The following is a 54685-nucleotide window of genomic DNA, read 5'->3' on the forward strand; positions in this document are numbered from 1 at the left end:
TGGATCAGGCGCTTTACGAGGCCAAGCACAATGGCAAGGATCGGATACATCATGCCGACTGAGACCCTGGCACAGCGGCTGCGCCTCGCCGGCCTGCTCGGCGTCGGCCTGCTGATCGCGCTGACCCTCCTGAACCTGATGCAGGCGGCCGCCGGCCTTCGCAAGGATAACGAGCGCAGTCTGCACCATGCCGAGGCGATGATCGATGGGGCCATCGACGACAGCCAGACCCTGCTCGATGCGGCGAGCCCGCTGATCGGGCGGGCCTGCAAGGAGAACACCCTGGCGCTGCGGGATCTCATCATCGCCTCCCCTTACGCAAGGGCGCTCTATGTGCTGGAAGGCAATCGGTTGCTCTGCACCACCCTGCACCGCCCCCTGCAGGAGCAGAACCTGCCCCACTATCTCTTCGGCAAGCAGGATCTGATCCTGGCGAGCCACAGCCCCATCACGGGCCAGACCGCCATCCTCTATCGCAAGCAGGTCGGCGGGCGCACCCTGCTGGCCGAGCTGGACGGCTTTCACATCTTCGGCGCCCTGCGGGCGGTCAAGGGGGAGGAGAACCTCTTCTTCATCCTGGGAGACAAGGCCCTCGACGGTTATGGCCGCACCCAGAGCGCCGCCCCCTTGCTGGCGGACAGGGGCAACCTGATCGTCAACCTCTCCGACGAGCACCCCTATCGGCTGGTGGCCCTCAACGGCTACCGGCAGATCCTGGCCTTCGCCTGGGATTACAACCGCGACACCCTGCTGGTCACTCCGGTGCTGGCCCTGCTGCTGGGGCTGCTCACCTTCCATCTGAGCGGCCGGGGCGGCTCACCGCGCCGGGAGCTGGCCCGCGCCCTGGCGGCGCGGGAGTTCGTCCCCTATCTGCAACCCGTGATGGACAGCGACGGCCAGCTGCGTGGCTGCGAGGTGCTGATGCGCTGGCGCCACCCGGAGCAAGGCATGATAGCCCCCAACCAGTTCATTCCCCTGGCGGAAGAGTGCGGCTACATAGTGCCCATGACCCGCCAGTTGATGGAGCAGACCCTTGAGCATCTGCGCACCGTGGCGGACCGGCTGCCGCCGAACTTTCACGTCGCGGTCAATGTGTGTGCCCAGCACTTCAAGAGCCAGGAGATAGTGAGCGAGTGCCGCGCCTTCCTGGACGCCCTGCCGGGCCAGGACATCCGGCTGGTGCTGGAGCTCACCGAGCGGGAGATGCTGGAGTGCGACGAGCAGACCCTGGCCATCTTCGATGCCCTCGACCGCCTGGGGGTGCTGGTGGCTATCGATGACTTCGGCACCGGCCACTCCAGCCTCTCCTACCTGCAGAAGTTTCACGTGGACATCATCAAGATCGATCGCAGCTTCATCATGGGGATCCAGGAGGAGGGCCCCTCCCGTCTCATCGTCGAGAACATCCTGGATCTGGCGCGGCGCATGGAGGTGGCGCTGGTGGCCGAGGGGGTGGAGACCCGGGATCAGGTGGAAATGGTGCGCCGCTACGGCATCGACTATCAGCAGGGATTCTTCTTCGCCAAGCCCCTCCCCCCCGGTGACTTCAGCCGGCACTTCCTCCCCCACCCCTAGGAGGAGGCAGGCTCCTCGCAGGGGGCGATGGGCAACCAGTACTCCATGCGGGCATCGGCCTGCTGGCCGTTGAAGCCGGGACCATAGGACTCCAGTTCGAAGCCGTCCAGCCCCCGGTATCCCGAGTTCGGCAGCCAGTGCAGGATGAACCAGTTGAGGGTCTCGGCCAGCTCGCCGATGGGGCCCACGTGGGTGAGCACGGCATAGCTCTGAGGCGGTACCCGCAGCCGGGTCAGGCCGGAGGGCTGCGGGGCATCCTCCCCCACGGCCAGCCCCGCCCAGTAGGGCAGTCTCGACTCGTTGGCGAGGGAGACATCCACCACCCCCAGCAGCTCGCAGGTGGGATCTGGCTGCCCCTGATGCTGGAAGGCGCGCCAGATGGCGGGCACCGTCTGCTGGAAATCGGGCTCCTCGGCAAACAGTCCCCGGATCTCCCCCCTCACCCCCTGCAACACGAAACCCGGCCGACTCTCCACCCTCACCTGCACCCATTTCGGGCTGCTGGCCAGAGGGATCTGGGCGCGCGCCAGCGGCATGGCGAGCCCCAGCCTCAGTCCCCGCTTGCGATAGGCAGCCGGAGAGCAGCCGAACTGCTGTTTGAAGGCGCGGCTGAAGCTCACCTCGGAGCCAAAGCCATGGCAGAGCGCCAGATCCAGCACCCGCTGCCCCGTCGAGAGCAGCGCCTGCGCCGCCAGACTCAGCCTCAGCTCCCGCACGTATTGCGCCACCGTGAAGCCGGTCTCATGCAGAAAGACCCGCTGCAACTGCCAGCGAGACCAGCAGCTCTGCTCCGCCAGCTGCTCCAGGGAGAGGGGCTCATCCAGATGGGAATGGATATAGTCGAGCACCCGCTCGATGCGGGTGAAATGGGGGCGTGCCGCCGGCAACCGGCCGGGCTGGGTGGAAAACATGGATGCGGTCATGATGGGGTCTCTGCCTGCGAGGCTTCAGCCTCCGTTCAGGGAGTGCACATTAAACATGGCCGCCGCCACGGGGGCAAGGGTCCAGGCGGCGCCATCCCCCGCGGTGCAGGGCCACCCCTTGTCACAAAAGTGACGTCTCTCTCTGCCAGATTGTTTGAAAACAGATCTATCAATTAGTCGACAAACACCATATGGTCTTCAATCGAACCCAAACATTGCAGGGAGAGCAACCATGAAGAGAATCGCCTTGATCACCGGCGCCCGGGGGGGCATCGGCTCCGCCATCACCACGGCCCTGCTGGCGCAGGACTATCGCATCATCGCCACCCACTCCAGCGTCAACGCGGCCGCCGCCCACGACTGGTACGAGGCGCAGGGCTATCACCCCGAGCGAGTGCGGCTGCTGGCACTGGACGTGGCCGACACCGCCATGTGCCGTGAGACCCTGGGCCGGCTGCTGCAGGAGGAGGGCCGCATCGACGTGCTGGTCAACAACGCCGGCATCACCCGGGACGGCGCCTTCAAGCGGATGGCCCCGGAGCAGTGGTTCGAGGTGATCCACACCAACCTGTGCAGCCTCTACAACGTGACCCAGCCGCTGTTCGACGCCATGTGCGAGCAGCGCGATGCCCGCATCATCAACATCTCCTCGGTCAACGGCCAGAAGGGGCAGTTCGGCCAGGTCAACTACTCGGCGGCCAAGGCGGGCATGCTGGGCTTCACCAAGGCGCTGGCGGCGGAGGGGGCCCGCTTCGGGGTCACGGTCAACGCCATCGCTCCCGGCTACACCGCCACCCCCATGGTAGAGGCGATCCGCACCGACATCCTCGACAGCATCAAGGCGGACATCCCCATGCGCCGCCTCGCCAAGCCGGAGGAAATAGCCGCCGCCGTGGCCTTCCTCGCCAGCGAGGCGGGGGCCTATATCACCGGCGAGACCCTGGCCATCAACGGCGGCCTCTATATGAAATAACGCCTGTCTAAGCGGATATGGCGAGAGCGCCCGATGAAATAGCACCAACTCGAATGAATGTGACGAGGGCAGCCAGGCAGGCTGCCCTCTGCATATTGGCTCGATGGACGGCAGTATGGATGAGGGGGTCTGTGACCAGACTTCTTGCCCAAGGCGTCCTGACCATCCCGGCGACCTATGGGCTGATCTGAGCCGAACGGGCCTGCACCGCCCCCTGGACTAGGTGAAGTGGCGGCGCAGGGCCTCGATCACCCGTCGCACCTTCTCCGGGATCTCCCGCTGGGGGGTGATGGCGTGTATCTCCATGGGGGGCACCCGAAAGCCGGGGAGCAGCTCCAGCAGCTGGCCAGAGGCGAGATCCTCGGTGATCTCTCCCTCCGGTTGCAGGGAGATCCCCTGCCCCGCCAGGGTGAACTGGCGCAGGGGCAGCACGTTGTTGCACAGCACCCTGGGCTTGGGCCTCACCTTGTGCCCCTCCCCCCTCTCATCGAACAGGACCAGCCCCCCACTCAGCAGATCCGACGCCAGCCAGTCATGGGCCAACAGATCCTCTGGGGTGCGCGGGTTGCCCCGGCGGGCGAGGTAGGCCGGTGCGGCGCACAGGATCATCCGGGTCTGCCCCAACCTGCGGGCCACCAGGCTCGAATCGGACAGGGTGCCGACCCGCAGCGCCACGTCGATGCGCTCCGCGATCAGATCCCGCTTGCCATCGTCGGCGATGATCTGGATGCACAGGCCCGGGTGGGCCTGTAGCAGCGGCGACAGCGCCCGTGCCAGGGGCTGGCCCGCCATGCCCACCGGGGCCGTGATCCTCACCTCCCCGAGCAGGCTGTCGCGCACCTCGGCCAGACGCAGCTCGGTCTGATCCAGGGTCTGCTGCAGGGACTGGCAACCCTGCCACACCACCTCCCCCGCCTCGGTCAGGTTGAGTCGACGGGTGGAGCGGTGCAGCAGGGTGAGACCGAGCAGGCTCTCCAGCTGACTGATGTGCTGGCTGACGGCGGAGGGAGTCATGCCGAGGGCCTTGGCGGCCCCGGTCATGGTGCCCGCCTCCACCACGGCGGCGAAGATGGCGTAGCGTCTGAGCTGATCCATTATTAAACTCAACTTACAAATGAATGCATTTTATAGTGGATTATTAAATCACATCCGGAGGCGTAGGATGACCCCATTCCAACAGTGAAGGAGAATCCCCATGAAAATTGCCCTGATCGGTGCCAGCGGTTTTGTCGGTGCAGCCATCCTCAACGAAGCGGTCAGCCGTGGTCACAACGTCACCGCCCTGGTGCGTGATGTGAGCAAGATTGCGCCCCATCCCCAGGTCAACGCGGTAGCGGTAGACGCTCAGGATCCCGCCGCGCTCGCCGCCGTGCTCAAGGGACACGATCGGGTGATCAGCGCCTACAACCCGGGTTGGAGCGTGCCGGACATCTATGATCAGTACCTCAAGGGCGCCAGCGCCATCGTCGCTGCGGCCGTGGCGGCCAACAGCTGGCTGCTGGTCATCGGCGGCGCCGGCAGTCTGGAGATAGCCCCCGGCGTGCAGCTGGTGGATACCCCGGACTTCCCGGCCGAGTGGAAGCAGGGGGCCCTGGCCGCCCGCGACGGCCTCACGGCGCTTCGCCGTGAAACCGCCCTTAACTGGCGCTTCGTCTCCCCCCCTGTGTTCCTCGAGCCCGGCGAGAAGCGCGGCGGCTACCGGCTCGGCGGCGATCGGGTGCTGTTTGCCGGTGACAAGCCCGCCGGGATCACGGTCGGCGACCTGGCCGACGGCGTGTTGAACGAGGTGGAGCAACCGGCCCATCTGCGCCAGCGCTTCACCCTGGGTTACTGATCGTCCCCAGCCCTGGCGCCCGGATCAGGGTAGCCATAAACACCATAAAAATGAGGGAGGCTGATGCCTCCCTCCTGGTTTTCATCCTCCAGCAGCAGGTTTCTCTACCCGTTTTCCCCCTGCCAGCCAGAGCGTCCGGCGCAAGGCTCACACAGGGGCGAGCCGCGCCTATCCTGGCCTCAGGGCCATTCAAGCCATCCATACCCGAACTTAAAGCGAATTCTATTTCGATTTTTGTATATAACTAAGAATAATTCGTTGTTTTGCCGTTATAACTCCGAACCTTAGTATCACCTCAACCCGTGGTTAACCGCACGGTTCTGGTCACCCGGCCAGCGGCGGCCCACCTCGTCATCCGAACGCGGGACCAGCCCCCGCACCCGACCGTCTGAGGAGATACACATGGAAAACGTATCATTGCCCATCATCGATCTCGCCGCCCTGAGCGGCGCCCCCGATACCCGTCGCCAGATGCTGGCAAGGCTCGGCCAGGCGGCGCGGGAGGTGGGGTTCTTCTACCTGGTCGGCCATGATCTGCGCCAGGAGGAGCAGCGGGAGATGCTGGCACTGGCGGCCCGCTTCTTCGCCCTGCCGGAGCAGGAGAAGCGGGCGGTGCAGATGGTCCACTCCCCCCATTTTCGCGGCTACAACCAGGTGGGTGCCGAGCTCACCCGTGCGCGGCCGGATCTGCGGGAGCAGTTCGACATCATGGGGGAAGAGACGGCGCTCCCCGGGGCGGCACTCCACCAACCCTGGCAGCGGCTCATCGGCCCCAACCAGTGGCCAACGGCCCTGCCCGAGATGAAGGACGCGCTGCTGGCCTGGCAGGCACGGCTCACCGGCATCACCTTGCGCCTGCTCGACGCCTTCACCGAGGCGCTGGCACAGCCGCAGGGGGTATTCGATGAGAGCATTCGCGGCGCCCCCTATCAGCACATGAAGCTCATCCACTACCCGGGACAGGCCGAAGGCGGCAGCGGTCAGGGGGTGGGCGCCCACAAGGATCCGGGCTACCTGACCCTGGTGATGCAGGACGATCAATCCGGCCTGGAAGTGGAGATGGCGAACGGCTGGATCTCCGCCCCGCCCCTGCCGGGGGCCCTGGTGGTCAACATCGGCGAGCTGCTGGAGCTCGCCTCCAATGGCTACCTGAAAGCGACCCTGCATCGGGTGAAGAGCCCACCCCCCGGGGTCTCGCGCCTCTCCCTCGCCTTCTTCATGGCGGCGAGGCTGGACGCCACAGTGCCGCTGCTGTCGCTCTCCCCCGAGCTGGCGGCCGAGGCGCAGGGCCCAGAGAGCGATCCGACCAACCCCCTCTTCTATCAGGTGGGAGAGAACGTATTGAAAGGCAGGCTGCGCTCCCACCCGGACGTGGCGGCCCGCCACTATGGCGCCGCCCAAGCGGCCACACGGGGTGCAGCCAACCCCCTGCCCGAGCCGGCATGAACAGACGGGGATGGCCGCCGGAGCCATCCCGTTTTAGGGAAGGAACGCCCTTCCCCCGCCACAATAAACAGATCAAGCAGATGGCCAGCCAGCCTGGCAATGACGGAGAAAAACAATGAAATTCAAGACCATGAGCGTGCACAGCGGCCAGCGTATCGATCCCCAGACCGGCGCACTCACCACACCCCTCTACCAGAGCAGCACCTTCAGCTACTTCAATGCCCAGGCGGGCAAGGAGCGCTTCGCCGGCCAGGCCCCGGGCTTTATCTACAGCCGCTTCGGCAACCCCACCACGGCGGAGCTGGAGCAAAAGCTCGCGGCCCTGGAAGGCGCCGACGAGGCCCTGGTGGTGGCGAGCGGCATGGCGGCGGTGAGCGCCATCATGTATGCCCTGGCGGACAGCGGCGACGAGGTGGCCTATATCGGCCCCCTCTACGGCGGCACCGATGCCTTCCTCAAACAGACCTTCAGCCGCGCCGGCATCAAGGTCACCGCCTATGAGAGCGATCAGGATCTGCTGGCTAACATCAGCCCCGCCACCAAGGTGGTACTGTTCGAGACGCTGACCAACCCCACCCTCAAGGTGGTGGATCCCAGGGTCGTGGTGGAGGCGGCCCGCAAGGTGGGCGCCATCAGCGTCTGTGACAACACCTTCCTCACCCCCTATCTGCTGCGCCCCCTGGAGCTTGGCATCGACATCGTCATGCACAGCGGCACCAAGTACCTCGGTGGTCACGGCGATATCATCGCCGGGGTGGTGGCAGGCTCCCACGCCCTGATGAAGTCCATCCGCACCGTGGCCCTCAAGCACATCGGCTCCCCCATAGGGCCGCAGGAGGCCTATCTGCTGCAGCGCGGGGTCAAGACCCTGCCCCTGCGCATGGACGCCCATCTGCACAACGCCCAGAAGGTGGCCGACTTCCTCGCCGCCCATCCGGCGGTGAAGAAGGTGATCTACCCGGGGCTGACGAGCCACCCGGGCCACGACGCCCTCGGCGCCTTCGCCGGCGGCTTCGGCGGCATGGTGAGCATTGAGCTGGAGGGGGGCTTTGAGCGCTGCGCCACCCTGCTCGACAACCTGCAGCTGTTCGTGCAGGCGGTGAGCCTGGGGGATCTCGAGAGCCTGGCCTGCCATCCGGCCAGCACCACCCACGCCGCCATGGACGAGGCGAGCCGTCTCGCCGCCGGGGTCAACGACGACCTCATTCGCTTCAGCATAGGGGTGGAGGACGCGGACGATCTCATCGCCGATCTGGCGGCGGCACTGGCACTGATCTGATGCGGCGCTGACGCAGCGCCAGCTCCCGCCGGCTCGACGCGAGGACTGCCGTGCCGGAACACATAAAAACAGAGAGGGAAGGCATCGCCTTCCCTCTTTCTTTTATGCTGCCTGATAACGCCGTGGCGATAGAGTGCGCCGCACTCAGGCGTCGTGGTAATCCTGGCAGGCGATCAGGGTATTCTCCATCAGGCTGGCCACCGTCATGGGACCGACGCCCCCCGGCACCGGCGTGATGAAGGCCGCGTGGCTGCGGGCCGTTTCGAACTCCACGTCCCCCACCAGGGAGCCGTCCGCCAGGCGGTTGATGCCCACATCGATCACCAGGGCGCCGGGTTTGACCCACTCCCCCGGAATGAAGTTCGGCTTGCCCACCGCCACCACCAGCAGGTCCGCGCGGCGTACCTGGGCCTCCAGATCCTGGGTGAAGCGGTGACAGGTGGTGGTGGTGCAGCCCGCCAGCAGCAGCTCAAGCATCATGGGACGACCGACGATGTTGGAGGCGCCGACCACCACCGCATGCAGGCCATGGGTCTTGACCCCTGTGGTCTCGATCAGCGTCATGATCCCCTTGGGGGTGCAGGGGCGCAGGGCCGGAATGCGCTGGGCCAGGCGGCCGATGTTATAGGGGTGGAAGCCATCCACATCCTTGTCGGGGCGGATGCGCTCCAGCACCTGGGTCGCGTCGCAGTGGGCCGGCAGGGGCAACTGCACCAGGATGCCGTCCACCTCGGGATCGGCGTTGAGCCGGTCGATCAGGGCCAGCAACTCTGCCTGGCTCGCATTGGCACTCAAGTCGTAGGAGCGGGAGACGAAGCCCACCTCTTCACAGGCACGACGCTTGCTGCCCACATAGACCTGGGACGCCGGATCCATTCCCACCAGAACCACCGCCAGCCCGGGAGCACGTTTTCCCTCGGCCAGGCGCTGCTGGACTTGTTTGGCGACCTGATTGCGAATCGTTTGCGCAACCTGTTTTCCATCAATGATTTTGGCAGACATCGGTTCTCACTCATCCTGTGTTCAACTGTGCGCATTGTCGCATTTTTTTGGCGCGGGTGTTAGCGGCTCTCGCAGGGCGGGCAATAAGTAGGCATTTGAATTTACTGGCGGAAAAAGTCGTTGACGCTGCGTTTGCCGCTTGGGTATGATGCCCGCCCGTTGCCCAGTGGTGCCGCGCTCGGTATGCTGGCAAGCGGGTAGAGGCAGTAAAAAGTCTCGGTGATTAGCGCAGCCCGGTAGCACATCTGGTTTGGGACCAGAGGGTCAAAGGTTCGAATCCTTTATCACCGACCAGGTTCATCGTGGAGTGCGATACTCTTCGATACAAAGCGCCCTTAGCTCAGTCGGATAGAGCAACGGCCTTCTAAGCCGTGGGTCGCAGGTTCGAATCCTGCAGGGCGCGCCATTAATGCAGCGGCTTTGACGAGCGCGCATTGACGGCAGATTTCAGTGGTGGCTGTAGCTCAGTTGGTAGAGTCCCGGATTGTGATTCCGGTTGTCGTGGGTTCGAGCCCCATCAGCCACCCCATTATTCCCCGATGTGCCTTGTGCCTTCGGGTGACGCCACAAGATGGCGTACATCAGACCGGCCTAGTGCCGGTTTTTTGTTGCCTGTTTTCTCCCGCCTCTTCTCCCTTTGTTGCTCACACGGCAACCCCCTTGCTCCCCTTCCCCCTCCCAGGGCTGATCCCGGCTATGTCCCTGGCGGCTGCCCATCCTCGCCGCCCATCGGGATCACAGAAACGGCCCAAGGGGCTGCCCTTATCGAAATTTCTCTCCCGACAATGACTTGGCGCAAATTTTGGCATCGGATGTCGTGATACTGATGAAAAACTAAATAATTCTCGCCTGCGCATCATACTGACTGCTGTCGGCTCCTCTGCTCGACCCACTCGCTATGCCGCATGGGATGCTATCGTAAATGGATTGTTAATTTAGATGGGTGCAATCCATTCTTTCGTGCCACAGGTGGCGCATCATTAAACAAGCCGATGAAATAGAACCCTTTATTAAGAGAAGCCCAACTGCAATACGACAAGCAATGTCAAACAGGCTGACCGAGCAACATGGAACTGTCTTCCATACTCGTGAGCGTTGCCAGCCATAGCAAGGAGAGATTGAGATGAGTGAAGAAAGCAAATGCCCCTTCAACCACACCGCCGGCGTCGGCAGAACCAACCGCGACTGGTGGCCCAATCAGTTGAGACTGGATCTGCTGCACCAGCACTCCGACAGCTCAGACCCCATGGACAAAGACTTCGACTACGCCAAGGCATTTGCGAGTCTTGACTACAAGGCGCTCAAGAAGGATCTGGTCAAACTGATGACCGACTCTCAAGAGTGGTGGCCGGCGGACTTCGGCCACTACGGGCCCCAGTTCATCCGCATGGCCTGGCACGCCGCCGGTACCTATCGCACCACGGACGGCCGTGGTGGCGGTGGTCGCGGCCAGCAACGCTTCGCCCCCCTCAACAGCTGGCCGGACAACGTCAACATCGACAAGTCCCGCCGCCTGCTCTGGCCCATCAAGCAGAAATACGGCAACAAGATCTCCTGGGCCGATCTGCTGATCCTCGCCGGCAACGTCGCGCTGGAATCCATGGGGTTCCGCACCTTCGGGTTCGGCGGCGGCCGACCGGATGTGTGGGAGCCGGATCAGGACGTCAACTGGGGGGATGAGATCGCCTGGCTCGGGGTCGACCCGGATCGGGTCAAGGGGGATCGCGAGCTGACTGCCCCCTTCGGCGCCACCCACATGGGCCTGATCTACGTCAACCCGGAGGGACCGAACGCCAGCGGCGACTACATGGAGGCGGCCAAGGACATCCGTTCCACCTTCGGTCGCATGGCCATGAATGACGAGGAGACCGTCGCCCTCATCGCCGGCGGTCACACCTTCGGCAAGGCCCACGGCGCCGCACCGGAATCCCACAAGGGCCCGGAACCGGAAGCCGCCCCGCTCGAAGCCCAGGGCCTCGGCTGGATGAGCAACTACGGCAGCGGCCACGGCAAGGACACCGTCTCGAGCGGCCTCGAGGTGACTTGGACCAAGACCCCGGCCCTCTGGAGCAACAACTTCTTCGAGAACCTGTTCAAGTACGAATGGGAACTGACCAAGTCCCCGGCCGGTGCCAAGCAGTGGGTCGCAAAAGATGCCCCGGAGATCATTCCGGACGCCCACATCCCCGGCAAGTTCCACAAGCCGACCATGCTGACCACGGACCTGACCCTGAGGTTTGACCCCGAGTTTGGCAAGATCTCCCGCCACTTCTACGAAGACCCGCAAGCCTTCGCCGATGCCTTCGCCCGCGCCTGGTTCAAGCTGACCCACCGCGACATGGGCCCGGTAGCCCGCTACCTGGGGCCGGAAGTGCCGAAAGAGGAGCTGATCTGGCAAGACCCTATCCCCGCGGTCGATCACCCCCTGGTCGGAGACAAGGACGTGGCCGCCCTCAAGGAGAAGATCCAGGCCTCCTCCCTCTCTGTCTCCGAGCTGGTCTCCACCGCCTGGGCGGCGGCCTCCAGCTTCCGTGGCTCCGACAAGCGCGGCGGCGCCAACGGTGCCCGCATCCGCCTCGCCCCGCAAAAGGACTGGGCGGTCAACCAGCCCGCCCAACTCGCCAAGGTGCTCAAGGCGCTGGAAGCCATCCAGACCGAGTTCAACAAGGGTGGCAAGAAGGTCTCCCTGGCCGATCTCATCGTGCTGGCCGGTGGCGTCGGGGTAGAGCAAGCCGCGAAGAAGGCGGGGGTCACCGTGACCGTGCCCTTCGCGCCGGGCCGGATGGATGCCTCCCAGGCCCAGACCGACGTCGAAGCCTTCGCCGTGCTGGAACCCCTGGCCGACGGCTTCCGCAACTACGGCGGTGAGTGCGCCGCCTTCGCGGAATCCATGCTGATCGACAAGGCGCAGTTGCTGACCCTGAGTGCCCCGGAGATGACGGTGCTGGTGGGTGGCATGCGGGTGCTCGGCACCAACGCAGGGGGGCAGCACGGAGTGCTGACCGCGACCCCGGGCACCCTCTCCAACGACTTCTTCGTCAACCTGCTCGACATGGGCACCGAGTGGAAGCCGGCGGCGGACAAGGGGGTCTACACCGGCCATGATCGCAAGAGCGGCAAGGCCAAGTGGACGGGTACCCGGGTCGACCTGGTGTTTGGCTCCAACTCCCAGCTGCGAGCGATCGCCGAGGTGTACGCCAGCGCGGATGCCAAGGAGAAGTTCGTGAAGGACTTCGTCAGAGCCTGGACCAAGGTGATGAACCTGGATCGCTTCGACCTCGCCTAAGGCGTTCATAACCAGCGCCCCGCCCCGGTAACCCGGGGCGGGGCTTTTTTTTGCCGCCTCTTTGGTCACTTCGTCTATGCCCTCCCCACCTCTCACCACATGGGCAGCCTTCTCTGTTGCCAGATTCGAACCGGCGCCGGGAGTCGTCACACCACGGGACACATCGGTTTCTCATGCTGCCTCACCATAAAAAAACCGCCACCATCCCACGGCGAGATGATGACGGTTGATGAAAATGGGCAATGTAAATCAGCTAATCAGCATATATGGCTGGCAGATCAGAGCGTCTCGCCGTTGCTGGCGATGACCTGGCGATACCAGTCGAAGCTGCGCTTCTTGGTGCGCGCCAGGGTGCCGCTGCCGTCATCGTTCTTATCCACGTGGATAAAGCCGTAACGCTTGCTGTACTCACCCGTGGTGAAGGAGACACAGTCGAGGCAACCCCAGGGGGTATAGCCCATGACGTCCACCCCATCCTCGACGATGGCGAGCTTCATCTGCTCGATATGGGCACGCAAGTAGGCGATGCGGTAGTCGTCGTCTATCTCCCCTCGCTCATCCTTTTGATCCCGCGCCCCGAAGCCGTTCTCGACGATGAAGAGCGGCTTCTCGTAGCGGCCATAGAGCAGGTTCAGGGTGTAACGCAGCCCCACGGGGTCTATCTGCCAACCCCACTCGGAGGCCTGCACATGGGGGTTGGGCACGCTGCCCGCAAACCCGGACAGGGCGGTGCCCGTGCCAGCGCCATCCGCCTTCACCGCGTTGCTCATGTAGTAGCTGAGCCCGATGTAATCGGCGCAGCCCGCCCGCAGGATCGCTTCGTCACCCGGCTCCATGACGATCTGATAGCCCTTGCGCTGCCACTCCATGCGGATATAGGCGGGGTAGTGGCCACGCACGTGCACGTCCCCGAACAGGAAGCGCTCGCGCATGGCGATTTCCGCATACATCACATCGTCCGGGTGGCAGGAGTAGGGATAGAGGGGCACCATGGCCAGCATGCAGCCTATCTGCAAGTCCGGGTTGATGGCGTGCCCCAGGCTGACCACCTTGGCGCTCGCCACGAACTGGTGATGCAGCACCTGGTACATGCACTCCTCCGGGTTCGGCTCCTGGTTGTAGATGACCCCGGAGCAGCAGTAGCCGAACAGGGGCACCTGCCAGTTGCGCTGGTTGTTGATCTCGTTGAAGGTCATCCAGTATTTGACCTTGTGCTGGTAGCGGCGGATCACCACCTCGCTGAAGTGGACGAAAAAATCCACCAGCTTGCGGTGCTTCCAGCCGCCGTATTCCGTTACCAGGTGGTTCGGCATCTCGAAGTGGGAGAGCGTGATGACGGGCTCGATGCCGTGGCGCAGCAACTCGTCGAACATATCGTCATAGAAACGCAGCCCCGCCTCGTTCGGCTCGGCCTCGTCCCCCTTGGGGAAGATGCGCGACCAAGCGATGGAGGTGCGAAAACACTTGAAGCCCATCTCGGCAAAGAGCGCGATGTCGTCCTTGTAGCGGTGGTAGAAATCCACCGCCTCGTGGTTGGCGTAGCGACGGCCTGCCTCAATCTGGTCGGTGATGATGCGCTCCACCCCGTGGGCGCCGCTGGTGAGCACATCGACTATGCTCATCCCCTTGCCGCCCTGATCCCAGCCCCCTTCCACCTGGTGGGCGGCGACCGCCCCCCCCCACAGAAACTCTTTTGGCAATGCGTTGTTCATGACTTGTCGCTCCTTATACGGCTTCGGATTTCAGCGGCTGGGGTCGGCTTATCTCGGCATCGGTCTGGAAACCCGCCAGCCAGGAGAAGATGATGCCCAGGGTAAAGGCGACGCCGATGGAGAGCAGGAAGCCCAGGAACTGCGCCATGTGGCCCTCCTTGAAGAACACCGGCAGCACGGCGATGCCGGGGATGCAGTAACTCCAGGAGACCGCATTGAAAGCCCCCGCCACCGTGCCGCCGATGGCGCCGGCCAGGCAGCCGCAGATGAGGGGGCGCTTGAAGCGCAGGGCGACCCCGTAGATGGCGGGCTCGGTGATGCCAAACAATGCGGTCACGCCGGCCGAGAGGGTCATGCTCTTGAGTTCCGCGTCTTTGGCCTTGAAGTAGACCCCGAACACGGCGCCGGCGATGCCGAACACGGCGGAGGCCTGCAGCCCGGTGAAGGTGTCATAGCCCAGGGTGGCGTAGTTGCCGACCGTCACCGGGGTGATCCCCCAGTGCACGCCCAGGGTCACCAGGGGTGTCCAGACAGCGCCCACCACGAAGCCGGCGATGGCGGGGCTCAGGTGATAGAGGGTGTTGTAGATGCCGCCGATGGCGCCACCGATGAGGTTGCCGATGGGGCCGAAGGCCAGCAGAGTCAGGGGCACCATGATGGCGAGGCAGAACATGGGGGTAAACAGGTTGCGCACCACCACAGGCAGGATACGCTCGAAGAAGCGCTGCACATAGGACATGGCCCACACCATCAGGATGATGGGGATCACGGACGCGGTGTAGCTCAGGTACTGCACCGGCAGGCCGAGGAAGCTGAGGGGTGCGCTGTTGAGGGGCACCCCCACCAGGTTGACGATGGCCTCGTTGATGGCCGGGTTCTCCATCGCCGACTGCATCAGCGCCTGCACAGCCGGATCCGCTGAGTTCGCCAATATGATCCTGTTCGCGGTCAGCATGTTCATGTAATCGGGCGACACCAGGGCGCAGGCGGCGATCACGGCGGTGAAGGGGTTCACGTTGAACTTCTTGGCGGCGGTGAAGGCGACCATCACCGGCAGGAAGGTAAAGCCAGTCCAGGAGACGAAGTTCAGGATGCGGAAGGTGCCGCTGGCGGGGTCCATCCAGCCGATGGCGGCGAAGAAGGAGATGAGCCCCTGCAACACGCCACAGGCGGCCAGCGGATAGAGGAAGGGGGCAAAGATGCTGGAGATGATGTCCATCAGATGGTTCACCATGCCCACCCTGGGAGCGTCGACCACGGCGTTCTCGTCGATCTGCACCAGTTTCTGCACTTCCCGGTAGGCGTCGCCGACGTGATTGCCTATTACCACCTGCAACTGGCCGCTGGACTCGATGACGGTGATGACCCCCTGTACCCGTTTCAGTACCTCCTTGTCGACCTTGGCCATCTCTTTCAGGACAAACCTCAGCCGGGTGGCGCAGTGGGTGACGCTGATCACGTTGCCATCGCCGCCGATCAACTCGACGATCTGTTTCGCCGAATCCGCATAGTTAATTGCCATAATGTTCCTTCCCTGCCATTTATTAATTCATTCTGGGGTTATTTAAATAATGTGTGAGTGGATGGTAGGGAAAGCACTCAACCTTGTCACGGTATAACAAAACGCCAATAATGTTATTTGTTACATTGAAGACACAGCCTGTGACATCTTGGCATTAATGGTGTTTGCCAATTGGCGGCCAATGGACTCGATGATATAAATCACCGGCACCTGGGTGGTAATATCATATTCATTGTCGACGACCACTCTCGCCGCATGATAGGAAATATTGAAGTCCGCCATCCTGGCCAGGGTGGATTTATTATCGCTGGTAATGCTGATGACCTTGCAATGATGCAGCAGGAATTGCTCCGCCAGCTTGATCATCTCCGTCGTCTCCCCCGAGACCGACAGCACTATCACCACCGCCTGCTTGTACATGTCGGTATTGACCGGGTAGTAGGGATCGTCGATGTGGTTGCTGAACTTGCCGATGTTGGAGAAGAAGCGTGCCCCGTAGCGGCCCAGGGTGCCTGAGGTGCCCGCCCCCACGAAGATGACCCGCTCGGCCTCGGCGATCTGCCCGGCCGCGCTCAGGATCAGCGCGTCGAACTCATCGTTGTTGATGCTCTTGAAAAAGGAGAGGAACTCGTTGGCGCCGTGGGGAATGGCGAGTTGGCCGCGCTTCTCGGCGTTCATCTTGAGGTAGGCCTTGAATTCCGCATAACCGCTGTAATTCATTTTTTTGCAAAATCGCAATACAGTGGCCGTCGACACATCACAGGATTCCGCCAATTCCCTGACCGTCATATAAATAACCGTCTGATGATGTTTCATGACATAGTTATAAACTTTAAATTCGAAAGTATTTAAAGTGGAGACCAATTGGTTGTTGAACATTTTACATCACCCGAAGCGCTTGCTTTCCTCAGCAGAGACAATGTCACGCAGTGTAACAAAAACAGAAAAGCGAACGAGTGGAGACCAAACTAAAAGCGGGAAACGTGATGACAGTCACGCTCATACAGCGCCGTATGTCGCCCCAAAGACCCGGTCATTCCCCGGGCCCGGCATATAAGGCGTCAGATGACACATAACTATCCCGGCTCCCGAACGGACTGGGGAAATAACGAATATCAAGGAGGGTGGCATAATTCACCGTGGATCCTCGTCGACGGCCTGGCGCCCCTCCCTCTCCTCTTCCCAGCGATAGAGGGCCAGCAGGGATGCCATGTAGCGCTCCGTTTCGGCGATGAGGCGAGCACCGAGACGCGACCATCCGTTTGGCAAGCCAGGCTCGACCGGATGACTGCCTGCCCCATCATGGCCTGTGGATGACTCCCTGACGGATCGCGCCTCGCTGGATGGTCCCGGGCCGGATTTATCCCTGTTTGATAACCCCATGTCACTCTCCCTCTGTCAGTCCTTTCGTTTGGCGTCTCAACCCGCCGTGATGACGGTGCAGCCGACTGCCTTGAACGCCGCCATCAGGATGGGATCCTGTTGGGTGCAGATGAGGTAGTCCGTCTGTGCCGAACTCAGGAAGGGGTAGGACGCCAGGGATTCAATCTTGTCGTCATTGCACAGCACCGCCAGGGAGCCGGAACGCTCCGCCACCCGGCGCTTGAACTCGCTGTCCTGATAATGGATGGCACTGAAACCGAGATCCGACGACCAGGCGCAAACCCCGAGGAAACAGAGATCGAAGCGAAACTTCTGGATGGACTCGGCCGCCGTGATGTCCACCGCGCCGCCCACCATGGGATCCAGCTCGCCACCCACCAGAATGGTCCTGACATTGCGCCGCTCCAGCAGTCGCACCGCGATGGCCGGGCTATTGGTCACCACCGTCAGATCCAGGTGCTCCGGCATGATGGAGGCCAATAACAAATGCGTGCTGCTCGCATCCAGAAAGATCAGCTGCTTCTCCTTGATGATGCCGAGGGCCGCCAGCGCCAGCCCCTGTTTCTCGGTCACCTTGCTGTTGCTGCGCTCAGTCAGGGTGCCCGTCTGGGGTGACAAGGAGATGGCCCCCCCGTGGATCCGCTTGCACTGCCCGGCATCTGCCAGTTGGCGCAGATCCCGCCTGATGGTCGCCTCCGTGGTGCCGAGCTGATCCGCCAGGCTCGCCGCCATCACCTTGTGATGAGAGGCCAGCAGATCCAGGATCAGCAGCTGCCGCTCCTCCGGTGAATATTTGTCCATGATGATCCTCTGTGGTGATGGCCCTTGCGCCTGCTCGCCGCGCCTCATCGGCCCGATTGCAGCGCGAGCAACCGCAATATGGTGTGCATGACGGCGTCGTCATCGTTCGAGCGGGTGATGAAGTTGGCGGCCGCCTTGGTCTCGTCGCAGCCGTTTCTCATGGCGAAGCTGAGATCGGCGCACGCCATCAGCTCGACATCATTGAGCCCATCCCCGAACACCAGGGTCTCGTGGCGACCGGCACCGACCATCTGCTGCAGCCTGGCCACAGTGGTGCCCTTGTGTACTCCGGCGTTGGCGATGTCGATCCAGTTCTTCTCGGACACGACTATGTAGGCATCGTCATTGAAGGCATCGAGCTCGCCTCTCAGCTCAGGACAGCGACCCTGCTCGTCATAGACGGTGATCTTCACGAAATCGGCACCGATCTCGTGAAAGTCACCGACGGTTTTGACCTTGCTGTAGGAGCGGCGCACCAGCTCTTTCAGGTGGGGCGCAATATCCTCTCTGATGAAGGCAAACTCGGCTGTGCAGGCAATGGTGATGTGCGAGCCCGGCACGCGCGCGAGCTGCGCTATAATGGCCAGCCCCAAGCGATTTTGTAGCAGCGACTGATAAACATAGCGGCCCCGGTGCTTGATGCGGGTGGCGCTGTCCCCCAGGATCCAGAAGTTCGCACTCTCCTCCCCCAGCAGCTCCTCGACCCTGTCCACCTGCTTGCCGGTGCAGGGCGCAAAATGTACCCCCTGTCGCCCCATGGCGGTCACGACATCGCGAAACAGAGTCCGGTTGTAATCGCCCTGACTGTTGAGAAAGGTCCCGTCCATATCCGTAATGATGAGTTTTATCATGCTCTTGCCTCGACGATCCTCTCTATGACGCCGTCATCATATCGTCAAAATGAACACATACAAACAAAAACAAGATCATTTGTGTTCATTTTTGTTTGAGCATGTCATAGCATGATGCCAACCCGGCAGGTGAGCTGCCGCCGCCCCCCATGCTCAGGAGACCATAATGCCATCCCCCCTCTCCCTCAAACGGCCTCACCGCGACAGGCTGGTAACGAGAGCCACCTTCTTCTGTTCGGGCTTCGCCACGGCGGCCTGGGCCTCCATCATCCCCTTCGTCAAGCAGCATGTGCAGTTGAGTGACGGCGCCATGGGCATGATGCTGCTCTGTCTCGGCGGGGGCGCCCTGCTTGGCATGCCCATCGCGGGCATCTGCACCAGCCGATTTGGCTGCAAGCGGACGCTTGTCGGCTCCGTCCTGGCCATGGCCCTGCTGCTGCCCGGCCTGACGCTGGCGGGAGCCCCCACCCTGTTGGCCCTGACCCTGCTGTGTTACGGCATGAGCATTGGCACCACGGGCTGCGCCATGAACATCCATGCCCTCGCCGTCGAGAAGGATGCCCGCAAACCGCTCATGTCCGGCTTTCACGGCTTCTACAGCCTGGGCGGCATGAGCGGCGCCTTCGTCCTCACCCTGTTGCTCAACCTCGGCTTGCCCCCGCTGGGCGCGACCCTGGCCACATCACTCCTCATCCTGGCCTTGCTGACGCTGAGCGCCCCGGGCTACAGAACCGAGCCGCAATCCCACAGCGGGCCCCTGTTCGCCCTGCCAAGGGGCCCCGTCATCCTCATCGGTGTCATCTGTTTCGTCTTCTTCCTGGCCGAAGGGACTGTGCTGGACTGGAGCGGCATCTTCCTCCATGAATATCGCGCCGTACCGGCCAGCGCCGCCGGGCTCGGGATCCTCTTCTTCTCCATCGCCATGACCGGCGGCCGCCTGCTGGGTGACGGCATCGTCGCTCGTTTGGGGGCCAGACGGGTCGTCACTGGTGGTGCCCTCATCGCCATCACGGGCTTCCTGCTCAGTCTCGCGCTGCCAAGCTGGCAGGCGGCGCTACTGGGCTATGCCCTCATCGGCCTGGGCTGCTCCAACATAGTGCCCGTGATGTTTTCGGCGGCCGGTCAGCAGCGGATCATGCCGGGAGCCCTCGCCATCACCGCCGTCTCCACCCTCGGCTATATCGGTGTACTCTCCGGCCCCGCCCTGGTCGGCTTTGGCGCCGAAGCCCTCGATCTGCCTGCGGCCCTCTATGGGGTCACCCTCCTGGTGCTGTTCGCCCTGCTGCTCAGCAGACGGGTACCCCTGACGCCGGCCCCTGCATCTATGTCATCAATCTGTCTGGAGAAATCATGAGAAACCCTATTTTCGGCGAAACGGTATTGAGCAAACAGGATATCGAGCTGGGTGCTCAGGTCGTCGCCAAACGGCTCAACGAACGCTTCAAGGAGGCGGTGGTGGTAACAGTGGTGCCGGGGGGCATGCTGTTCACGGCGGATCTGGTCAGGGGGCTCAAGTTCGATATCGCCATGGATTACATCTCCTGCCCCCACACCCCGGGGGAGCGGCATAACGACTCCCCCATCGTCTTTCACGACAATATCGGCATCAGGGGCAAGGATGTCATCCTGATGGACGATGCCATCGAATCGGGCGGTACCATGAAGCGGCTAGTGGAACATCTGCAAACCTTCTCGCCAGGCTCCCTCTCTATCGCGACCCTGTTCGTCAAACCGGGGCGCATGGCCATCCCCGCCGAACAGTTTTATGCCTATGAAATGGAAAGCGACGAACTGCTGGTGGGTTACGGCCTGCCCTGGGAGCACAAATACAGAAACCTCCCCTCTATCTCCAAGTTGAAGAGATAACGGCGCGGCCAATATGCATCCTCGCGATGCCCAAGTCAGGATCAGCAGCAGAAAACAAAAAACCGACCCTGAGGTCGGCTTTTCAATGTGGCGGGGTCGAGATTGACTCACCCCCTCTCTGGCGCTAGCCCTGTGGGCAGCCTGCGGCTGTCCAGAAGGGTTATCTACCCTTCTGTCGAACCAGGGCCCAAACCGAGCCGACTATCATCGGATAAAACAAAAGGGCCTGTCTTGCGACAGGCCCTCTTATTTTATTTGGCGGTGAGGGAGGGATGATTCGCCACTGCGTGGCTCACGGCCGTCCATCGCGGCGAGCCGCTCTGCTCAAACCCGGCGAGGGTTCTCACCCTCCCTCGGCGGCATCGGAGATGCATGCCGGCTTGAAAAGTAAAAAACCGACCCTGAGGTCGGTTTTTCAATTTGGCGGTGAGGGAGGGATTCGAACCCTCGATACGTTGCCGTATACACACTTTCCAGGCGTGCTCCTTCAGCCACTCGGACACCTCACCAAATTTTGGTCTGTGGTTTAACGTGTTCAGCCAACACGAGTTCACTGCGCTAACGCGCCGGAACGGGGCGTAATTTAGGGGAAAGGGCTGCCTGCGTCAACGGCTTTTTGGCTTGGGCGAACCGTTCGCACATTTAACGCACAACTCAGCCCCTCGACTCAGTGCACGGATTCCGGCGACACCTGAATTTCCGGCAGGTTGAGGAAGCCCAGTCGCTCGCATTCGGAGACCACCTCGTGGGTCGCCGCCGTGGTGCTCTCGACGAACAGCAGGAACTGCTCGACGCTGAGGCCCGCCTTGGTGAAGACGGTGTGGCCCACGATGAGGCGCGGCAGGTTGTCATCGATGATGTCGAGGAACACCTTGAGGGAGGGATATTGCATGTTGAGACGACCCAGCTCGGCCATCAGCGGCAGCAGCGACGAGGGACGCACCTCCAGCTCGGACGAGAACAACAGCCCTTCCTCTTCGACGAAGATCCGGCTCTCCTGAATGCCCTCCACGGATTGCAGGGAGACCAGGTGGATGCCGTGGCACTGATCGCACACATAGTGCTCGATCCGAGCCTGTTGCAGCCAACGCATTATCATTTCAGAGCTGGGGATATTCATCATTTTCACGAACATAATAGGGATCAAGGGGCGCAGTCTAAACCAATTTCCCGGCAACCAAAAGCGCACAAGGAGGATAGCCCTTCGTCTCGCTTCTTTTTGGCAAGGGCTATGCATATACTCAGCCATTCTCGCCCAACACTCGCCCCACAGGGGGCCCGATGACCATCCAAGAAAAGTATCGCCTGCACCTCAAATCCCTCTCCGATGAGCTGCTTGCCCTGCAAAAACCCATCCGTATCCTGGATGCCATCAAGTGGCCCCGTCACCTGCAGACCGAGTTTCTGGCCAAGGGGGGGCGCGAGCTGCCCGCCATCGACGCCGCCTTCTATCAGGGGCTTCCCCTGGACTTCGATCCCCGCAACAAATACCTGGAGCTCAAGGAGCTGAGGGACAGGATCAGGCGCCACCTCGGTCCCCATGACGATCTGGGGCGGATCCTGCAGGAGACGGTGGATCAGTACATGGTGGTCATCGAGATGCTGCGCCAGCGCGGCCAGCCGGAGTTCCAGCGCTACAGCCAGATCCTCTACGGCTCGGCCAGCGACCACCTGAGGGGGGATCGCAAGACGCTCAAGGAGCTGGGTGCCCGCCTGTGCGACATCTTCTCACTGCCCGGCGCCCGCCACCTGGTACGCCCCTACCCCAAGGAGTTCGAGGGGGAAGCGGCGGTGGCCAGGCTGCAGGGCAAGCTGTCCGGGTACTTCGAGGATGGCGCCATCCAGGTCAAACTCAGCGATGGCATCGTCTCGGACGCCGCCGCCGGAGGGGATTACATCAAGCTGAGCTCCCACGCCCGCTTCTCGGAGCTGGACCTGCAGGTGCTGGAGGTGCACGAGGGCTGGGTGCACGTGGGCACCACCCTGAATGGCCGTCAGCAATCCTACGCCACCTGGCTCGGCGCGGGCTCGCCGCGCATCACCGCCTGCCAGGAGGGGCTCGCCGTGCTCATCGAGACCCTCACCTTCAGCTCCTTCCCGGACAGGGCCAAGCGCATCTCGGATCGGGTGATGGCCATCGACATGGCGGAGCGTGGCGCCGACTTCATCGAGGTGTTCCGCCACTTCGTCGAGAAGGGGGCCAGCGAACACGACGCCTACAAGATCACCCAGCGGGTGTTCCGCGGCGGCATGGTGGAGGGTGGCGCCTGCTTTACCAAGGATCTCTCCTACGTGAAGGGCTATGTGGAGACGGTCAACTTCATCCGCAGCGCCGTTCTGGAGGGGGTGCCGGAGATCCTGCCCATGCTGTTCGTCGGCAAGGTGACCCTGGACGACATCCCCGTGCTCTACCAGCACTATCTGGAGGGGCTCATCGACGCGCCGCGCTACCTCCCCCCCATGTTCCGGGATCTCACCGGCCTCTACGTCTGGTTCGGCTTCGCCTCCGGCATGTCCCTCGTCGACATTGGTCGGGTACAGCAGCACTTTCGCCAGCTGTTCCACCGCCTGCCGGTGGCCGACCCCATCATAGCGCCGGTGGATATAGAGATAGACTGAGCCGCACGCGGCCAAAACCAAGAGAAAGGGCGCCCTGTCGGCGCCCTTTTTCACTCAGTCCGGCCCGCTTACTTGAAAGCCTGGCCATCCAGATAGTGCTTGCGGCACAGGGACACATAGCGATCGTTGCCGCCTATCTCCACCTGTTCCCCATCCCGCATCACCTGCCCCGCCTCGTTCACCCGGGAGTTCATGTGCGCCTTGTTGCCGCACCAGCAGATGCTTTTGAGCTCCTCGAACTTGTCCGCGAGACAGAGCAGGTGGTAGGAACCCGGGAACAGCTCGCCGCGAAAGTCGGTCTTGAGGCCGTAGGCGATGACGGGGATATCCTGCTCGTCCACGATGCGGGCCAGCTGATAGACCTGATCCCGGGTCAGGAACTGGGCCTCGTCGACGATGAACACATCGATGTGCTTCTCTGCATGGCGCGCCTTGACCATTTCGAACAGATCACAGTTGTCACTGAACACTTCCACCTTCAGCTCCAACCCGACCCGGGCGCTGATGATCCCCACCCCGAAACGATCGTCGATGGCTGGGGTCATGGCCAGCGGGACCATGCCCCGCTCCAGGTAGTTGAAGTGCGCCTGGATAAGCTGGGTCGACTTGCCCGAGTTCATGGTGGCGAATTTGTAGTGCAGTGAAGCCATGGTGTTGTTCCGAAACTGAATTTATGGGGCGCATGCTAACCAATGCCCCCGCCAAAACCAAGGGGCCCGTGGGCCCCTTGTTCTATTTATGCGACGCCGCTTAGGCGACTGCCAGGGTTCTCTCCTGCCGCGCCTTGCGCAGGTGATAGCTGGAGAAGATGACGAACCAGAGGGCGCTGACGGTGAAGCCTGCCAGCACTGAGTGCATCAGCCCCATCACCAGGTAACCGAGGGCCGCGCCGAAGGCGATGGCCAGGGCATAGGGCAGCTGGGTCATCACGTGATCGATGTGATGGCAACCGGCACCTGTGGCCGAGAGGATGCTGGTGCTGGATATGGGGGAGCTGTGATCGCCGAACACCGAGCCCGCCAGCACGGCGGCCAGCATGGGCAACATCAGGGCCACGTCGCTCGCGGCCGCCATGTCACCGGCCAGCGGCAGCATGATGCCGAAGGTGCCCCAGCTGGTACCGGTGGCAAAGGCCATGGCACAGGAGAGCACGAACACCACGGCGGGCAACACTTCCACCGGCAGGTTGCCGTTGGCCATGGAGGCCAGGTACTTGCCGGTCTCCACGTCACGCACCACGGCGCCTATGGTCCAGGCGAACAGCAGGATGTTGATGGCGGGCAGCATGGCCATCACGCCTTGCGGCGCGGCCTTCATCCAGTTCTTGGCACCCAGCTTGAGGCGCATGGCCAGACCGATGGAGACCACCAGGCTGCACAGGGCGCCATAGACCAGGGAGGAGCCGACGTTGGTGTTCTCGAACGAGCCGAGCACGCTGAAGGGCTCACCCTTGCCGGCCAGCACGGCGGCGCCGGAGTCGATCATGAAGTAGACGGTGGCCAGGGTCAGGGTCAGGATCGGCAGCACCATGTCGATCATGCCGCCGTTGCTCTCCTCCGGGGACTCCATGTCAAGGCCGATGGGACGGCCCTTGGACTCATCCCACAGCTTGCCCTCCAGGGCCCACTGCTCGTGCTGGCGCATGGATCCGATGTCGAGCTGGAAGGCGATCACCACCAGCACCATGATCAGGGTGAACACGGCGTAGAGGTTCATCGGGATCATCTCGACGAAGGCGGAGATGGGGCTCTGATCCGTCAGACCGTGGGCCGCCATGATGCCCCCCACCAGGGCGATGATGTAGGCGCCCCAGGAGGAGATGGGCATCAGCACGCAGACCGGCGCTGCGGTGGAGTCCAGCAGATAGGCCAGCTTGGCGCGGGAGATCTGGAAGCGATCGGTGACCGGACGGCAGATGGCTCCCACCGACAGGCTGTGGAAGAAGTCATCGATGAAGAAGGCGAACACCATCATGCCGGTGAGGGCCTTGGCCCCCTTGCGGGTCTTGGCGCGCTTGGCGGCCCACTCGGCGAAGGCGCGGGTGGCACCGGAGACGCTCATCAGGCTGATGAGGCCCCCCAGCAGCAGCATGAACAGGATCATGTTGACGTTGTCGCGATTCAGCGCACCGTCGACCCAGAAGATCTTGAGCACTGTGTTCAGCATGTAATGCAGGGATGCGAGGGGGTCAAACTGGTTGAGCAGCAGGCTGCCGGCAACGATACCCACCCCCAGCGACACCAGGACGCGGCGGGTGATGATCGCCAAAGCGACGGCCAACAAGGGGGGAACGATAGACCAACCGGAGTCGGCGTAGTGAACGATGTCCATGATCTCTTTGCACCTAAAGACAACAGGTGGAGATCTACCGAGAGGATAAAGAAACAAAACCCATGGGGAGGTAATACTCCTCAGCCCCTTCAGGTAGCGCTCCATAGTGGATGACTATGGCAGTCCTGCACCTGTTCGATGCAGAACCAGCAACCCGGTATGATGGCCTGGTCACTTCGGCGCCGACTCCTTTCCTCGAGCATCGCAGGCATCACCCTCCGCTCGGCTACTCATAGGCAGCGCGCCTCTACTTAAAGGTATTCGAGGCACATTTTATCGAGGCACGGTGTGATAGCAAGTTTTTTGATTAAAATTCAACGCGAGTGTGGCGAACCTGCACAAAAAGGTAGTCAAATGGTGCGATAAAGCATAAATGGTCGATATTTTCATCTGCCAGAAGCCCATATGGATATGTATCGTCGCAATATATGGCAATCCGCCATCGGCAAATAGATGGGGCTTAATTTACATATCGAATTAATTAATTCAGCAGGCTTGACTTGAGGATGAAGCCGCCTATAAATTAGCGAAAAGCCTGTCTCATTCCCTGAATATTTCTGCTCGCGTGGTAGCCAATATGAATGAATTTCTGAAAGTACTGCTGAATATCCGTAGTCTGCGGGCAACCTGCCGTGAACTGACCCTGGAACAGTTGGAAGAAGGTCTGGAAAAACTCACTGCCATCGTCACCGAACGCCAGCAGGATGAATCCGCCGATCGTCAGGCCCGTGAAGAACATCAGCGCAAGATTGCCGAATATGCCGAAATGCTGAAGGCCGCCGGCATAGATCCCGCCGAATTGGTGGGAACCGTTGCCGTCGATGCTCCCAAGGCTGGTAAAAGCAAGCGCGCCCCCCGCCCCGCCAAATATCGTTACCTCGATGACAACGGCGTGGAAAAAACCTGGACCGGTCAGGGTCGTATGCCCTCCACCATTGCCAAGGCCGTGGCCGAAGGTCAATCCGTGGAATCTTTTGCCATCTGATTCATCGTCACTGGCCCAATAAAAAACCTCGCACTGGCGAGGTTTTTTGTTATCTCGTTTCTGGCCTTGCTTAGCCCCGATCCGCCGCCTTGACCCAGAGCACCTCGGGGGTGCCGGTGCAGACGAGCAGGTATCTCGCCACCGTGAAGAACCAGTCGCTCAGCCGGTTCAGATAAGGCAGAACGGCCGGATTGACCCGCTCCTCACGGCTCAACCCCAATAACAGACGCTCACAGCGACGGGTCAGGGTACGCACCACGTGAGCCTGGGCCGCCGCCCGGGAACCGCTCGGCAAGATGAAATTATGCAGGGCAGGCAATTGGGCGCTATAGGCGTCTATCTGCTGCTCGAGTCGCAATGTCCACTGCTCGCTGACCTGCCACAGTTCGCTATTTTGCGCCTCGCTGGAAAAGGCCAGCTCCCCGCCCAGGTCAAATAACTCCTGCTGCAGCAATATCAGCTCGGCCAGCAGGGCTGTCTCCTGATCGGGTATTTCCGCCATCAGCAGACCTATCTGGGAATTAAGCTCATCGATGGCGCCATAGGTCTCCACACGCCTGTCATCCTTGGGCAACCGGGCACCATCGGCCAATCTGGTGAGTCCCTTGTCCCCCTGCCGGGTATATATTCTCATGGCGACATCCTGTTAATAATGGGAATAATCATGGACTCCAGTCCATTGAGTTTTATCTCGTACGCCAGTGCCAATGATTGGCCCAGTGATCCCGCCGGAAAACCGGTTCTGGCCATCCACACCAGATAGGGCTCCGGAATATCGATGATGCGCCAGCCCCGATATTTTCCGTAAGGCATCTGGGTCGCCAGGGTCAGCAATACCCGCTCGTCCGAGAGATTGTCCATCTTAATCGATATTCAGATATTTGTGGGTCTGGATGGAGAGCCGCCAGTTGCGGGCGATGCAGGTCGCCATGGCGAGCTCGGTGGCCCTCGGCTTCTGGCTAATGGGTTGCAGCGCCACTATCACATCGGTGCGCAGCCGGGCGGTGGCCAGCAGGGCGTCGAGCTCCTCGATATGACGTTCGATCGCCACCGGGTGCTTGATCTCGTTCGCCCGCTCCAGCGCCGACACCAGCACGGGCAGGCCCCCCTTCATCCCGATCTTCGGGGAGACGGTGACCCAGGTCTGTTCGTGGGTCAGGATCTCGCTGGTACCGCTGGTTTCGATCTGCACCTGATAACCCGATGCCAGCAGGGCCCCCGAGAGCTCGTGGAGATCGTAGAGGCAGGGTTCGCCCCCCGTGATGACCACGTGGCGCGCCTTGTAGCCCAGGGCCTCGAAGCTCGCCAGGATCTCGTCCGTGCTCATCTTGCTCCAGCCATCGGACTCGTTGGAACGATCCAGTACCTCGCCTTTGCCTACCTCACGGGCCGGATCCACCACCCAGGTATGATGGGTATCGCACCAGGGGCAGCCCACGGGGCAGCCCTGCAGGCGCACGAAGATGGCGGGCAGGCCGGTGAAGACCCCCTCCCCCTGGATGGTCTGGAAGATTTCGTTGATTGGGTAGTGCATGCTGGTCACGGCTTGTTGCAAAAGGCGCGGATTATACCCCAAACAGGGGCAAGACTCACAATCCGGTTTTCTGGTGCAGGCGGGCCATGACGCCGACCCTGTCCGCCAGATACTGGTTCAGGCCGCGGCTGCGCAGCTCGCAGGCGGGGCAAGTACCACAGCCATCACCGGCAATGCCGTTGTAGCAGGTGAGGGTCTGCTGACGCACTGTCTCCAGGTGACCATAGTGATCCGCCAGGGCCCAGGTCTCGGCCTTGTCGAGCCACATCAGGGGCGTCTCGAAGACGAGGCCGCGATCCAGCCCGAGGGACACAGCCTGGTTGAGGGCCTTGACGAACTCGTCGCGGCAATCCGGGTAACCGGAGAAATCTGTCTCGCATACCCCTGTGATCACGGTCCCCGCCCCCACCTGATAGGCATAGATGGCGGCCAGGGTCAGGAACAGGATGTTGCGGCCCGGCACGAAGGTGTTGGGCAGACCGTTGTCCTGCAGCTCACCGCTGACCGGGATCTCGTCCCGGGTCAGGGCGGAGACAGCGAGTTCCCCCAGCATGGTCACGTCCATCACCTTGTGGGCAGCGATGCCAAAGGATTTGGCCAGACGACGGGCCGTCTCTATCTCCTCCCGGTGGCGCTGGCCATAGTCGAAGGTGATGGCGTGTACTTCGTCATACTTGGCCAGAGCCTGCACCAGGCAGGTGGTGCTGTCCTGACCTCCGCTGAATACCACGACGGCTTTATTCACGTTTCTCACTCCTCTCTCTGTGCTAAATCTGTTCTACATTCTCGGTTCAAGTTCGGCGACCCTGGGCAAAGTCATGCCACTGCCGGTTCAGATGGCTAAAAAGGGTCATCAGCGGGGCGAAGCGCCCGGGGGGCCCTTCCCACTGGCATAACAGATGGTAGCCCGCCTCCAGGGTCGACAGAGCCCCGGGGAACGGCTTCTTGCGAATGGAGTATTGCCCCTCGATCTCCCCTAGCGTGATCCTCGGCAGGGCGAGCAGGGCCGGGTTGCTGTGCAGCATGCGGTACGCCTTGCGCCAGGTGCCATCGAGCAGAATGAAGTGCACGGTCGGCGCGTCATCGGCACTGCACAGCTGCGCCTTCACCTGATCCAGGGTCAAGGCCGTCTCATCCGGCCAGAGCACCACACAGCGCATCTTGGGATCGGCCAGCAGGGCCGCCAGCCAATCGGCATCGGCGAAGCTCTCCCCCACATGGAGGTGGACCCGGGTGAGCGACGCGGCCAGCAAGGCGGCCGTTCCTTTGGGATGGCCGACCTCGGCGGGATGCTGCAGGATATGGACGGGCGCAAGATGGGCAACCCGCTTAACATAATCACACAGGCAGGCTTTGAGGGCTCGGGTACAGCGTGTACAGTATCGGCTCTCTTTGTCGCTGGGCTGTTTCATGTTGTCAGAAAAATCGGGTCTGTTCTGGGTTGTCACGCTGTCGCTCATCACTGCCTTGCTCTTCTTCACAGTACCAAACCACCTGCTCTCCTTCGAGCGCACCCTGATCGCCCAGGGTGAAGGGTGGCGCATCATAACAGGCAATCTGGCCCACACCAACGGATGGCACCTGCTGCTCAACCTGAGCGGGCTGGCGGTGCTCTACAGCCTGTTTCGTGAATACCTGGCGGGCTGGCGCCTGCCCCTGCTGATGCTGCTGCTGTGCACCGCCGTCGGCCTCGGCATCTGGTGGTGGTGCCCCCAGACCCAGTGGTACATGGGACTGTCCGGCGCCCTCCACGGCCTCTTCGTCTGGGGTGCCCTGCAGGATATCCGCTATCGCCGCCACTCCGGCTGGCTGATGCTGCTGGGCATCTTCATCAAGCTCGGGCTGGATTTCTACAGCGCCGGGGAGAGCCCGGTCTCCGCCCTCATCGGTGCCAGGGTCCACATAGAATCCCACCTCATCGGCTCGGTGGCCGGCCTGCTGCTCGGGCTGGTGCCCTGGGGGCTCGGCGCCAGGGCGGTTCACTCCTGACGACCCCGGACGCTCTGGTCAACTGAAATGCAACAGGCCGGATCCATGACCCGGCCTGTTGCATTGATGGGAGGGGTCGCCCTCTCTTAACCGTTCAACTCGGCATTGATGGCACCAAGCACGGCGGCCGGATCGGCGGCTTGCGTGATGGGGCGGCCGATCACCAGATAGTCGGCCCCCGCCGCCATCGCGGCCTTGGGGGTCATCACCCGGCGCTGATCCCCGGCCGCCGAGCCTGCCGGACGGATACCCGGGGTCACCAACTTGAATTCGCTGCCGAGCAAGGCTTTCAGCTCATGGGCCTCCTCGGCGGAGCAAACCACCCCATCCAACCCGGCCGCCTTGGTCAGCGTCGCCAACCGGATCACCTGCTCCGCCGGAGTGGCATCCACCCCCAGGGGGGCCATGTCGGATTGCTCCATGCTGGTCAGCACGGTCACGGCGATGAGCAGGGGCGCCTTGTCCCCATAAGGCGCGAGCGCCTCCTTGGCTGCCCGCATCATGCGCTCGCCGCCACTGGCGTGGACGTTGACCATCCAGACCCCCAGCTCGGCACTGGCGGCCACCGCCTTGGCCACCGTATTGGGGATGTCGTGAAACTTCAGATCCAAGAAGACATCGAACCCCTTGGCCACCAGCTGGCGTACAAACTGGGGACCGAACAGGGTAAACATCTCCTTGCCCACCTTGAGGCGGCATTGGGCAGGCGAGATCTGCTCGATGAAGGCGAAGGCATCGGCTTCGTGCTGATAATCGAGCGCAACCAGTACTTTGGGATCTTGCATGTCACTTCCTATGGCGTGTTGTTATGTCGCAGCCGGCGTGAATATCCCGCCAGCCGGCTTTTGGTATCCGGGCCTTGTCATCAGAGACGGCTATTCCCCATCCAGCCCCCGTATGGGCTTGATGGAGCCCCACTGGCGGCAGGAGGGACACTGCCAGAACAGGGAATGGGTGGCGAAGCCGCACTGGCGACACTTGTGGGTCGATTTGATCTTGATCTGCTCGCCCACCAGCTGCTGCAGCAGCTCCAGGCTCTCCTTGGCGGGCCCCTCCTCGGCGCTCGCCAGCTGGAAGCCGACCAGCTGATAGAAGCCTTTCATGGACGGGTGGCGGCGCAGTTGGCGCAGCACCAGGGCCCGGGCCTGGCTCAGACCATCGCGGGTCTCCACCAGATTCGCCAGGGCCAGGGTCACGCTGACACCGGCATGATCTTCCACCGCCTTTTCAAGCAGCGGGATCAGCTCCTGGCTGCGACCCATCTGCTGGTAGCATTGCAGGAGTTTGGGCATGGCCTCGGAGGCAAAATCCATGTCCTGTTCGAACACCCGCAGCAGCTCCTTGCTGGCATCCTCGTATTTTTCCTCCTCCATCGCGAGATCCGCGAGGCGCAGGCTGGCGCGGGCACAGGCGCCATTGACGCCGAGCGCCTTCTTCAGCTTGGCACGGCCCGCGGCCTTGTCGCCGTCACGCAGAGCGCTCTCTGCCTGTTCGCAATAGAAATGGGAGATGGGGTCGGCCAGCTTCTTGTTGCCCTGGAACTTCTGCAGCCGCACCGCGACCTCGATGGCCTTGTCCCAGTCACGCAGCTGCTGATGAATGACCAGCAACTGGGTCAATGCCGTCTCCTCAAAGTCGCTGTCTTCGCACAGCTCGTTCCAGATGGCTTCGGCTCTATCCAGCAGACCGGCGGCGAGGAAGTCCCGCGCCAGCTCCTGCAGGGCGAGTTGTCGCTGCTCCCGGGTCAGCTCACGGGCGACCAGGTTCTGGTGGATCTTGATGGCACGATCGACCTCGCCGCGCTGGCGAAACAGGTTGCCGAGGGAGAGGTGGGTTTCGATGGTCTCGCTGTCGACTTCCAGCAGCTGGATGAAGAGATCCACCGCCTTGTCCGACTCGTCGGCGAGCAGATAGTTGAGGCCCGCCACGTACTGGCGGGAAAATTGGTTACTCTGTTGCTGGGTGTCCTGGCGAACACTCCTGCGTCCCATGTACCAGCCATAGCCGGCGGCAATCGGCAACAGCAGGAAAAGCAGTTCAAGCATGGAGGGACGTTATTCCTTGGCGGTCGACCGGGCCACTTCCAACTCGCGGGATTGACGACGCATGGTGCGATTGAGGGTGCGATTTTGCAGCTTGAGACGCAGGAACAAGAGACCGAATACCAGCCAGCCCAACAGGAAACCACCGGCGAAGAAGAAACCGAGCAACATGGAGAGCGAGAACTCCCCTTGGGCTATCAGATAGTTGAACTGCACCAGCTGACCGTTTTGAGAACCGATGGCGAGGGTCAACACGAACACCAGCACCAATGGAATGAGGGCCAAGATACGCTTCATGGGAGCTCCCTGTCTGTAGCTAATGAGAGACTGATTATCCTTAAAATCACCGGCAGACTCTAGAGCGAATGGGAAAAGAGTGCGAGAAACCCGACAATTCGTGGTGTTCGTGTCGCAAAAATAAAAAAGGCATACCCAAGTATGCCGTTTTCTGCATTATTCGTTGATGTTGACGCGCTCGCGCAACTCTTTGCCAGGCTTGAAGTGCGGGACATATTTCCCAGTCAATTCAACCTTGTCCCCGGTCTTGGGGTTACGACCCACACGGGGTGCACGATAGTGCAGTGAAAAACTTCCAAATCCTCGGATTTCAATCCGGTCGCCGTTTTGCAAGGTCGATGCCATCTGCTCAAGGATCTCCTTGATGGCGGCTTCGACATCTTTGGCCGGCATATGCATGCGGCTGGCAGCCAATTGTTCGATGAGATCTGATTTGGTCATAAGGTTAAATCTCCTTCTCCGATCACATGCAATATTCATTATGCCAAGATAAAAAAGGGCGGCGCAGTGCCGCCCTTCTCTTGCATCAAGGATTACTCACCCTTGGCGGCTTTGAACGCTTCCATCATAGCATTGCTGAACACAACTTCTTCTTGTTGGTTCAGGCTATCGATAGCAACACGCTCGTCAGCCTCGTCCTTAGCGCGGACAGACAGGCTTACGGTGCGGTTCTTACGATCAACGCCCATGAATTTAGCTTCAACTTCGTCACCGACAGACAGAACCAGAGTCGCGTCTTCTACACGGTCACGAGCAGCATCGGAGGCACGCAGGTAGCCTTCCACGCCGTCAGCCAGTTCGATCACGGCACCCTTGGCATCAACCTCGGTAACCTTGCCCTTCACGATAGCACCTTTCTTGTTGTCAGACAGGTACTTGTTGAACGGGTCTTCTTCGATCTGCTTGACGCCCAGGGAGATGCGCTCACGCTCCGGGTCCACTTGCAGAACAACGGCTTCGATCTCGTCGCCCTTCTTGAATTCACGCACGGCTTCTTCGCCCTGGTTGTTCCAGGAGATGTCAGACAGGTGAACCAGGCCGTCGATGCCGCCATCCAGACCGATGAAGATACCGAAGTCAGTGATGGACTTGATCTTGCCGGAAACACGGTCGCCCTTGGCGTGAGTTTCGGCAAACAGCTGCCACGGGTTGGATTTGCACTGCTTCAGACCCAGGGAGATACGACGACGCTCTTCGTCGATGTCCAGAACCATCACGTCAACCACGTCGCCAACGTTAACAACCTTGGACGGGTGGATGTTCTTGTTGGTCCAATCCATCTCGGAGACGTGTACCAGGCCTTCAACGCCTTCTTCGATTTCAACGAAGCAGCCGTAGTCGGTCAGGTTGGTCACGCGGCCAGACAGACGGGTGGTCTCCGGGTAACGCTTGGCGATAGCAACCCAGGGATCTTCGCCCAGCTGCTTCAGACCCAGGGATACACGGGTACGCTCGCGGTCGAACTTCAGAACCTTAACAGCGATCTCGTCGCCAACGTTGACGATTTCGGAAGGATGCTTAACGCGCTTCCACGCCATGTCGGTGATGTGCAGCAGGCCGTCAACACCGCCCAGATCTACGAATGCACCGTAGTCGGTCAGGTTCTTGACGATACCCTTAACTTCTTGACCTTCTTGCAGGTTGGCCAGCAGGCTTTCGCGCTCGGAGGTGTTCTCGGTTTCGATCACGGCACGACGGGAAACCACAACGTTGTTGCGCTTCTGGTCCAGCTTGATGACCTTGAACTCGAGTTCTTTGTTTTCCAGGTGAGCGGTGTCACGGATCGGACGCACGTCAACCAGAGAACCCGGCAGGAAGGCACGGATGCCGTTCAGTTCAACGGTGAAACCACCCTTGACCTTGCCGTTGATGATACCGATAACGGTAGCTTGCTCTTCGTAAGCCTTCTCAAGCTGCAGCCAGGCTTCGTGGCGCTTGGCTTTTTCGCGGGACAGCTTGGTTTCGCCGAAACCATCTTCGATAGAGTCCAGAGCCACGTCAACGGTGTCGCCTACATTGATTTCCAGCTCGCCCAGGGCGTTCTTGAATTCTTCAGCAGGAATGGCAGACTCGGATTTCAGACCGGCGTCAACCAGTACAAAACCGTTCTCGATAGCAACGACGGTACCCTTGACGATGGAACCTTGACGGGTTTCAACGGCGTTCAGGGACTCTTCAAAGAGTTGAGCAAAAGATTCGATCATTGTTTGTGTCACAAATGAAACATCCACTCGCAATCCGGCACAAGCGGGGTTGTTTTAAATTATCTGCGCCATCCATGGTGCAGACGACTGACATCAGCTCGCGCCGATATCACCAAGTTGTTGCTCCGCATAGGCGAGTACCGTCACCAGCACTTCATCTATGGTCATAGACGTTGAGTCTACCACAAGAGCATCTTCCGCGGGTTTCAGGGGGGCGACGGCGCGATTTCTGTCGCGATCGTCACGTTCCCGAATCTCGGTTAAAAGACGCTCAAAGTTAACATCAAAGCCCTTATCTTGCAACTGCTTATAGCGGCGCTGGGCCCGCTCTTCCGCACTGGCGTCGAGGAAAATCTTCACCTCGGCCTCGGGGAAAACCACTGTGCCCATGTCACGGCCATCGGCGATGAGGCCCGGCCCCTGGCGGAAGGCGCGCTGACGGCGCAGCAGGGCTTCACGTACCCGGGGGAAGACGGCCACCTTGCTGGCGGCGTCGCTCACTTCCTGGGAGCGGATGGTACGGGAGACGTCCTCCCCTTCCAGCACCACCTTCACCTGCTCGCCCTCGACCTGGAACTGCACGTCCAGATTGGCGGCAAGGGGGACCAGGGCCGCCTCGGCGTCAAGCTCCACGTCGTGATGCAGGGCGGCCAGCGCCAGCACCCGGTAGATGGCGCCGGAGTCGAGCAGGTGCCAGCCCAACTTCTCGGCCAGCAGCTGGCACAGGGTGCCTTTACCGGCACCGCTTGGGCCATCGATTGTCATCACGGGGGCCATCTGAGGCATAATTTCTCTCCTGCACATGCTGCATGTGGACGATTTGCACGCATCCCTCACGGGATGGGGTAATGGGCGCCGATTATACCCGAATGCGGGGTCGCTGGCAGTTGTCTGGAAGCAGATATGCGCAAAACTCGTCGCGATTGCGCCAATAATGAGCAATCCATCATGGCACTGTGCAATGCAAGGTTTTGTTCTTATGGTTGTTCTGGATGAGGCGCGCTAAACTGTCCGCCCTTTTTAAGCAGCTGTAGTCAGGAGCAACCCTATGAGCAGCATTACTCTCGTAGCCAAATCCAAGTTGCCGACCCCCTGGGGTACCTTCACGCTGGTGGGCTTTCAGGAAACCGGTACAGGCAAGGATCACGCCGCGCTGGTGATGGGTGATATCGCGGACGGTGAGCCCGTGCTTGGGCGCATTCATTCCGAGTGTCTGACCGGGGATGCCCTGTTCAGCCTGCGTTGTGACTGCGGCTTCCAGCTGCAAGCGGCCATGCAGAACATCGCCAAGGCCGGTCGCGGCGTCTTGCTCTATGTCCGTCAGGAGGGCCGTGGCATCGGCCTGCTCAACAAGATCCGGGCCTATCACCTGCAGGATCAGGGTGCCGACACCGTCGAGGCCAACGTGGCACTGGGTTTCGCCGCCGACATGCGCGATTACACCATCTGCGCCGACATGTTGAAGGCCTTGGAGGTCAAGAGCCTCAAGCTGATGACCAACAACCCGCGCAAACTCAAGGCCATGGAGAGCTTCGGCATTCCCGTGGCGGAGCGGGTTCCCCTGCAGGAGGGGCGCAACCCCCACAACGAGTTCTACCTCTCCACCAAGGCGAACAAGCTGGATCACCTGTTCAAGAAATAAGGGGACTTACCCCGCACCCCGTCAAGACGCCTCCTCAAGGGAGGCGTTTTTATTTGCAAAATAAGTCACTTCAACAGCATCAGATGCTCAGGGGATTGCCTGTGACAGCAGGAAATCCCTAAGCGCTCGGTTGGCCATGGAAAGGGGATCCCCCCGCCGCCAAGCCACGCAGAGATCGAGGAAGATGGGGGGATCGAAGGGCACACCGGTGAGGGCCGTCTCGTCGTCCAGCACCATGCGCAGGAAGGTGGTCACGGCAAATCCCTGGCGCACCACGGCCTTGAGCAGGGGGATGAGGTTGCTCTCGAAGCCGATATTGGGCTCGAGCCCGAGCCCCTGGGCCAGCGCCTCCATGTGTTCGCGGTGATAGAAACCGCGCCTGAACATGGCGAGCTCCTGCTCGAAAAATTGCGGCAGCGAGACGGCGCTCGCCTGGCGCAACGGATGCTCCTCCCCTACCACCATCAGCATCTCTTCGCGTAGCAGCTGGGCCCCCTCCAGCCCTGGCGGCAGATCGCTGGTGATCAGGATGGCCAAGTCCAGGCTGCCATCCACCATGCGGCTGAGCAGCTCCCGGCTGCCCGCCTCCTCCACCCGGATCCTGAGACCGGGATAGAGATGTTTGAACGCCATCAGGATGGGGGGGAAGTAGTAGGAACCCATCATGTAGGGGATGCCGATGCGCACCTCCCCTCGCTCCAGCCCCTTGAGCTCCGCCATCTCCGCCTCGGCCTGATGCATCTGCAACAGCAGGCGCTCGGCGTGGCGGCAGAGCACCTCCCCCTCCGGGGTGAGGCGCACGCTGCGATCCTGGCGATCGAACAGGCGCAGTTCGAGTTGGCTCTCCAGCTTGGCGATGGCCATGCTGACCGCGGGCTGCGCCACGTGCAGGGCGTTGGCGGCCCTGGTGAAGGAGCCGGCGTCCCGCACCGCCAACAGATAGCCGAGCTGTTTCAGATCCATATCAATTTCATTTATCAGATTGATAACATAAATATATTATATTTATATCAAGCGGCGCACTAGTCTGCGGGGTATATCGCAGATAGTTCTGCAAAAAATGCAGTCAGGACAACCGCATATGATCGAAATCGGCAGCCGCGAGTGGATGCGCGCCACCCTGGCCCTGAGCCTGGGTTCCTTCCTGGTGTTTCTCAATCTCTACCAGACTCACCCCCTGCTGCCTCTGCTGGCGCAGGTCTTCTCCGTCAGCTCCCTGTCCGCCGGCTGGACCCTGGCGGGCTGTACCGCCGGGCTCGCGGGCTCCCTGCTGCTCTGCGCCCGGCTCGCCGATCGCTTCGGCCGTCGCCGCATCATGCTGTGGAGCCTGACAGGCGCCATCCTGCTCTCTCTGCTCATCCCGCTGGTGACGCGCTTCGAGGTGCTGGTGACCCTGCGCATCCTGCAGGGGGTCTTGCTGGCGGGCCTGCCCGCCACCGCAATCGCCTACATGGGGGAAGAGTTCAGCAAGCGTGCCCTGCTCTCCGCGGTCGGGGTCTATATCGCCGCCAACTCGCTGGGCGGGATCGCCGGCCGGGTGGTCGGTGGCCTGCTGGCGGGCTGGTTCGGGGATTGGCAGCACACCTTCTTCGGCATAGGTCTCATCAGCCTGGCCCTGCTACCCCTGGTCATCTGGCTGCTGCCGGCCCAGACCCGCTTCGTGGCCGTGGTGGCCGCCCCCGGTCAATTGCGCCAGGCCATCGCCAGCCACCTAGGCAATCCGCTGCTGCTGGGGGCCTACCTCATCGGCGGCCTCAACTTCATGGTGTTCCTCAACCAGTACAGCTACCTCACCTTCCTGTTAGCCGAGGCGCCCTTCTCCCTGCCGACTCAGTGGCTAGGCATGCTGTTTCTGACCTACCTCACCGGCACCCTCGCCTCTTCCATCAGCGGTCGCTGCGCCAGCCGCTGGGGGGCTCAGCGTCTGCTGCTCGCCGGTATCGTGTTGATGGCCATGGGCAGTCTGGCGCTGCTGTTTGGCACCCTGACGGCCATCCTCGGCGGTCTGCTTGTCTCGAGTTTCGGCTTCTTCCTCGCCCACGCCTGTGCCAGTGCCTGGGTGGGTCAGCACGTGGAGCACAACCGGGCGCTGGCCTCGTCGCTCTATCTGGTGGGGTACTATCTGGGGGCCAGCCTGGGGGGCCTGTATCTGCACCCCTTCTGGGAGCGAGGGGGGTTAGGGGGACTGGTAGTCGGCATCGAACTGGTGCTCTGCGTCACCGCAGCGCTCAGCCTCTGGCTCGGACATCTGAAGGGGCGCAGTACGCGCCCCCTCTCCTCCCTCGCCTCCTAGCTCGGCCCAAGGCGGCCGACGGGCATGATGGGTTCTCAACGCGGCCCGTAATAATCCACCGGCACCGGTACCACGGCGCCGGTCATCAGCTCCTCGTCGATCACCTCGCTCAAGGGGCGCAGGTGGAATTTCACCTGACCCGAGGGCAGCATGAGCCCCACATCCGGATTGCGCCCATCCTCGATATTGCCAGTCTTGAATGGCAGCATAGGATGAGCCGCCACCAGCTCATGGAGGGAAGGCACAACCAGCTCTATGTGCTCGAGCCCCGCCTGATGCTGGCGCCCGGGTTTGGGGGCCGCCAGCTCGATGCAGGGCACGCTCACCCCTTGCCAGCAGACGGGTTGGTGCAGCCGGTAGGTGGCGATGGGGCGCCCCCCTATCATGCCCTCCACCAGCAGGACCCCGTGCAGGGCAAGCTCGCCCTTCAGACTCAGGTATTCCGGCAGGGTGGCGGCGCGGTAGCAGAGATGGTCCACCAGAGGCGTCGCAGACTCCCCCATCAGGGCGCTCAGTTCGGTCAGCAACTGGCCAACAAAAGGGGCCATCGGCCCCAGGGTGGTATTCAGTGGATGGGACATATCACCATTTCTTCTTCGGTTGGAACAGGACATCCAGCTCGTCGGCCTCTTTGTCCTTGATGTTTTGCAGCTCTTTCTCGCTGTGCTGCTGCAGGTGCTCCTCCAGCTGGAGCAGGCCCTGGCGCATGTCTTCTTCCCGGGCGAACAGGTAGCCATCCTTGTCGGAGATGTTGGCGAGGGCGCTGAGCCCCTTGGTGTAGAGCTGGCGGCAGGTGCCAAATTGCCCCTGGATCTGGGCATCCATGGCCCGTTTCACCAGGTTGGCGATGTTCACCTTGAGCTGCAGCAGCTCGAGGCGGCGATCCTCCTGGGCGAACCCCTGAGGATCTATCTTGCCCTTGTTGTGCTCCACCCGCAGCACGGCCCGCATCTTCTTGGCCAACTGCAGCATCTGGATCGCCTGGCGATCGGACTCCGGGGTCTTGAAGTGCGCCTCGTCCTGGCTGTTGTAGTGCTCCTGCACATTCTTGATCTGCAGTTGCACATCCTGCACCCGCTGCTTGATCTGGCCAGTGGGCGAGACCAGGGCGATGGCGCGATAGGCATCCAGGATCCTGTGCTGCAGCAGCAGCACCATGTTCTTGGAGAAGGGCACCAGGTTGACGTTCAGCAGCATCTCTTCCGTCTCATCCGCCACCGCCTTGTGGCGAGCGATGGCGTGACGCTTGTCGGCCTCGGCCTTCTGTTTGTATTGCTGCACCACGTTATAGGCGATGACCAGAAACAGGAGCGCGCCGATCGACAGCAATATCAAGGTTAAAATCATAGGGTGTCCAAACTCCTGTCCCAATCCAATTGCCTGATCCTACAACAGCTTACCCCCCGCAGGGTAGCGCCCATTGCCAGCCGACGTCACAACAATGGCATGCGGCCCCATGGCGGGATGCGTGCAGCCTCGGTTCCTCACTCATATCGCCCGCGCCGCCCATTACTTGAGGCAAAAGCCCCTGGATTGCAGGAAGCCCAGCATGAAGGGGCGCGCCTCCTTGCCGAGGATGGCCTTGATCTGACCGCTCCAGGTCTGCTGCTTGTTGTTGCTGCTGCGGGCCTGGTAGTAGGCCTGGATCTGGTCGTCATACTGGGCGAGCAGATCCCGGTCCAGCGCCTCCGGGTAGCGGTTCTCGTGCACCACCAGGGCGCGGGGCAGGCGCGGTTTCTGCTCGGGAGCCTGGGCGGGATGGCCGAGACAGAGGCCAAACAGGGGGATCACCTGATGAGGCAGACCGACCGCTTCGCTCACCGCCGCCGGATTGTTGCGAATACCGCCGATGTAGACCCCCCCCAGCCCTAGGGACTGGGCCGCCAGCAGCGCGCTCTGGGCCATCAGGGCGCCGTCGATGGCACCGATCAGCAGCTGCTCCACAAAACCGGTCTGGGCCTCCGGCACTATCCGGCTGTGGCGCTGGTAATCGGCGCAGAACAGCAGGAACTCCGCCGCCTCGGCCACATAGGCCTGATGGCCGGCGAGCTCCGCCAGGGTGGCGCGCAACCCCTTGTCGGTCACCCGGATGATGCTGTTGGCCTGCAGGAAGCTGGAGCTGGCGGCGGACTGGGCGGCACTCAGGATCTGATCGAGCTGCTCGGCCGTGATGGGATCGGCGGTGAATTGGCGAATGGAGCGATGGGAAAGGATGAGATCGATTGTCGGGTTCATGATGCCTCCGGGATGAAGGCCTCACTTTACCCAAAAAAAGCGAGGGGCCCAAGGCCCCTCGTCACCCTCAAGGGGCGGGATAAACGTAGGGGGCCTGCAGCCCGAGGGGGAAGCCCATCCCCCAGTAGAGCAACAGGAACAGGCTCCAGCTCACCAGGAAGGCCAGGGAGTATGGCAGCATCATGGAGACCAGGGTGCCGATGCCGGTGCTCTTCACATACTGCTGGCAATAGACCACCACAAGCGGGAAGAAGACCATCAGCGGGGTGATGATGTTGGAGGCGGAATCCCCCACCCGGTAGGCGGCCTGGGTCAGCTCGGGGGAGATCCCCACCGCCATCAGCATGGGCACCAGGATGGGGCTGATCAGCGCCCACTTGGCGGACGCCGATCCCACCACTAGGTTGACGGTGGCGGTCAGCAATATGATGCCGACTATGGTCACCTCCCCCGGCAGGGCCAAGGCGTGCAGCACCTCGGCACCGGAGAGTGCCAGCAGGGTACCGAGGTTGGAATCCCCGAACGCCTTGATGAAGAGGGCGCAGAAGAAGGCCATCACCATGTAGGAACCCATCTTGTTCATGGTGGCGGACATGGCGTCGATCACGTCCTTGCCGCTCTTGAAGCTGCCCGCCACGAAGCCGTAGACGATCCCCGGCAGGATGAACAGCAGGAAGATGAGCGGCACGATGGACTTCATCACGGGGGCCGCGAAGGTGGTGAGCGATCCGTCAGCCGCCCGCATCGGCGAGTCGCTCGGCGACAGGGCCAGCCCCAGCAGCACGATGGCCGCCAGCATGGCGAAGCCTGCCCAGTTGAAGGCCCGGCTCTCCTGGGCGCTGTAGCGACCCATCTCGTCGGCGCTCTCCAGCTCCTCGTTGAGAGGGGTGTGCTTGAGGCGCGGCTCGACGATGCGCTCGGTGACGAACCAGCCCACGCAGATGATCAGCAGGGAGGAGGCGCCGGTGAAGAAGATGTTGCACAGGGTGTTGACCATGTACTGGGGATCGAGCAGCTGGGCAGACGACTGGGTGAAGCCCTGCAGCAGAGCGTCGCCGCCGGAGGGCAGGAAGTTCGCGGCAAAGCCGCCGGAGACCCCGGCAAAGGCGGCCGCTATCCCCGCCAGCGGATGACGACCGGCGGCGTGGAAGATGATTCCGCCGATGGGGATGACCAGCACATAGCCCGCATCCGCCGCCGTGTGGCTGACGATAGCCACCAGGATCAGCATGGGGGTCAGGAAACGGGCCGGGGTGACCTTGAGCAGCTTCTTGAGGCCGGTGTTGATGAAGCCGGACTGCTCGGCGACCCCTACCCCCAGCATGGCCACCAGCACTATGCCGAGCGGCGCGAAGCTGGTGAAGGTGGTGACCATGCTGGCGAGAAACTCGGCGAGCCCCGCGCCGGTCAGCAGGTTGTTGACCACCACAGCCTCACCGGTACGGGGATTGACCAGATCGAACGAAAACTGGGAGAGGATCCAGGAGCCGACCCAGACGATCAGGAGGGCGTAGAGGAACAGCATGGCGGGGTCTGGCAGCTTGTTGCCCGCCTTCTCCACCCCGTTCAGAAAGCGGTTCAACCAGCCATTGGGTGGGCTGGCGGGACCTTCGTTGACTGCGGCTTGACTCATTATGGTGATACTCCATTACCAAGGAATGAGGGCGCATACTAGCGATAACGTCCAATAAATCCCATGATATGAGCCATATATTCGATTAATTTTGTTTAATTTGGCATGCCGCACTGCAAAAACGCGACATGCCGCACATTATACAGCCTGGTTTTTAGCCAGATCCCAGCGGATAAGTGCCGAGCTTGCACCGGATGACGAAGCCCGCCGCCGCTACCTCGGCCGCCGTCATGGGGGTGCTGAACAGGAACCCCTGGAAGACGTGACAACCCTGGGCGCGCAAGGCCGCCAGTTCGTGCTCATCCTCCACCCCCTCCGCCAGGATCCCGAGCCCCAGGCTGGTGGCCATGGCGACCGTGGCCCGGATCACCGGCAGATTGAGCCCCACCACGAAGGATCGATCCAGCTTGATGGTGTCGATGGGCAGGCGGTTGAGGTAGGCGAGCGACGAGTAGCCGGTGCCGAAGTCGTCGATGGCTATCTTGATCCCCTGATCGCTCAGGGCGTCGAGAATGTCGATGCACCCCTTCATGTCCAGCATCAGTACGGTTTCGGTCAGCTCCAGGGTTAGCAAACCGGCATCCACCCCGAACGCCTCGAGCTGCTGGGCCACCAGCTCGGGCAGGTTCGCCGACAGCTGGAAACCAGACAGGTTGACCGACACCGGCACCCGCACCTGCCATTGCTGCTGCCACTCTCCCATCTGGGCCAAGGCGGTGGAGAGCACCCAGCTCCCTATTTCACGAATGAGCCCCATCTCCTCCGCCAGCGGGATGAACTCCCCCGGGGAGACGTGCCCCAGCACGGGGTTGTACCAACGCAGCAGGGCCTCGAAGCCGATGAGTTTGCCCTGGGCCACATCCACTTGAGGCTGATAGCGCAGGCTCAGCTCCTGGCGGCCCACCGCCTTGGCCAGAAACTGCTTGAGGGTCAGTTTGCGATGCAGGCTCTGCTGCATGCTGGGGGTGAAGCGCTGCCAGCGCAGTCGCCCCATCTGCTTGGCCTGATACATGGCCATGTCGGCGCGGGTGATGAGGTTGTCCCCGTCGTCGGCGTCGTCCGGGTAGATGGCGATGCCGATGCTGCCCCCTATGGTGACCTCCGGCAGCCCGCTCAGCTGCAGCGGCTTGCTCATCTGGGAGAGCATGAGATCCGCCACCTCCTGGGCCCGCTCGCTCGCCTGGGCGAGGGGCACCAGGGCGGTAAACTCGTCCCCGCCGAGGCGCGCCAGCTCCACGTCCCGCGGGCAGATCTGCTTGAGCCGCCCGGCCACCCGCTCCAGCAGGCGATCCCCCGCCTTGTGGCCGTAGTTGTCATTGACCAGCTTGAAGTTGTCCAAGTCCATGAACACCAGGGCGAAGCGTCCCCCTATGCCGCAATAGGCCTCGAGAGACTTCATCAGGCCGTAGCGGTTGAGCAGACCGGTGAGGGAGTCGTGCCAGGCTAGGTGGCGGTGTTCCAGCTCCTCGAGCTTGCGATCCGTGATGTCCCGCATGGTGAGCAGTATCCTGGCCCCCTGCTGGATGTGGCGAAACTGGTACTGGAACCAGCGCATCCCCTTCAGGGTCCGGCACTCCCCCTCGGCCACCACCTCGTCGAGGCGGGAGAGCCGGCGGTAGAAGGCCTCGTCGGCGCCGGAGAAGACCTGCATCAGCTGACAGACCTCGGCGCCGAAGCAGAGCTCGAAGTGGTGGTTGCCGCTCTCGAGGCGCCCCTGGTTGTCGAACAGGCAGGCCAGGGTATCACCGGTGGCGAGGGAGGACTCCTGATAGAGGGTATCGGCGTCGATCACCGCCTCCGTCATCATCATCAGGCGCCCGGCGATCTCGACCCCGGAGAGGCGCAGATAGACCTGCTTCTTGACCCCCCGCGGTGAGATGGTCCACCACTCGCTGTAGCTGCGCCCCTGCTGGAAGTCCCCGAGATAGCGTTGCAGCAGCAGATCGATGGCGGCGGCCATGTCGGCCGAGAAGTCGCGGGATTGCAGTTCGATGAGGGAACTCGCCTCCCATACCCCGAGTGCCGAGCCATTGGCCCAGTAGATATGATGGCGCTGGATGTCATAGACCCAGATAGGGGTATGGAGCGCATCCATGGCATTGAGTAGGCGTTCGTCTAGCGTATTCATCTTTGGTGGTGATTCATGCTGAGAGCTCATAGCAACACCAGTCACGGCCATCCCTGAACGACGCCAACGTGCTGGTACAAAATCAGATCCGGCTCATAATCTGGAAACATGCATGGGCAAGAGAAGGCCGGTTTTATATGAAAACGCTACATGTGAACCCTATGGTCAGAAGAAACGGACTCACATTGATATTGTTGGGTGTAGTCATAACCATAGCCATGATTTTTATACTTTTTTTGTTTCGCGAACAACTATTAATCCCGGCCATTTCGGTGCTCCTCGCAGGACTGATGACAATATTCGTCGGAGCCCTCAAGCTCAATGAGCCTCATTTTAGTCTCTCCCTGTGCCAGGATTGTCTGCAATATCACCACAAGCACGGTGGCTGGATCCTGAAATGGAGAAATATTCAACGAATTGACCAACCACGTATCCATTTGGGGTGGGATCTGGTGCCCCTCCCCTATATCGGTCTGAAGATTAAGGATTACGACGATTTTTTGACGTTGATCACACCCCGGCTGGCGGTCCGCCTGCTCACCGAGCAGCGCGCCGTGCTGTTGCAGGCCATGAACAGCGAACAGCCGGGTTGCCTCGATGGCAGTTGTGGATCCGGCTTGCTGGGGGGCGAGCTGCTGGAGGAGAGCCGCTTTCGCTCCCCCTCCGGTCAGCGCTACGAGGGGGTGATCGCCATGCTCGGCAACCGCATGACCAGGCTCAGGGACCTGCTGGGGTATGATCTGCTGGTGCCGGACAACAGCCTGGATCGAGCCCCCGCCGATTTTGTCCGCCTGTTGAATGAATATCGCCGGGAATCGAATCTAATCCAGATCAATTAAACGCCCGATTGTGCTTGCCAAGCCAGATGACTCTTCATAAGGTCTCTGGCTTGTTACAAACACCCCCTAAGCCGCTTATGAAGTACATCGAAGAGTTCTATCTGTTCGTCAAGGTGGTGCAAGAGGGCGGTTTCTCCCACGCCGCAGCCGCGCTGGGCATGCCGACCGGCACCATCAGTCGACGTATCTCTCAGTTGGAGGAGCAGCTTGGCTGTAGCCTGCTACACAGATCCACCCGCAAACTGCGCCTCACCGACGAAGGCCTGCGCTATTACGAACGCCTCTGCACCCCCCTTGCCGAGATCGAACAGGCCACCGGCGAGATCCAGGGTCAGGATCGCGACATCAGCGGCCTCATCCGCCTCGCCGCCCCCATCGCCCTGTCCAACACCATACTCGTCGACATGCTGGCCGACTTCGGCCTGCGCTACCCCGAGGTGCAGTTCGACATCACCCAGACCAATGACCACTCCCCCCTGTGCGATCAGGACAGGGATCTGGTGTTCTTCAACGGCGAGCTGCCCCAGGCCCTGCCCAACGCCGTCTGCCTCGGCCACATCGAATACGGGCTGTTCGCCTCTCCCCTCTATCTGGAGAAGATGGGCACCCCGGCACACCCGACCCAGCTGGAAGAGCACGACCTCATCTACTGCTGGCCGCACCGGCACTGGCAATTGATCGGCCGGGACGAGGAGATGGTGCAGATCAAGCGCACCCCGCGCCTGAGTGTCAACCAGACCCAGGCGGCCGTCCGGGCCGCAAGGCGCCACCTCGGCATCGTCAACGCCCCCCAGCACTACGTCCACCCCTTCTTGCAAGACGAGCAACTGGTCGCCGTGCTGCCGGACTGGCAATCGGGCAGACGCCCCTTCTACATGCTGCTCTGCCAGCCCCAGTTCACCCCTTTGCGGGTCAAGATGTTCGCCGAGTTCGTCGAAAAGTACTCGGTCCGCTATCGCAGCCACCAAAGAGACGATCAATTCTTGCCGGCCATGCCCCTGCCCATTGCATCTGACGGCTGATGCTGCGACCTTTACCTGATGCACCCGCACCGACTGGCCAACACCATGAATGTATTGATATGTGATGACTCGGGATTTGCCCGCAAGCAGCTGGCTCGCGCCCTGCCCGCCCCCTGGCAGATAACACTGCACCAGGCCGCCAACGGCCTGGAGGGTGTAGAGCAGATCCTGATGGGCCATGGGGATCTGGTCTTTCTGGATCTCACCATGCCCGAGATGGATGGCTATGGCGTGCTGGAGACCCTCAAGCGAGAGGGGCTGCGCAACAAGGTGATCGTGGTCTCCGGCGACATCCAGCCGGAGGCCCATGCGCGGGTCATGGCGCTCGGCGCCCTGGATTTCATCAAGAAACCCGCCGCCCCCGAGATGCTGCGTGAACTCCTGGAACGCCACGGCCTGTGGCAGGCGGACACGGCGCCCACCCCTGCCGTCGTACCTTCCGCCGCCAGCCCCCATGCCATCGCCCCCATCCAGTTCACCCCCGAACTCAGGGATGTCTATCAGGAGCTTGCCAACGTCGCCATGGGCCAGGCCGCCAACCTGCTGGCCCAGTTACTCGACGCCTTCGTGGTGCTCCCCATCCCGAACGTCAACGTGCTGGAGGTCTCAGAGCTGCACATGGCCCTCTCGGCCGCCGCCGAGTCGGATACCCTCTCCGCCGTCTGCCAGGGCTTCATCGGCGCAGGCATCGCCGGGGAGGCCCTGATCCTGTTCCACGACGCCAGCTTCCAGGATCTGGCCCGCCTGATGAACCATCAGGGGGCGCTCGATCACGGCGCCGAGCTGGAGCTGCTGATGGACACAGCCAACGTGCTCATCGGCGCCTTCCTGCGGGGTTACGCCAATCAGCTCGACACCCCCTTCAGCCAGGGACACCCCGTGGTGCTGGGTCAACACAGGTCCATTCAGGACCTGATCCAGACCAACCAGAGCCGCTGGCGCCGCACCCTGGCCATCGAGATCAACTACCGGATCCAGGGCTATGCCGTGCAGTGCGATCTGCTGCTGTTGTTTACCGAAGACTCCATCGCCACCATGAATCACAAGATCATGCACATGCTCTAGGGGCCAAAAGCCCCGCTGGCAGCATGAATGACCCGACAAGACACAGAGGAGTGACCATGGAAATCCGTGAATTTCATTGGCTGATGAACATAGTGCAGAACCTGGACGTGGGGCTGATCGTGCTCAGCCGGGACTACAGGGTGCAGGTATGGAACGGCTTCATGGAGAGCCACAGCGGCCGGCTGGCCGGTGAGGTGCGCGATCAGAGTCTGTTCGACCTCTTCCCGGACGTGGACAGGGCCTGGTTCGAGCGCAAGGCGAACATGGTGTTCAAACTGAACAACCGCGCCTTCAGCTCCTGGGAGCAGCGCCCCTACCTGCTGCGCTTCTCCAACTACCGCCCCATCACGGGCTCGGCCCCCCACATGTACCAGAACCTGACCCTGGTGCCGCTGGCCGACTTCGGCGGCCAGGTGACCCATCTGGCTGTCATGATCTACGACGCCACCGACGAGGCGACCCTGATCCTGGGCCAGCGTCAGGGCTGATCATCCCCCTGCCACAGATGACGAGGGCGCCTGCAGGCGCCCTCTCTTTTCCATAAACAAGTCGAGTCACCCCATCAGGCGCTCAAGAACTCGGTGAAGGCGTCGATCACCTCCTCGATGTCGTCGTCGGTGATCTGCAGGTGGGTCACCAGCCGCATCTCTCCGTAGCCGGAGAAGAGGATCCCCCGCTCCTTCATAAAGGTGAGCAGGGCCTCGCTCTGGTTCTTCGCCAGGCGCAGGAACACCATATTGGTCTGCACCTCGGCCAGCTCCAGCTCGATGCCGGGCAGGGCCGCCAGCCCTTGTGCCAGCCGTCTGGCGCGGCGATGGTCGTCCGCCAACCGAGTGATGTGCTGATCCAGGGCGAACAAACCGGCCTGGGCCAGGATCCCCCCCTGACGCATGCCCCCCCCCAGCATCTTGCGCAGCCGTCTTGCCCGGGCGATGAAGGCGCCTGAGCCCACCAGCAGGGAGCCCACGGGGGCCCCCAGTCCCTTGGAGAGGCAGACGGAGACGCTGTCGAAGGGCGCCGCAATGGCCGCGACCGGCTCGCCGCTCGCCACCACGGCGTTGAACAGGCGGGCGCCGTCGAGGTGCAGCCGCAGGCCATGGCGGTCGGCGAGATCCCGCACCTGCTGCAGGTACGACAGCGGCAGCACCTTGCCGTTGTGGGTATTCTCGAGGCAGATGAGCCGGGTCTGGGCGAAGTGGGCATCGTCGGGAGCCAAGCTGGCTTGCAGGTCCGCCAGCGCCAGGGTGCCGTCGGCCTGGGTGGGAACGGGCTGCAGCGCCACCGAGCCCAGCACGGCGCTCCCCTGGGCCTCATAGCGATAGATGTGGGAGGCACCGCCCAGCACGGCACCTTCGCCGCGCTGGCAGTGGCTCATCATCGCCAGCAGGTTGGACATGGTGCCGGAGGGCACGAACAGAGCGGCCTCTTTGCCAAGCAGCTCGGCCCCCCTGCGCTCCAGCGCGTTGATGCTGGGATCTTCCCCATAGACATCATCCCCCACCTCGGCGTGCAGCATGCTCTGGCGCATGGCCTCCGTGGGCTGGGTCACGGTATCACTTCGTAAATCGATATAGCGCATGTCATCCTCCTGATGCAGGTGGATGACATTAACCAGACGGGGCCGGGCTGGCAAGAAATGGGACGCCGGAGTGTGAACCCGGCCAGCTACCAGGGCAGCGATTGGCCATGCAGATCAAGGAAGCTGCCGGACTGGGACGGGGTGAGGGTGCCGATGAGATCCAGCAGACGGGGGGCAACCAGGGCGGGATCCTGCAGCAGGGCCGGATCCCGCTCATGCAGGAAGGGCTGCTGCATGGGGGTATCCATGAGCCCGGGATGGACGGTGACAACCCCGGCGCCGGGGAAGCGGCTCGCCCACTCCACCGCCAGGATCCGGGCCCCCATGTTGAGGGCCGCCTTGCTCATTCGGTAGCTGTAACGACCAGGTTCGCTCAGGCGACCCGTGCTGCCCAGGCTGCCCGCCAGATCCGAGACGGAGCAGAGCCACAGGCTGGTCGCCGGCCCCATCAGCTGGCTCAGGTTGGCGCCAAGGGCCAGGTGAGGCCAGGCATTGGCCTGCAGGCTCTCGTTGAGCCAGCCCGGCTCCACCTCCTCCACCTGCCGCTCCGGCATGTGGTTGAGATCATAGAGCAGGCCTATGGTGTTGATCACCACAGTCGGCAGGCTCTCCCTGTCATAGAGGGTGAACAGGGCCTCAAAGGAGAGCGGATCCACCTCCTGCAACGGGAAGTAGCGGGCGGGATCCAGCCCCCTTGGCAACTGCCTGCCTGCCAGTATCCACTCCTGGCCACGATCCGCCAGCTCGTGCGCCAGCGCCGTGCCCAACCCGCCACTGCCCAGGATCAGATAGCTCATCTCCACGTCCTTGGATTTGCCCTTTGCTTAGAGGGTATCAGAAGCCTGGCCGGCCGGCTCAGGCCTCTGCCAGATGGCGGCCAAACTCCCGCGCCCGCGCCAAGTCCAGAAAGCCGTCGGCCTGCTTGTGACTGCGCAGGAACTGGTAGTAGGCGAGCAGGGTGACGAGCTGCGCCTCATCGGGCAGGGGCTGCTCCGGGTGGCGCTCCTGCAGCAGAGTGCCCGCCGCCGCCAGCGCCTCCCTGTCCACCACCTCGGCCTGGCGGTAGAGATAGCCGCAGCCGGTGGCGAGCCACTCCAGGGAGCAGTTCGCCCCCATGGCGATCTGGTTCGCCTTGCCAAGGCCGGGTTCGGCCCCCTTCAGGTACTTGCGGATCAAGGCTTCGCTCAGACCCACCTTGCGGGCGAAGGCGCTCACGCTCCCCTCCCCGATCAGACTCTGCAACCTTTCGGCAAACCCTTCCATCTTTCCTCCCCAGAACCAAAGTTCGAATTTGCGCGGGGCGCATTATTGCCTTGTCCGCCGGAAGAGACCAAGATGCAGGCAGCATTAATTTCACCTATCCATCGATTCTTCCGCTATCTCCCAAGGAGTCACCATGTCCGTATCCCGCCTCGCCCTGCATCCCGAGGGCCCGACCTTCTCCCGCCTCATCATGGGCTACTGGCGCCTGATGGAGTGGCAGCTCTCCCCCGCGGCCCTGCAGGATCTGATGAAGTACCACCTGGATCTGGGGGTGACCACCATAGATCACGCCGACATCTACGGCGGCTACCAGTGCGAGGAGGCGTTCGGCCGGGCCCTGCGCCTCGAGCCCTCCCTGCGCAGCCGGATGGAGATCGTCAGCAAGTGCGGCATCGCCCTCACCGCCAAGCCCGAGCATGCCCTCAACCACTACAACACCGGCAAGGCGCACATCATCGCCAGCGCCGAGGCCTCCTTGCAAAAGCTCGGCACCGATCATCTGGATTTGCTGCTGATCCACCGCCCGGATCCCCTGCTGGATGCGGACGAGGTCGCCGATGCCTTCGTGACCCTGAAGCAGGCGGGCAAGATCAAGCACGCCGGGGTCTCCAACTTCACCGCCCGCCAGTTCGAGCTGCTGCAATCCCGCCTCCCCTTCCCCCTGGTCACCAACCAGCTGGAGATCTCGCCGCTCCACCAGGAAGGGACGCTGGATGGCACCCTGGATCAGTGCCAGCAGCTGCGCATCAAGCCCATGGCTTGGTCCTGCCTCGGTGGCGGCCGGTTGTTCCATGATCCGGCCTTTGGCCCATTGCGCGCCGAACTCGAGCAGATCCGTCAGGAGGTGGGGGCCCAGACCATGGAACAGGTGGTGTACGCCTGGGTGATGATGCTGCCGAGCCAACCCCTGCCGCTCATCGGCTCCGGCAAGCGGGAGCGGATCGCCGCCGCCGTGGCGGCCGAATCCATCCGGCTGAGCCGCCAGCAGTGGTTCCGGATCCGCAAGGCCGCCCTCGGTTATGACGTGCCCTGATCCCGCTTTTTCAGACAAACAAAACGGCATGGAGGATCCATGCCGTTTTTCGTTATCGAGACGATTCAACGGTGGCGCTGGGGGCGACCACGAGGAGCATCTGTCTTCGGCTTGGCCTGATTGACGGTGATGGTGCGCCCGCCGACCTCGGTGCCGTGCAACCCGGCGATAGCCTTCTCGGCATCTCCGTTGACCGGCATTTCAATGAAGCCAAACCCCTTGGACTGACCGGTATCCCGGTCGATGATGATATCGACCTTATCTACCTGTCCAAATTGGCTGAACACGCTTGTCAGTTCGTCGGCCGTCATCCGGTACGACAGATTTCCTACGTAAATCTTCATGCCATCCACTCTCGATTCTAGGTGCCTTATCTATGCATCCACCGACAGGGAAGTAAGGGCACAACCCCCTTGCCGGACCAGCCATGGCATCATGCCGTGGCACTCCTCATCCCACAGCCCAAGTCATTGATCTCTTGGGCTATCGGCACGAGAAAGATCATTTCGAATCAGAGGCAGTATCTGAGCTTTATGGCAAGTTGTCGAGAAAATAGTCAGATCAGGCCGGTTGCAGGCCGGCCAGGATCTCCCCGAGGGCACGGCGACCATGCCAGGCCCGTTTAAAGCCGAAGCGATAGACGCCGGGCGCCACCTCGTGGGTTCCCTCCCGGGTCAGCCGCAACAAGGCGGTGGTCGCGGCCAGGGTGTCGGTATCTAGGGCCAGATCCAGGCTGAAGTCGAGCCACTGTCCATCGTGGCCCACCTTGCGATCCCGCGTCATCCCCACCAGCGCCGCCCTGGGCAGGGCCAGCGCCTTGTCGTCCCCGCCATTGAGCAGATACAGGTGTTCATCGTCCCAAGCGAGCTCCGCCAGCCGCCAGCGTTGCCAGTTGCGGGGCAGCACCATCATCAGCAGCACGATCCCGCCAAACACCAGGCCCACCCAGGGCAGCAGCCCCATCTCGGGATAGCCCAGCCAGATGGCCGTCATGACGGTGCCAAGGCTCGCCAGCAACAGGCAGATCATGATCCCGTAGAAACGCCGCGCCGGCGGCATCAACCAGTACAGCCCCGGCCGCGCCGCCAGTTCACTGACTCTCATCTCGCTCTCCTCTCATGGTGATTGGCGCGCATTGTGCGCGAGCCCGCCCTTGTGTTGCAACCCGCATGCCTGCGGATGACGAGCCTTCCCCTCTGTTGGTATGATTGGGGTTATCTGAGCCCACACTCAAGCCCGCACACCGGGCGCCACAGCCGGACATCCCATGCTCACTACCGCACTCTTGCTCGCCACCAGCACCTTTTTGACCCCGCCTCGAGCCCTCCAGAGCGAGGCGATCGGTGGTTACGCCGCCGGCTGTCTGCGAGGCTCGATGGCCCTCCCCCTGGAGGGGCCCGGTTATCAGGTCATTCGCAGCAAGCGACTGCGCTATTACGGCCACCCGGACCTCATCCATTATCTGCAGGGGCTGGCGAGCCGGACCAAGATGGCCGGCATGCCGGATCTCTACATCGCCGATCTCGCCATGGCCAGAGGGGGGCCCTTCAGCTCCGGCCACCGCAGCCACCAGACCGGCCTTGATGCCGACATCTGGTTCAGAATGGCCGACAAACCTATCGCCAGGTGGGAGCAGGATGCCCCCAAGGAGTGGGCCCTCATCGACGAACCCAGCTACCGGGTACTGCCGGGGCGCTTCGGGCCCCAGCAGCTTGAGCTGCTGCGTCTGGCGGCCAAACAGCCCGAGGTCAACCGCATCTTCATCAACCCCGCGCTCAAGGCCGAAGTGTGCAAGCGCGCACCAGACGAGCCCTGGGTAGCCAAGCTGCGCCCCTGGGTCGGCCACTTCAGCCACTTTCACGTGCGCTTGCGCTGCCCGGTTGGCAACCCGGACTGTCAGCCCCAGGCCCCCATTCCTCCCGGCAATGGCTGTGGCGCCGAGCTGGCCTCCTGGCTCAAAGACAAACCCCAGTTGCCCAGGGTATCGACGAGCTATCGCGCGCCCACCCTACCGAGTCGTTGTGAGGGCTGACCACAAGCTGGTATGGTGTCAGCGCCGAATTAAATACATCCAATGGAGACAACAAGATGGCCATTTCTCTCTGGCGCAAGACCACCCAGAGCCTGTTGATGTTGACCCTGCTGCTGGGGTTGACCGGATGCGGCATGAACAACATTCCGACCCTGGATGAACAGGTCAAGGCGAGCTGGGGTCAGGTGGAGAACCAGTACCAGCGCCGCGCCGATCTCATTCCCAACCTGGTAGCCACCGTCAAGGGCTATGCCAGCCATGAGCAGGAGACCCTCAAGGCGGTGACCGACGCCCGCGCCCGGGTCGGCAGCCTGCAGGTGAGCGACCCTTCCCAGTTGAAGGCGTTTGAAGCCGCCCAGGACCAACTCTCCAGCGCCCTCTCCCGGCTGATGGTGGTGGTGGAACGCTACCCGGATCTCAAGGCGGATCAGCAGTTCCTCACCCTGCAGGCCCAGCTGGAGGGCACAGAAAACCGCATCGCCGTGGCCCGTCGCGACTACATAGAAGCGGTACGCCAGTTCAATACCGAGATCCGCACCTTCCCCGGGGTCATCTGGTCTAAGCTGCTCTACTCGGATCTCACCGCCAAGCCCAGCTTCAGCGCCAAACCCGGTGCCGACGAGGCGCCCAAGGTCAGCTTCCAATGAGCCGAACACCCGGCGGGCCCCGGCCTGCGACCCTCACTATCTTGCCCCGTCAGATCCAGTGGCTCATGCAGGGGTTGCTCTGCCTCCTGGCCCTGTGGACGACGGCCCTGCACGCCGCCCCCAGCTTCCCCGCCCTGAGCGGCCGGGTGGTGGACGAGGCGAACCTGATGTCCCGCAAGCAGGCCCACCAGCTGACCCAGCAACTGGCGGCATTCGAGAAGCGCAGCGGCGTCCAGCTGGTGGTGGTCTCCATCGACAGCCTGGAGGGTGACACCATCGAAGAGTACGGTTACCAGCTCGGCCGCCACTGGGGCATAGGCCAGAAGGGAAAAGACAACGGCGTGCTGCTGCTGATCGCCCAGGATGAACGCAAGGTGCGCATCGAGGTGGGCTATGGCCTGGAAGGGGCCCTGCCCGATGCCATCGCCGCCAACATCATCCAGACCCGGATCCTGCCCGCCTTCAAGCGCGGCGACATGGTGGCCGGCATAGTCGCCGGCAGCCAGGGCATCATGCAGGCCCTGGCCGGGGAGTATCAGCCCCGTGACACCGCCAAGCAGGAGAAGGGGGGCGGCCCCTGGCTGTTCATCCTGGTAGTGATCGCCATGATCATCTTGCACAACCTGCGAGGCGGTGGTGGTGGCGGCTCAGGTGGCCGTCGCCTGGCCGCCTATCTGGCCGGTGGCTTAGGGGCCGGGCGCCCCGGCGGCGGATTCGGTGGCGGCGGTTTTAGCGGTGGTGGTGGCAGTTTCGGCGGCGGCGGCGCCTCCGGTGGCTGGTAATCGAGGAACAAGAGACAACACGATGATTTCGAAACAGT

Annotated in this window: 57 protein-coding genes, 4 tRNA genes and 1 riboswitch (2 of these 62 running past the window's edge); of the genes, 26 read left to right on the forward strand and 35 right to left on the reverse strand. The window is 62.1% G+C overall.

The genetic code is table 11. From position 1 onward, the window contains the following. Positions 1 to 62 carry the 3' end of a sensor domain-containing diguanylate cyclase gene (locus ACRCYW_RS01100; RefSeq protein WP_438548345.1) on the forward strand. It extends 1459 nt beyond the left edge of the window, so 62 of the gene's 1521 nt are visible here — the last part of the coding sequence; its start codon lies beyond the left edge, outside the window; it ends in the stop codon at positions 60 to 62. Then, on the forward strand, positions 52 to 1575 hold the full coding sequence (locus ACRCYW_RS01105; protein WP_438548346.1) for an EAL domain-containing protein: 1524 nt from the start codon (positions 52 to 54) through the stop codon (positions 1573 to 1575). Before ACRCYW_RS01100 ends, ACRCYW_RS01105 begins: the two co-directional genes overlap by 11 nt. On the opposite strand, the gene ACRCYW_RS01110 is transcribed toward ACRCYW_RS01105, so the two are convergent. After that, positions 1572 to 2498 (reverse strand): helix-turn-helix domain-containing protein, encoded by a 927-nt coding sequence (locus ACRCYW_RS01110; protein WP_438548347.1) that lies wholly within the window; start codon positions 2496 to 2498, stop codon positions 1572 to 1574. The genes ACRCYW_RS01105 and ACRCYW_RS01110 overlap by 4 nt on opposite strands. A 232-nt stretch (positions 2499 to 2730) precedes the next feature. Between ACRCYW_RS01110 and ACRCYW_RS01115 the strand changes: the two genes are divergently transcribed. Next, entirely contained in the window at positions 2731 to 3471 is a 741-nt protein-coding gene (locus tag ACRCYW_RS01115) for an SDR family oxidoreductase (RefSeq protein WP_438548348.1), read from the forward strand. A gap of 219 nt (positions 3472 to 3690) precedes the next feature. Here ACRCYW_RS01115 and ACRCYW_RS01120 read toward each other — a convergent pair whose 3' ends face one another. Then, entirely contained in the window at positions 3691 to 4566 is an 876-nt protein-coding gene (locus tag ACRCYW_RS01120) for a LysR family transcriptional regulator (protein WP_438548349.1), read from the reverse strand. Between the two features lie 100 nt (positions 4567 to 4666). On the opposite strand from ACRCYW_RS01120, the gene ACRCYW_RS01125 reads away from it, so the two are divergent. From ACRCYW_RS01125 to ACRCYW_RS01135, 3 genes are all read left to right on the forward strand, one after another. Continuing rightward, positions 4667 to 5305, forward strand: a complete 639-nt coding sequence (locus tag ACRCYW_RS01125; protein WP_438548350.1) for an NAD(P)-dependent oxidoreductase — start codon at positions 4667 to 4669, stop codon at positions 5303 to 5305. A gap of 402 nt (positions 5306 to 5707) precedes the next feature. Next, positions 5708 to 6751 (forward strand): isopenicillin N synthase family dioxygenase, encoded by a 1044-nt coding sequence (locus ACRCYW_RS01130; RefSeq protein WP_438548351.1) that lies wholly within the window; start codon positions 5708 to 5710, stop codon positions 6749 to 6751. A gap of 115 nt (positions 6752 to 6866) precedes the next feature. Further along, positions 6867 to 8030: a trans-sulfuration enzyme family protein gene (locus tag ACRCYW_RS01135; protein WP_438548352.1), complete on the forward strand. Its 1164-nt coding sequence runs from the start codon at positions 6867 to 6869 to the stop codon at positions 8028 to 8030. Positions 8031 to 8174: 144 nt separating this feature from the next. On the opposite strand, the gene folD is transcribed toward ACRCYW_RS01135, so the two are convergent. Further along, entirely contained in the window at positions 8175 to 9032 is an 858-nt protein-coding gene (gene folD / locus ACRCYW_RS01140) for a bifunctional methylenetetrahydrofolate dehydrogenase/methenyltetrahydrofolate cyclohydrolase FolD (RefSeq protein WP_438548353.1), read from the reverse strand. Positions 9033 to 9249: 217 nt separating this feature from the next. On the opposite strand from folD, the gene ACRCYW_RS01145 reads away from it, so the two are divergent. From ACRCYW_RS01145 to katG, 4 genes are all read left to right on the forward strand, one after another. Next, positions 9250 to 9326, forward strand: a tRNA-Pro gene (locus ACRCYW_RS01145). Between the two features lie 35 nt (positions 9327 to 9361). Continuing rightward, a tRNA-Arg gene (locus ACRCYW_RS01150) sits at positions 9362 to 9438 on the forward strand. Between the two features lie 47 nt (positions 9439 to 9485). Then, a tRNA-His gene (locus ACRCYW_RS01155) sits at positions 9486 to 9561 on the forward strand. A gap of 594 nt (positions 9562 to 10155) precedes the next feature. Further along, a complete protein-coding gene (gene katG / locus ACRCYW_RS01160; RefSeq protein WP_438548354.1) occupies positions 10156 to 12318 on the forward strand; it encodes a catalase/peroxidase HPI in 2163 nt (720 codons plus the stop codon). A gap of 278 nt (positions 12319 to 12596) precedes the next feature. Here katG and ACRCYW_RS01165 read toward each other — a convergent pair whose 3' ends face one another. The 6 genes from ACRCYW_RS01165 to ACRCYW_RS01190 form a co-directional block, all read right to left on the reverse strand. After that, on the reverse strand, positions 12597 to 14030 hold the full coding sequence (locus ACRCYW_RS01165; protein WP_438548355.1) for a 6-phospho-beta-glucosidase: 1434 nt from the start codon (positions 14028 to 14030) through the stop codon (positions 12597 to 12599). 13 nt (positions 14031 to 14043) lie between these two features. Further along, positions 14044 to 15552 (reverse strand): PTS transporter subunit EIIC, encoded by a 1509-nt coding sequence (locus ACRCYW_RS01170; RefSeq protein ID WP_438548356.1) that lies wholly within the window; start codon positions 15550 to 15552, stop codon positions 14044 to 14046. 120 nt (positions 15553 to 15672) lie between these two features. Continuing rightward, complete coding sequence (locus ACRCYW_RS01175) at positions 15673 to 16431, reverse strand: MurR/RpiR family transcriptional regulator (RefSeq protein WP_438548357.1); 759 nt, start codon at positions 16429 to 16431, stop codon at positions 15673 to 15675. A 255-nt stretch (positions 16432 to 16686) separates the two neighbouring features. Then, positions 16687 to 16821, reverse strand: a complete 135-nt coding sequence (locus ACRCYW_RS01180; protein WP_438548358.1) for a hypothetical protein — start codon at positions 16819 to 16821, stop codon at positions 16687 to 16689. A gap of 150 nt (positions 16822 to 16971) precedes the next feature. Next, a complete protein-coding gene (locus ACRCYW_RS01185) occupies positions 16972 to 17736 on the reverse strand; it encodes a DeoR/GlpR family DNA-binding transcription regulator (protein WP_438548359.1) in 765 nt (254 codons plus the stop codon). A gap of 44 nt (positions 17737 to 17780) precedes the next feature. Next, positions 17781 to 18587 carry an HAD family hydrolase gene (locus ACRCYW_RS01190; protein WP_438548360.1) on the reverse strand — a complete coding sequence of 269 codons (807 nt, stop codon included), beginning with the start codon at positions 18585 to 18587 and terminating at the stop codon, positions 17781 to 17783. Between the two features lie 166 nt (positions 18588 to 18753). Here ACRCYW_RS01190 and ACRCYW_RS01195 point away from each other — a divergent pair, with 166 nt between their 5' ends. Together ACRCYW_RS01195 and ACRCYW_RS01200 are read left to right on the forward strand one after the other, a co-directional pair. After that, entirely contained in the window at positions 18754 to 19941 is a 1188-nt protein-coding gene (locus ACRCYW_RS01195) for an MFS transporter (RefSeq protein ID WP_438548361.1), read from the forward strand. After that, positions 19938 to 20453, forward strand: a complete 516-nt coding sequence (locus ACRCYW_RS01200; RefSeq protein WP_438548362.1) for a phosphoribosyltransferase — start codon at positions 19938 to 19940, stop codon at positions 20451 to 20453. Before ACRCYW_RS01195 ends, ACRCYW_RS01200 begins: the two co-directional genes overlap by 4 nt. A 421-nt stretch (positions 20454 to 20874) precedes the next feature. On the opposite strand, the gene ACRCYW_RS01205 is transcribed toward ACRCYW_RS01200, so the two are convergent. Beyond that, a tRNA-Ser gene (locus tag ACRCYW_RS01205) sits at positions 20875 to 20962 on the reverse strand. A gap of 158 nt (positions 20963 to 21120) precedes the next feature. After that, positions 21121 to 21576, reverse strand: coding sequence for a YbjN domain-containing protein (locus ACRCYW_RS01210; protein ID WP_349917995.1), 456 nt, complete (start codon positions 21574 to 21576; stop codon positions 21121 to 21123). A gap of 158 nt (positions 21577 to 21734) precedes the next feature. On the opposite strand from ACRCYW_RS01210, the gene ACRCYW_RS01215 reads away from it, so the two are divergent. Further along, positions 21735 to 23072, forward strand: a complete 1338-nt coding sequence (locus tag ACRCYW_RS01215; RefSeq protein ID WP_438548363.1) for a flavohemoglobin expression-modulating QEGLA motif protein — start codon at positions 21735 to 21737, stop codon at positions 23070 to 23072. A 68-nt stretch (positions 23073 to 23140) separates the two neighbouring features. On the opposite strand, the gene ACRCYW_RS01220 is transcribed toward ACRCYW_RS01215, so the two are convergent. Together ACRCYW_RS01220 and ACRCYW_RS01225 are read right to left on the reverse strand one after the other, a co-directional pair. Next, entirely contained in the window at positions 23141 to 23722 is a 582-nt protein-coding gene (locus ACRCYW_RS01220; RefSeq protein ID WP_438548364.1) for a thymidine kinase, read from the reverse strand. Positions 23723 to 23822: 100 nt separating this feature from the next. Beyond that, positions 23823 to 25403, reverse strand: coding sequence for a Na+/H+ antiporter NhaC family protein (locus ACRCYW_RS01225; protein ID WP_438548365.1), 1581 nt, complete (start codon positions 25401 to 25403; stop codon positions 23823 to 23825). Positions 25404 to 25489: 86 nt separating this feature from the next. Then, a riboswitch (Lysine riboswitch) is annotated at positions 25490 to 25661 on the reverse strand. Positions 25662 to 25980: 319 nt separating this feature from the next. Here ACRCYW_RS01225 and ACRCYW_RS01230 point away from each other — a divergent pair. Then, positions 25981 to 26388: an H-NS family histone-like protein gene (locus ACRCYW_RS01230; protein ID WP_438548366.1), complete on the forward strand. Its 408-nt coding sequence runs from the start codon at positions 25981 to 25983 to the stop codon at positions 26386 to 26388. Positions 26389 to 26458: 70 nt separating this feature from the next. Here the strand turns inward: ACRCYW_RS01230 and ACRCYW_RS01235 are convergent, their stop codons facing one another. Genes ACRCYW_RS01235 through ACRCYW_RS01255 form a run of 5 tightly spaced genes read right to left on the reverse strand, consistent with a single transcriptional unit; the run spans position 26459 to position 29382 of the window. Then, a complete protein-coding gene (locus ACRCYW_RS01235) occupies positions 26459 to 27022 on the reverse strand; it encodes a cob(I)yrinic acid a,c-diamide adenosyltransferase (RefSeq protein ID WP_438548367.1) in 564 nt (187 codons plus the stop codon). Further along, entirely contained in the window at positions 27019 to 27249 is a 231-nt protein-coding gene (locus ACRCYW_RS01240) for a DUF3820 family protein (protein ID WP_438548368.1), read from the reverse strand. The genes ACRCYW_RS01235 and ACRCYW_RS01240 overlap by 4 nt, the downstream gene beginning before the upstream one ends. Before the next feature lies 1 nt (position 27250). Then, on the reverse strand, positions 27251 to 27922 hold the full coding sequence (gene queE, locus ACRCYW_RS01245) for a 7-carboxy-7-deazaguanine synthase QueE (protein WP_438548369.1): 672 nt from the start codon (positions 27920 to 27922) through the stop codon (positions 27251 to 27253). A 55-nt stretch (positions 27923 to 27977) separates the two neighbouring features. After that, entirely contained in the window at positions 27978 to 28667 is a 690-nt protein-coding gene (gene queC, locus ACRCYW_RS01250) for a 7-cyano-7-deazaguanine synthase QueC (RefSeq protein WP_438548370.1), read from the reverse strand. A 46-nt stretch (positions 28668 to 28713) separates the two neighbouring features. After that, entirely contained in the window at positions 28714 to 29382 is a 669-nt protein-coding gene (locus ACRCYW_RS01255; RefSeq protein ID WP_438548371.1) for a tRNA-uridine aminocarboxypropyltransferase, read from the reverse strand. Here ACRCYW_RS01255 and rrtA point away from each other — a divergent pair. Continuing rightward, positions 29333 to 29911, forward strand: a complete 579-nt coding sequence (gene rrtA / locus ACRCYW_RS01260; RefSeq protein ID WP_438548372.1) for a rhombosortase — start codon at positions 29333 to 29335, stop codon at positions 29909 to 29911. The genes ACRCYW_RS01255 and rrtA overlap by 50 nt on opposite strands. Positions 29912 to 29997: 86 nt before the next feature. Here the strand turns inward: rrtA and pyrF are convergent, their stop codons facing one another. The 6 genes from pyrF to cmk form a co-directional block, all read right to left on the reverse strand. Next, positions 29998 to 30696: an orotidine-5'-phosphate decarboxylase gene (pyrF, locus tag ACRCYW_RS01265; protein ID WP_438548373.1), complete on the reverse strand. Its 699-nt coding sequence runs from the start codon at positions 30694 to 30696 to the stop codon at positions 29998 to 30000. Positions 30697 to 30786: 90 nt separating this feature from the next. Beyond that, entirely contained in the window at positions 30787 to 31956 is a 1170-nt protein-coding gene (gene lapB / locus ACRCYW_RS01270) for a lipopolysaccharide assembly protein LapB (RefSeq protein WP_438548374.1), read from the reverse strand. 9 nt (positions 31957 to 31965) lie between these two features. Beyond that, positions 31966 to 32250, reverse strand: coding sequence for a LapA family protein (locus tag ACRCYW_RS01275; RefSeq protein ID WP_349918014.1), 285 nt, complete (start codon positions 32248 to 32250; stop codon positions 31966 to 31968). Positions 32251 to 32406: 156 nt separating this feature from the next. After that, positions 32407 to 32691, reverse strand: a complete 285-nt coding sequence (gene ihfB / locus ACRCYW_RS01280) for an integration host factor subunit beta (RefSeq protein ID WP_349918016.1) — start codon at positions 32689 to 32691, stop codon at positions 32407 to 32409. A gap of 92 nt (positions 32692 to 32783) precedes the next feature. Further along, positions 32784 to 34454, reverse strand: coding sequence for a 30S ribosomal protein S1 (gene rpsA / locus ACRCYW_RS01285; RefSeq protein ID WP_005327816.1), 1671 nt, complete (start codon positions 34452 to 34454; stop codon positions 32784 to 32786). A gap of 93 nt (positions 34455 to 34547) precedes the next feature. Continuing rightward, entirely contained in the window at positions 34548 to 35240 is a 693-nt protein-coding gene (gene cmk / locus ACRCYW_RS01290) for a (d)CMP kinase (RefSeq protein ID WP_438548375.1), read from the reverse strand. A gap of 262 nt (positions 35241 to 35502) precedes the next feature. Between cmk and ribA the strand changes: the two genes are divergently transcribed. Further along, entirely contained in the window at positions 35503 to 36096 is a 594-nt protein-coding gene (gene ribA, locus ACRCYW_RS01295; RefSeq protein ID WP_100858921.1) for a GTP cyclohydrolase II, read from the forward strand. An 87-nt stretch (positions 36097 to 36183) separates the two neighbouring features. On the opposite strand, the gene ACRCYW_RS01300 is transcribed toward ribA, so the two are convergent. Beyond that, on the reverse strand, positions 36184 to 37059 hold the full coding sequence (locus ACRCYW_RS01300; RefSeq protein ID WP_438548376.1) for a LysR family transcriptional regulator: 876 nt from the start codon (positions 37057 to 37059) through the stop codon (positions 36184 to 36186). Positions 37060 to 37177: 118 nt separating this feature from the next. Between ACRCYW_RS01300 and ACRCYW_RS01305 the strand changes: the two genes are divergently transcribed. Further along, entirely contained in the window at positions 37178 to 38389 is a 1212-nt protein-coding gene (locus ACRCYW_RS01305) for an MFS transporter (protein WP_438548377.1), read from the forward strand. Between the two features lie 35 nt (positions 38390 to 38424). Here ACRCYW_RS01305 and ACRCYW_RS01310 read toward each other — a convergent pair whose 3' ends face one another. The 5 genes from ACRCYW_RS01310 to ACRCYW_RS01330 form a co-directional block, all read right to left on the reverse strand. Further along, on the reverse strand, positions 38425 to 38970 hold the full coding sequence (locus tag ACRCYW_RS01310) for a VOC family protein (RefSeq protein WP_438548378.1): 546 nt from the start codon (positions 38968 to 38970) through the stop codon (positions 38425 to 38427). A 1-nt stretch (position 38971) separates the two neighbouring features. Further along, the gene (locus tag ACRCYW_RS01315; protein ID WP_438548379.1) at positions 38972 to 39736 is read right to left on the reverse strand and encodes a DNA repair protein; all 765 of its coding nucleotides are present in this window, start codon (positions 39734 to 39736) and stop codon (positions 38972 to 38974) included. Between the two features lie 162 nt (positions 39737 to 39898). Beyond that, positions 39899 to 40624 (reverse strand): oxygen-insensitive NADPH nitroreductase, encoded by a 726-nt coding sequence (gene nfsA / locus ACRCYW_RS01320; protein ID WP_438548380.1) that lies wholly within the window; start codon positions 40622 to 40624, stop codon positions 39899 to 39901. Positions 40625 to 40691: 67 nt separating this feature from the next. Continuing rightward, positions 40692 to 42257 (reverse strand): AbgT family transporter, encoded by a 1566-nt coding sequence (locus ACRCYW_RS01325; protein ID WP_438548381.1) that lies wholly within the window; start codon positions 42255 to 42257, stop codon positions 40692 to 40694. Between the two features lie 154 nt (positions 42258 to 42411). Beyond that, positions 42412 to 44352 (reverse strand): putative bifunctional diguanylate cyclase/phosphodiesterase, encoded by a 1941-nt coding sequence (locus ACRCYW_RS01330; RefSeq protein WP_438548586.1) that lies wholly within the window; start codon positions 44350 to 44352, stop codon positions 42412 to 42414. 170 nt (positions 44353 to 44522) lie between these two features. Here ACRCYW_RS01330 and ACRCYW_RS01335 point away from each other — a divergent pair, with 170 nt between their 5' ends. The 4 genes from ACRCYW_RS01335 to ACRCYW_RS01350 all read left to right on the forward strand — a co-directional run bounded on the left by ACRCYW_RS01335 (position 44523) and on the right by ACRCYW_RS01350 (position 47799). Further along, positions 44523 to 45224: a DUF2982 domain-containing protein gene (locus ACRCYW_RS01335; protein WP_438548587.1), complete on the forward strand. Its 702-nt coding sequence runs from the start codon at positions 44523 to 44525 to the stop codon at positions 45222 to 45224. 77 nt (positions 45225 to 45301) lie between these two features. Continuing rightward, positions 45302 to 46246 carry a LysR family transcriptional regulator gene (locus ACRCYW_RS01340; protein ID WP_438548382.1) on the forward strand — a complete coding sequence of 315 codons (945 nt, stop codon included), beginning with the start codon at positions 45302 to 45304 and terminating at the stop codon, positions 46244 to 46246. A 45-nt stretch (positions 46247 to 46291) separates the two neighbouring features. Continuing rightward, on the forward strand, positions 46292 to 47311 hold the full coding sequence (locus ACRCYW_RS01345; protein ID WP_438548383.1) for a response regulator: 1020 nt from the start codon (positions 46292 to 46294) through the stop codon (positions 47309 to 47311). Positions 47312 to 47367: 56 nt separating this feature from the next. Then, the gene (locus tag ACRCYW_RS01350; RefSeq protein WP_438548384.1) at positions 47368 to 47799 is read left to right on the forward strand and encodes a PAS domain-containing protein; all 432 of its coding nucleotides are present in this window, start codon (positions 47368 to 47370) and stop codon (positions 47797 to 47799) included. Between the two features lie 74 nt (positions 47800 to 47873). On the opposite strand, the gene ltaE is transcribed toward ACRCYW_RS01350, so the two are convergent. The 3 genes from ltaE to ACRCYW_RS01365 all read right to left on the reverse strand — a co-directional run bounded on the left by ltaE (position 47874) and on the right by ACRCYW_RS01365 (position 50153). Continuing rightward, entirely contained in the window at positions 47874 to 48890 is a 1017-nt protein-coding gene (ltaE, locus tag ACRCYW_RS01355) for a low-specificity L-threonine aldolase (RefSeq protein ID WP_438548385.1), read from the reverse strand. Between the two features lie 86 nt (positions 48891 to 48976). Further along, positions 48977 to 49687 carry a short-chain dehydrogenase gene (locus tag ACRCYW_RS01360; RefSeq protein ID WP_438548386.1) on the reverse strand — a complete coding sequence of 237 codons (711 nt, stop codon included), beginning with the start codon at positions 49685 to 49687 and terminating at the stop codon, positions 48977 to 48979. 58 nt (positions 49688 to 49745) lie between these two features. Beyond that, positions 49746 to 50153, reverse strand: coding sequence for an XRE family transcriptional regulator (locus ACRCYW_RS01365; RefSeq protein WP_438548387.1), 408 nt, complete (start codon positions 50151 to 50153; stop codon positions 49746 to 49748). Between the two features lie 133 nt (positions 50154 to 50286). Between ACRCYW_RS01365 and ACRCYW_RS01370 the strand changes: the two genes are divergently transcribed. Beyond that, positions 50287 to 51186: an aldo/keto reductase gene (locus ACRCYW_RS01370; protein WP_438548388.1), complete on the forward strand. Its 900-nt coding sequence runs from the start codon at positions 50287 to 50289 to the stop codon at positions 51184 to 51186. Positions 51187 to 51251: 65 nt separating this feature from the next. Here ACRCYW_RS01370 and ACRCYW_RS01375 read toward each other — a convergent pair whose 3' ends face one another. Next, a complete protein-coding gene (locus ACRCYW_RS01375) occupies positions 51252 to 51530 on the reverse strand; it encodes an RNA recognition motif domain-containing protein (RefSeq protein ID WP_438548389.1) in 279 nt (92 codons plus the stop codon). A 217-nt stretch (positions 51531 to 51747) separates the two neighbouring features. Beyond that, positions 51748 to 52290, reverse strand: a complete 543-nt coding sequence (locus ACRCYW_RS01380) for a hypothetical protein (RefSeq protein WP_438548390.1) — start codon at positions 52288 to 52290, stop codon at positions 51748 to 51750. Positions 52291 to 52453: 163 nt separating this feature from the next. Between ACRCYW_RS01380 and mepA the strand changes: the two genes are divergently transcribed. The 4 genes from mepA to ACRCYW_RS01400 form a co-directional block, all read left to right on the forward strand. Continuing rightward, entirely contained in the window at positions 52454 to 53218 is a 765-nt protein-coding gene (gene mepA / locus ACRCYW_RS01385; RefSeq protein ID WP_438548391.1) for a penicillin-insensitive murein endopeptidase, read from the forward strand. Between the two features lie 56 nt (positions 53219 to 53274). After that, a complete protein-coding gene (locus tag ACRCYW_RS01390; protein WP_438548392.1) occupies positions 53275 to 53865 on the forward strand; it encodes a LemA family protein in 591 nt (196 codons plus the stop codon). A gap of 65 nt (positions 53866 to 53930) precedes the next feature. Further along, positions 53931 to 54647 carry a TPM domain-containing protein gene (locus ACRCYW_RS01395; protein WP_438548588.1) on the forward strand — a complete coding sequence of 239 codons (717 nt, stop codon included), beginning with the start codon at positions 53931 to 53933 and terminating at the stop codon, positions 54645 to 54647. Between the two features lie 22 nt (positions 54648 to 54669). Next, positions 54670 to 54685, forward strand: the beginning of a protein-coding gene (locus ACRCYW_RS01400) for a TPM domain-containing protein (RefSeq protein ID WP_438548393.1). 602 nt of this gene lie beyond the right edge of the window; 16 of the gene's 618 nt are visible here — the first part of the coding sequence; it begins with the start codon at positions 54670 to 54672; its stop codon lies beyond the right edge, outside the window.

Source organism: Aeromonas sp., assembly GCF_051657805.1.
GTDB lineage: Bacteria > Pseudomonadota > Gammaproteobacteria > Enterobacterales > Aeromonadaceae > Aeromonas.

Coding starts and splice junctions, on each gene's coding strand:
- ACRCYW_RS01370 (WP_438548388.1), top strand. CDS start 50,287: ATGTCCGTATCCCGCCTCGCCCTGCATCCCGAGGGCCCGACCTTCTCC.
- ACRCYW_RS01120 (WP_438548349.1), bottom strand. CDS start 4,566: ATGGATCAGCTCAGACGCTACGCCATCTTCGCCGCCGTGGTGGAGGCG.
- ACRCYW_RS01395 (WP_438548588.1), top strand. CDS start 53,931: ATGCAGGGGTTGCTCTGCCTCCTGGCCCTGTGGACGACGGCCCTGCAC.
- ACRCYW_RS01335 (WP_438548587.1), top strand. CDS start 44,523: ATGAAAACGCTACATGTGAACCCTATGGTCAGAAGAAACGGACTCACA.
- ACRCYW_RS01170 (WP_438548356.1), bottom strand. CDS start 15,552: ATGGCAATTAACTATGCGGATTCGGCGAAACAGATCGTCGAGTTGATC.
- rrtA (WP_438548372.1), top strand. CDS start 29,333: ATGTTGTCAGAAAAATCGGGTCTGTTCTGGGTTGTCACGCTGTCGCTC.
- pyrF (WP_438548373.1), bottom strand. CDS start 30,696: ATGCAAGATCCCAAAGTACTGGTTGCGCTCGATTATCAGCACGAAGCC.
- ACRCYW_RS01310 (WP_438548378.1), bottom strand. CDS start 38,970: ATGTCCCATCCACTGAATACCACCCTGGGGCCGATGGCCCCTTTTGTT.
- ACRCYW_RS01330 (WP_438548586.1), bottom strand. CDS start 44,352: ATGGATGCGCTCCATACCCCTATCTGGGTCTATGACATCCAGCGCCAT.
- ACRCYW_RS01240 (WP_438548368.1), bottom strand. CDS start 27,249: ATGGACAATCTCTCGGACGAGCGGGTATTGCTGACCCTGGCGACCCAG.
- nfsA (WP_438548380.1), bottom strand. CDS start 40,624: ATGAACCCGACAATCGATCTCATCCTTTCCCATCGCTCCATTCGCCAA.
- ACRCYW_RS01325 (WP_438548381.1), bottom strand. CDS start 42,257: ATGAGTCAAGCCGCAGTCAACGAAGGTCCCGCCAGCCCACCCAATGGC.
- ACRCYW_RS01175 (WP_438548357.1), bottom strand. CDS start 16,431: ATGTTCAACAACCAATTGGTCTCCACTTTAAATACTTTCGAATTTAAA.
- ACRCYW_RS01235 (WP_438548367.1), bottom strand. CDS start 27,022: ATGAGAATATATACCCGGCAGGGGGACAAGGGACTCACCAGATTGGCC.
- ACRCYW_RS01125 (WP_438548350.1), top strand. CDS start 4,667: ATGAAAATTGCCCTGATCGGTGCCAGCGGTTTTGTCGGTGCAGCCATC.
- ihfB (WP_349918016.1), bottom strand. CDS start 32,691: ATGACCAAATCAGATCTCATCGAACAATTGGCTGCCAGCCGCATGCAT.
- ACRCYW_RS01365 (WP_438548387.1), bottom strand. CDS start 50,153: ATGGAAGGGTTTGCCGAAAGGTTGCAGAGTCTGATCGGGGAGGGGAGC.
- ACRCYW_RS01225 (WP_438548365.1), bottom strand. CDS start 25,403: ATGGACATCGTTCACTACGCCGACTCCGGTTGGTCTATCGTTCCCCCC.
- ACRCYW_RS01220 (WP_438548364.1), bottom strand. CDS start 23,722: ATGGCTTCACTGCACTACAAATTCGCCACCATGAACTCGGGCAAGTCG.
- ACRCYW_RS01345 (WP_438548383.1), top strand. CDS start 46,292: ATGAATGTATTGATATGTGATGACTCGGGATTTGCCCGCAAGCAGCTG.
- rpsA (WP_005327816.1), bottom strand. CDS start 34,454: ATGATCGAATCTTTTGCTCAACTCTTTGAAGAGTCCCTGAACGCCGTT.
- folD (WP_438548353.1), bottom strand. CDS start 9,032: ATGTCTGCCAAAATCATTGATGGAAAACAGGTTGCGCAAACGATTCGC.
- ACRCYW_RS01115 (WP_438548348.1), top strand. CDS start 2,731: ATGAAGAGAATCGCCTTGATCACCGGCGCCCGGGGGGGCATCGGCTCC.
- queE (WP_438548369.1), bottom strand. CDS start 27,922: ATGCACTACCCAATCAACGAAATCTTCCAGACCATCCAGGGGGAGGGG.
- ACRCYW_RS01195 (WP_438548361.1), top strand. CDS start 18,754: ATGCCATCCCCCCTCTCCCTCAAACGGCCTCACCGCGACAGGCTGGTA.
- ribA (WP_100858921.1), top strand. CDS start 35,503: ATGAGCAGCATTACTCTCGTAGCCAAATCCAAGTTGCCGACCCCCTGG.
- ltaE (WP_438548385.1), bottom strand. CDS start 48,890: ATGCGCTATATCGATTTACGAAGTGATACCGTGACCCAGCCCACGGAG.
- ACRCYW_RS01135 (WP_438548352.1), top strand. CDS start 6,867: ATGAAATTCAAGACCATGAGCGTGCACAGCGGCCAGCGTATCGATCCC.
- lapB (WP_438548374.1), bottom strand. CDS start 31,956: ATGCTTGAACTGCTTTTCCTGCTGTTGCCGATTGCCGCCGGCTATGGC.
- ACRCYW_RS01275 (WP_349918014.1), bottom strand. CDS start 32,250: ATGAAGCGTATCTTGGCCCTCATTCCATTGGTGCTGGTGTTCGTGTTG.
- ACRCYW_RS01130 (WP_438548351.1), top strand. CDS start 5,708: ATGGAAAACGTATCATTGCCCATCATCGATCTCGCCGCCCTGAGCGGC.
- ACRCYW_RS01380 (WP_438548390.1), bottom strand. CDS start 52,290: ATGAGAGTCAGTGAACTGGCGGCGCGGCCGGGGCTGTACTGGTTGATG.
- katG (WP_438548354.1), top strand. CDS start 10,156: ATGAGTGAAGAAAGCAAATGCCCCTTCAACCACACCGCCGGCGTCGGC.
- ACRCYW_RS01105 (WP_438548346.1), top strand. CDS start 52: ATGCCGACTGAGACCCTGGCACAGCGGCTGCGCCTCGCCGGCCTGCTC.
- ACRCYW_RS01305 (WP_438548377.1), top strand. CDS start 37,178: ATGATCGAAATCGGCAGCCGCGAGTGGATGCGCGCCACCCTGGCCCTG.
- ACRCYW_RS01375 (WP_438548389.1), bottom strand. CDS start 51,530: ATGAAGATTTACGTAGGAAATCTGTCGTACCGGATGACGGCCGACGAA.
- ACRCYW_RS01110 (WP_438548347.1), bottom strand. CDS start 2,498: ATGACCGCATCCATGTTTTCCACCCAGCCCGGCCGGTTGCCGGCGGCA.
- ACRCYW_RS01390 (WP_438548392.1), top strand. CDS start 53,275: ATGGCCATTTCTCTCTGGCGCAAGACCACCCAGAGCCTGTTGATGTTG.
- ACRCYW_RS01230 (WP_438548366.1), top strand. CDS start 25,981: ATGAATGAATTTCTGAAAGTACTGCTGAATATCCGTAGTCTGCGGGCA.
- ACRCYW_RS01360 (WP_438548386.1), bottom strand. CDS start 49,687: ATGAGCTATCTGATCCTGGGCAGTGGCGGGTTGGGCACGGCGCTGGCG.
- ACRCYW_RS01340 (WP_438548382.1), top strand. CDS start 45,302: ATGAAGTACATCGAAGAGTTCTATCTGTTCGTCAAGGTGGTGCAAGAG.
- ACRCYW_RS01350 (WP_438548384.1), top strand. CDS start 47,368: ATGGAAATCCGTGAATTTCATTGGCTGATGAACATAGTGCAGAACCTG.
- mepA (WP_438548391.1), top strand. CDS start 52,454: ATGCTCACTACCGCACTCTTGCTCGCCACCAGCACCTTTTTGACCCCG.
- ACRCYW_RS01315 (WP_438548379.1), bottom strand. CDS start 39,736: ATGATTTTAACCTTGATATTGCTGTCGATCGGCGCGCTCCTGTTTCTG.
- ACRCYW_RS01165 (WP_438548355.1), bottom strand. CDS start 14,030: ATGAACAACGCATTGCCAAAAGAGTTTCTGTGGGGGGGGGCGGTCGCC.
- ACRCYW_RS01215 (WP_438548363.1), top strand. CDS start 21,735: ATGACCATCCAAGAAAAGTATCGCCTGCACCTCAAATCCCTCTCCGAT.
- ACRCYW_RS01210 (WP_349917995.1), bottom strand. CDS start 21,576: ATGATGAATATCCCCAGCTCTGAAATGATAATGCGTTGGCTGCAACAG.
- ACRCYW_RS01185 (WP_438548359.1), bottom strand. CDS start 17,736: ATGGACAAATATTCACCGGAGGAGCGGCAGCTGCTGATCCTGGATCTG.
- ACRCYW_RS01300 (WP_438548376.1), bottom strand. CDS start 37,059: ATGGATCTGAAACAGCTCGGCTATCTGTTGGCGGTGCGGGACGCCGGC.
- ACRCYW_RS01200 (WP_438548362.1), top strand. CDS start 19,938: ATGAGAAACCCTATTTTCGGCGAAACGGTATTGAGCAAACAGGATATC.
- ACRCYW_RS01190 (WP_438548360.1), bottom strand. CDS start 18,587: ATGATAAAACTCATCATTACGGATATGGACGGGACCTTTCTCAACAGT.
- cmk (WP_438548375.1), bottom strand. CDS start 35,240: ATGCCTCAGATGGCCCCCGTGATGACAATCGATGGCCCAAGCGGTGCC.
- ACRCYW_RS01255 (WP_438548371.1), bottom strand. CDS start 29,382: ATGAGCGACAGCGTGACAACCCAGAACAGACCCGATTTTTCTGACAAC.